Annotated in this window: 47 protein-coding genes (2 of these 47 cut by a window edge); 15 read left to right on the top strand and 32 right to left on the bottom strand. The window is 62.8% G+C overall.

What is annotated here, in order from left to right; genetic code table 11:
* Positions 1 to 764, top strand: the 3' portion of a protein-coding gene (locus ACS13N_RS24190) for a methyltransferase (protein ID WP_438934126.1). It extends 367 nt beyond the left edge of the window; 764 of the gene's 1,131 nt are visible here — the last part of the coding sequence; the start codon falls outside the window, past its left edge; its stop codon occupies positions 762 to 764.
* Positions 765 to 776: 12 nt separating this feature from the next.
* On the opposite strand, the gene ACS13N_RS24185 is transcribed toward ACS13N_RS24190, so the two are convergent.
* From ACS13N_RS24185 to ACS13N_RS24175, 3 genes are all read right to left on the bottom strand, one after another.
* On the bottom strand, positions 777 to 2,039 hold the full coding sequence (locus tag ACS13N_RS24185; RefSeq protein ID WP_438934125.1) for a TIGR03862 family flavoprotein: 1,263 nt from the start codon (positions 2,037 to 2,039) through the stop codon (positions 777 to 779).
* Positions 2,040 to 2,111: 72 nt separating this feature from the next.
* Positions 2,112 to 2,453, bottom strand: a complete 342-nt coding sequence (locus ACS13N_RS24180; RefSeq protein ID WP_438934124.1) for a type II toxin-antitoxin system RelE/ParE family toxin — start codon at positions 2,451 to 2,453, stop codon at positions 2,112 to 2,114.
* Positions 2,453 to 2,728: a type II toxin-antitoxin system Phd/YefM family antitoxin gene (locus ACS13N_RS24175; protein ID WP_438934123.1), complete on the bottom strand. Its 276-nt coding sequence runs from the start codon at positions 2,726 to 2,728 to the stop codon at positions 2,453 to 2,455. Before ACS13N_RS24175 ends, ACS13N_RS24180 begins: the two co-directional genes overlap by 1 nt.
* 174 nt (positions 2,729 to 2,902) lie before the next feature.
* Here ACS13N_RS24175 and ACS13N_RS24170 point away from each other — a divergent pair, with 174 nt between their 5' ends.
* Positions 2,903 to 3,739 carry a class I SAM-dependent methyltransferase gene (locus tag ACS13N_RS24170; protein WP_438934122.1) on the top strand — a complete coding sequence of 279 codons (837 nt, stop codon included), beginning with the start codon at positions 2,903 to 2,905 and terminating at the stop codon, positions 3,737 to 3,739.
* A gap of 172 nt (positions 3,740 to 3,911) precedes the next feature.
* Here ACS13N_RS24170 and ACS13N_RS24165 read toward each other — a convergent pair whose 3' ends face one another.
* From ACS13N_RS24165 to ACS13N_RS24140, 6 genes are all read right to left on the bottom strand, one after another.
* Positions 3,912 to 4,487, bottom strand: coding sequence for a fimbrial protein (locus tag ACS13N_RS24165; RefSeq protein ID WP_438934121.1), 576 nt, complete (start codon positions 4,485 to 4,487; stop codon positions 3,912 to 3,914).
* Positions 4,488 to 4,868: 381 nt separating this feature from the next.
* On the bottom strand, positions 4,869 to 6,881 hold the full coding sequence (locus tag ACS13N_RS24160) for a two-partner secretion domain-containing protein (protein ID WP_438934120.1): 2,013 nt from the start codon (positions 6,879 to 6,881) through the stop codon (positions 4,869 to 4,871).
* Positions 6,882 to 7,023: 142 nt separating this feature from the next.
* A complete protein-coding gene (locus ACS13N_RS24155) occupies positions 7,024 to 8,718 on the bottom strand; it encodes a ShlB/FhaC/HecB family hemolysin secretion/activation protein (RefSeq protein WP_438934119.1) in 1,695 nt (564 codons plus the stop codon).
* A gap of 300 nt (positions 8,719 to 9,018) precedes the next feature.
* The gene (locus tag ACS13N_RS24150; protein WP_438934118.1) at positions 9,019 to 9,990 is read right to left on the bottom strand and encodes a fimbrial protein; all 972 of its coding nucleotides are present in this window, start codon (positions 9,988 to 9,990) and stop codon (positions 9,019 to 9,021) included.
* Positions 9,991 to 10,110: 120 nt separating this feature from the next.
* Positions 10,111 to 10,860 carry a fimbrial biogenesis chaperone gene (locus ACS13N_RS24145; RefSeq protein ID WP_438934117.1) on the bottom strand — a complete coding sequence of 250 codons (750 nt, stop codon included), beginning with the start codon at positions 10,858 to 10,860 and terminating at the stop codon, positions 10,111 to 10,113.
* 295 nt (positions 10,861 to 11,155) lie between these two features.
* Positions 11,156 to 11,434 (bottom strand): hypothetical protein, encoded by a 279-nt coding sequence (locus tag ACS13N_RS24140; RefSeq protein WP_438934116.1) that lies wholly within the window; start codon positions 11,432 to 11,434, stop codon positions 11,156 to 11,158.
* 775 nt (positions 11,435 to 12,209) lie between these two features.
* On the opposite strand from ACS13N_RS24140, the gene ACS13N_RS24135 reads away from it, so the two are divergent.
* Entirely contained in the window at positions 12,210 to 12,677 is a 468-nt protein-coding gene (locus ACS13N_RS24135; protein WP_438934115.1) for a hypothetical protein, read from the top strand.
* Between the two features lie 193 nt (positions 12,678 to 12,870).
* Positions 12,871 to 17,190, top strand: coding sequence for an ESPR-type extended signal peptide-containing protein (locus tag ACS13N_RS24130; protein WP_438934114.1), 4,320 nt, complete (start codon positions 12,871 to 12,873; stop codon positions 17,188 to 17,190).
* A gap of 613 nt (positions 17,191 to 17,803) precedes the next feature.
* On the opposite strand, the gene ACS13N_RS24125 is transcribed toward ACS13N_RS24130, so the two are convergent.
* The 4 genes from ACS13N_RS24125 to ACS13N_RS24110 form a co-directional block, all read right to left on the bottom strand.
* Positions 17,804 to 18,337, bottom strand: a complete 534-nt coding sequence (locus ACS13N_RS24125; RefSeq protein WP_438934113.1) for a fimbrial protein — start codon at positions 18,335 to 18,337, stop codon at positions 17,804 to 17,806.
* A 2-nt stretch (positions 18,338 to 18,339) separates the two neighbouring features.
* Positions 18,340 to 21,105 (bottom strand): fimbria/pilus outer membrane usher protein, encoded by a 2,766-nt coding sequence (locus ACS13N_RS24120; protein WP_438934112.1) that lies wholly within the window; start codon positions 21,103 to 21,105, stop codon positions 18,340 to 18,342.
* Between the two features lie 198 nt (positions 21,106 to 21,303).
* Positions 21,304 to 22,053, bottom strand: coding sequence for a fimbrial biogenesis chaperone (locus tag ACS13N_RS24115; RefSeq protein ID WP_438934111.1), 750 nt, complete (start codon positions 22,051 to 22,053; stop codon positions 21,304 to 21,306).
* A 71-nt stretch (positions 22,054 to 22,124) separates the two neighbouring features.
* The gene (locus ACS13N_RS24110) at positions 22,125 to 22,694 is read right to left on the bottom strand and encodes a fimbrial protein (protein ID WP_438934110.1); all 570 of its coding nucleotides are present in this window, start codon (positions 22,692 to 22,694) and stop codon (positions 22,125 to 22,127) included.
* Positions 22,695 to 23,187: 493 nt separating this feature from the next.
* Here ACS13N_RS24110 and ACS13N_RS24105 point away from each other — a divergent pair, with 493 nt between their 5' ends.
* Entirely contained in the window at positions 23,188 to 25,344 is a 2,157-nt protein-coding gene (locus ACS13N_RS24105; protein ID WP_438934109.1) for a two-partner secretion domain-containing protein, read from the top strand.
* A 162-nt stretch (positions 25,345 to 25,506) separates the two neighbouring features.
* On the opposite strand, the gene ACS13N_RS24100 is transcribed toward ACS13N_RS24105, so the two are convergent.
* The 5 genes from ACS13N_RS24100 to ACS13N_RS24080 all read right to left on the bottom strand — a co-directional run bounded on the left by ACS13N_RS24100 (position 25,507) and on the right by ACS13N_RS24080 (position 30,236).
* On the bottom strand, positions 25,507 to 26,154 hold the full coding sequence (locus ACS13N_RS24100) for a response regulator transcription factor (RefSeq protein WP_438934108.1): 648 nt from the start codon (positions 26,152 to 26,154) through the stop codon (positions 25,507 to 25,509).
* Positions 26,151 to 27,593, bottom strand: a complete 1,443-nt coding sequence (locus ACS13N_RS24095; protein WP_438934107.1) for a sensor histidine kinase — start codon at positions 27,591 to 27,593, stop codon at positions 26,151 to 26,153. Before ACS13N_RS24095 ends, ACS13N_RS24100 begins: the two co-directional genes overlap by 4 nt.
* 349 nt (positions 27,594 to 27,942) lie before the next feature.
* Positions 27,943 to 28,836: a LysR family transcriptional regulator gene (locus ACS13N_RS24090; protein ID WP_438934106.1), complete on the bottom strand. Its 894-nt coding sequence runs from the start codon at positions 28,834 to 28,836 to the stop codon at positions 27,943 to 27,945.
* 54 nt (positions 28,837 to 28,890) lie between these two features.
* Positions 28,891 to 29,610 carry a cysteine hydrolase family protein gene (locus ACS13N_RS24085; RefSeq protein ID WP_438934105.1) on the bottom strand — a complete coding sequence of 240 codons (720 nt, stop codon included), beginning with the start codon at positions 29,608 to 29,610 and terminating at the stop codon, positions 28,891 to 28,893.
* A 26-nt stretch (positions 29,611 to 29,636) separates the two neighbouring features.
* Positions 29,637 to 30,236 (bottom strand): cysteine hydrolase family protein, encoded by a 600-nt coding sequence (locus ACS13N_RS24080; protein WP_438934104.1) that lies wholly within the window; start codon positions 30,234 to 30,236, stop codon positions 29,637 to 29,639.
* A 482-nt stretch (positions 30,237 to 30,718) separates the two neighbouring features.
* Between ACS13N_RS24080 and ACS13N_RS24075 the strand changes: the two genes are divergently transcribed.
* Entirely contained in the window at positions 30,719 to 32,758 is a 2,040-nt protein-coding gene (locus ACS13N_RS24075; protein WP_438934482.1) for a TonB-dependent receptor, read from the top strand.
* 10 nt (positions 32,759 to 32,768) lie between these two features.
* On the opposite strand, the gene ACS13N_RS24070 is transcribed toward ACS13N_RS24075, so the two are convergent.
* Positions 32,769 to 34,241 (bottom strand): diguanylate cyclase domain-containing protein, encoded by a 1,473-nt coding sequence (locus ACS13N_RS24070; protein ID WP_438934103.1) that lies wholly within the window; start codon positions 34,239 to 34,241, stop codon positions 32,769 to 32,771.
* Here ACS13N_RS24070 and ACS13N_RS24065 point away from each other — a divergent pair.
* Together ACS13N_RS24065 and ACS13N_RS24060 are read left to right on the top strand one after the other, a co-directional pair.
* Positions 34,236 to 34,676, top strand: coding sequence for a hypothetical protein (locus tag ACS13N_RS24065; RefSeq protein ID WP_438934102.1), 441 nt, complete (start codon positions 34,236 to 34,238; stop codon positions 34,674 to 34,676). The genes ACS13N_RS24070 and ACS13N_RS24065 overlap by 6 nt on opposite strands.
* 145 nt (positions 34,677 to 34,821) lie before the next feature.
* Positions 34,822 to 37,080, top strand: coding sequence for a M1 family metallopeptidase (locus ACS13N_RS24060; RefSeq protein WP_438934101.1), 2,259 nt, complete (start codon positions 34,822 to 34,824; stop codon positions 37,078 to 37,080).
* A 114-nt stretch (positions 37,081 to 37,194) separates the two neighbouring features.
* Here the strand turns inward: ACS13N_RS24060 and ACS13N_RS24055 are convergent, their stop codons facing one another.
* From ACS13N_RS24055 to ACS13N_RS24030, 6 genes are all read right to left on the bottom strand, one after another.
* Positions 37,195 to 37,518: a P-II family nitrogen regulator gene (locus tag ACS13N_RS24055; RefSeq protein WP_438934100.1), complete on the bottom strand. Its 324-nt coding sequence runs from the start codon at positions 37,516 to 37,518 to the stop codon at positions 37,195 to 37,197.
* Positions 37,515 to 40,673, bottom strand: a complete 3,159-nt coding sequence (locus ACS13N_RS24050) for an efflux RND transporter permease subunit (RefSeq protein WP_438934099.1) — start codon at positions 40,671 to 40,673, stop codon at positions 37,515 to 37,517. Before ACS13N_RS24050 ends, ACS13N_RS24055 begins: the two co-directional genes overlap by 4 nt.
* A complete protein-coding gene (locus ACS13N_RS24045) occupies positions 40,670 to 41,842 on the bottom strand; it encodes an efflux RND transporter periplasmic adaptor subunit (RefSeq protein WP_438934098.1) in 1,173 nt (390 codons plus the stop codon). The genes ACS13N_RS24050 and ACS13N_RS24045 overlap by 4 nt, the downstream gene beginning before the upstream one ends.
* Before the next feature lie 41 nt (positions 41,843 to 41,883).
* Positions 41,884 to 43,254 (bottom strand): TolC family protein, encoded by a 1,371-nt coding sequence (locus ACS13N_RS24040; protein ID WP_438934097.1) that lies wholly within the window; start codon positions 43,252 to 43,254, stop codon positions 41,884 to 41,886.
* A 115-nt stretch (positions 43,255 to 43,369) separates the two neighbouring features.
* Positions 43,370 to 43,897, bottom strand: coding sequence for a hypothetical protein (locus ACS13N_RS24035; RefSeq protein WP_438934096.1), 528 nt, complete (start codon positions 43,895 to 43,897; stop codon positions 43,370 to 43,372).
* A gap of 65 nt (positions 43,898 to 43,962) precedes the next feature.
* A complete protein-coding gene (locus tag ACS13N_RS24030; RefSeq protein WP_438934481.1) occupies positions 43,963 to 44,355 on the bottom strand; it encodes a winged helix-turn-helix transcriptional regulator in 393 nt (130 codons plus the stop codon).
* Between the two features lie 129 nt (positions 44,356 to 44,484).
* On the opposite strand from ACS13N_RS24030, the gene ACS13N_RS24025 reads away from it, so the two are divergent.
* The 4 genes from ACS13N_RS24025 to ACS13N_RS24010 all read left to right on the top strand — a co-directional run bounded on the left by ACS13N_RS24025 (position 44,485) and on the right by ACS13N_RS24010 (position 46,682).
* A complete protein-coding gene (locus tag ACS13N_RS24025; RefSeq protein ID WP_438934095.1) occupies positions 44,485 to 44,814 on the top strand; it encodes a DMT family transporter in 330 nt (109 codons plus the stop codon).
* 21 nt (positions 44,815 to 44,835) lie between these two features.
* Positions 44,836 to 45,480, top strand: a complete 645-nt coding sequence (locus tag ACS13N_RS24020; RefSeq protein ID WP_438934094.1) for an FMN-dependent NADH-azoreductase — start codon at positions 44,836 to 44,838, stop codon at positions 45,478 to 45,480.
* Between the two features lie 72 nt (positions 45,481 to 45,552).
* Entirely contained in the window at positions 45,553 to 45,990 is a 438-nt protein-coding gene (locus ACS13N_RS24015) for an Rrf2 family transcriptional regulator (RefSeq protein ID WP_438934093.1), read from the top strand.
* 80 nt (positions 45,991 to 46,070) lie between these two features.
* The gene (locus tag ACS13N_RS24010; protein ID WP_438934092.1) at positions 46,071 to 46,682 is read left to right on the top strand and encodes an NAD(P)-dependent oxidoreductase; all 612 of its coding nucleotides are present in this window, start codon (positions 46,071 to 46,073) and stop codon (positions 46,680 to 46,682) included.
* On the opposite strand, the gene ACS13N_RS24005 is transcribed toward ACS13N_RS24010, so the two are convergent.
* The 3 genes from ACS13N_RS24005 to ACS13N_RS23995 are packed head-to-tail and all read right to left on the bottom strand — an operon-like array spanning position 46,683 to position 49,415.
* The gene (locus ACS13N_RS24005) at positions 46,683 to 47,303 is read right to left on the bottom strand and encodes a hypothetical protein (RefSeq protein ID WP_438934091.1); all 621 of its coding nucleotides are present in this window, start codon (positions 47,301 to 47,303) and stop codon (positions 46,683 to 46,685) included. It abuts the gene before it with no gap.
* Entirely contained in the window at positions 47,263 to 48,753 is a 1,491-nt protein-coding gene (locus ACS13N_RS24000; RefSeq protein WP_438934090.1) for an ATP-binding protein, read from the bottom strand. The genes ACS13N_RS24005 and ACS13N_RS24000 overlap by 41 nt, the downstream gene beginning before the upstream one ends.
* The gene (locus ACS13N_RS23995) at positions 48,750 to 49,415 is read right to left on the bottom strand and encodes a response regulator (protein ID WP_021193639.1); all 666 of its coding nucleotides are present in this window, start codon (positions 49,413 to 49,415) and stop codon (positions 48,750 to 48,752) included. The genes ACS13N_RS24000 and ACS13N_RS23995 overlap by 4 nt, the downstream gene beginning before the upstream one ends.
* Positions 49,416 to 49,655: 240 nt before the next feature.
* On the opposite strand from ACS13N_RS23995, the gene ACS13N_RS23990 reads away from it, so the two are divergent.
* The 3 genes from ACS13N_RS23990 to ACS13N_RS23980 all read left to right on the top strand — a co-directional run bounded on the left by ACS13N_RS23990 (position 49,656) and on the right by ACS13N_RS23980 (position 53,399).
* A complete protein-coding gene (locus ACS13N_RS23990) occupies positions 49,656 to 50,981 on the top strand; it encodes an Nramp family divalent metal transporter (RefSeq protein WP_438934089.1) in 1,326 nt (441 codons plus the stop codon).
* A gap of 208 nt (positions 50,982 to 51,189) precedes the next feature.
* Positions 51,190 to 52,206: a diguanylate cyclase gene (locus ACS13N_RS23985; RefSeq protein WP_438934480.1), complete on the top strand. Its 1,017-nt coding sequence runs from the start codon at positions 51,190 to 51,192 to the stop codon at positions 52,204 to 52,206.
* A 59-nt stretch (positions 52,207 to 52,265) separates the two neighbouring features.
* Complete coding sequence (locus ACS13N_RS23980; protein ID WP_438934479.1) at positions 52,266 to 53,399, top strand: mechanosensitive ion channel family protein; 1,134 nt, start codon at positions 52,266 to 52,268, stop codon at positions 53,397 to 53,399.
* Here the strand turns inward: ACS13N_RS23980 and ACS13N_RS23975 are convergent.
* The 4 genes in view from ACS13N_RS23975 to wecB are tightly spaced (at most 14 nt apart) and all read right to left on the bottom strand, a layout consistent with a single transcriptional unit that may run on beyond the window.
* Positions 53,389 to 54,288: a hypothetical protein gene (locus tag ACS13N_RS23975; protein ID WP_438934088.1), complete on the bottom strand. Its 900-nt coding sequence runs from the start codon at positions 54,286 to 54,288 to the stop codon at positions 53,389 to 53,391. The genes ACS13N_RS23980 and ACS13N_RS23975 overlap by 11 nt on opposite strands.
* A gap of 2 nt (positions 54,289 to 54,290) precedes the next feature.
* A complete protein-coding gene (locus tag ACS13N_RS23970) occupies positions 54,291 to 56,003 on the bottom strand; it encodes a DUF2334 domain-containing protein (protein ID WP_438934087.1) in 1,713 nt (570 codons plus the stop codon).
* Between the two features lie 14 nt (positions 56,004 to 56,017).
* Positions 56,018 to 56,470, bottom strand: coding sequence for a hypothetical protein (locus tag ACS13N_RS23965; RefSeq protein ID WP_438934086.1), 453 nt, complete (start codon positions 56,468 to 56,470; stop codon positions 56,018 to 56,020).
* Positions 56,471 to 56,479: 9 nt separating this feature from the next.
* Positions 56,480 to 57,671, bottom strand: the 3' portion of a protein-coding gene (gene wecB / locus ACS13N_RS23960; RefSeq protein WP_438934085.1) for a non-hydrolyzing UDP-N-acetylglucosamine 2-epimerase. 68 nt of this gene lie beyond the right edge of the window; the window shows 1,192 of its 1,260 coding nt (coding positions 69–1,260); the start codon falls outside the window, past its right edge; it ends in the stop codon at positions 56,480 to 56,482.

Raw genomic sequence — 57,671 nt, 5'->3', positions numbered from 1 at the left:
CGCCTGACATGCGCGAAGCCTGCTATGAAGCGTATGGCGCAGGCGCTGCCGCGTCGGTCGTCTCGCTGCGGGAGCTGCTCGGCCTGATCGGCGCACACGAATGGCGCAAGAAAGGTGTCGAGATTCCCGCACTGGACGGTGAACGGATTCACCCGCACTACGGCGTGTTCTCGCCGGTGCGGGGGGAGTACATCGATCTGGTTGCGCAAGCGCCGTTGCCGTCGAAGGCGCTGGCGTTCGATATCGGCACGGGCACGGGTGTGCTGGCCGCAGTGCTGGCAAAGCGCGGCGTCAAGCGTGTCGTCGGCACCGATCAGGACCCGCGTGCACTGGCTTGCGCGCGAGACAACCTGACGCGCCTCGGGCTGCAAACCCAGGTGGACGTTGTCGAGGCCGATCTCTTTCCCGAAGGGCGTGCGCCGCTGGTCGTGTGCAACCCGCCGTGGCTGCCGGCGCGGCCCAGCTCGCCGATCGAGCGGGCCGTCTATGACCCGGACAGCGCCATGTTGCGCGGCTTCCTCAACGGCCTTGCCGCGCACCTTGAGCCCGGTGGCGAGGGCTGGCTGATCCTGTCGGACTTTGCCGAGCATCTCGGCCTGCGTACGCGCGATGCCCTGCTCGCCATGATCGACGCCGCCGGCCTGCAAGTCGTCGGCCGCCAGGACATCAAGCCGAAGCACCCGAAAGCCTCAGATGAAAACGACCCGCTCTATCAGGCACGCGTGGCTGAGGTGACCTCGCTGTGGCGCCTGAAGGCGCGCTAACGCCCCAACGATCTAGCGCGTTGCCAGATAGCCGAGCACGCCCTGCCCGGCGGCCGCGCCCGTCGCAAAGCACGCCGTCAGCAGATAGCCGCCTGTCGGGGCTTCCCAATCGAGCATCTCGCCCGCGCAGAATACGCCGGGCAGGCGCTCGATCATCAGGTTGGCGTCCAGCGCTTCAAACGCCACGCCGCCCGCGCTGCTGATCGCTTCGTCGATCGGCCGGGTGCGCGTGAGGCGCAGCGGCAGCGCCTTGATGGCCACCGCCAACTGTGCGAGATCGGCAAACGCCTCCTTCGACAGGCACTCACGCAGCAACCCCAGCTTCACACCCGTGATGTTCAGCTTGCTCTGCAGATGGCTCGACATCGAGCGCGCGCCACGCGGGCGCACCAGCTCATCGCGCACGCGCTGGGCACTCCAACCGGGCGCCAGATCGAGCCAGATCGTCGTTTCACCCGCAGCGGCAAGCGCATCGCGAATGGGCGCAGACAACGCATAGACAAGGCTGCCTTCCACCCCCGTCTGCGTGACCATGAATTCGCCCTGGCGGAACTCCAGCGCACCGTCGTCGCCAGACGGCAAACCGATGCCAACCGACTTGACCGGCTGCCCCGCAAAGCGCTCCTGAAAATACGGGCTCCAACTCGCATCGAACCCGCAGTTGGCAGGCTGGAGCGGCAACACTTGCACACCGCGCGCCTCCAGGTGCGGCACCCATGCGCCATCGGAGCCCAGGCGCGGCCAACTGCCACCGCCCATGGCCAGAACCACGGCATCCGCTTGCACCACGCGTTCGCCATCCGGTGTATCGAAGCGCAGCGTTTGCACACGACCCGCATCCGACGGCGCGCCCCAGCCAACCCAACGATGCCGCATCTGCAACTGCACACCCGCCTGGCGCAGCCGATGCAGCCATGCGCGCAGCAACGGCGCGGCCTTCATCTCCGTCGGAAACACACGGCCCGAGCTGCCGACAAACGTGTCGATGCCCAGCCCATGAATCCACGCGCGCAGCGCGTCGGGATTGAGGCGATCAATGATTGGCGCAAGCTGTTCGCGGCGCGCGCGATAGCGCCCCAGAAACGCATCCAGCGGCTCGGAATGCGTGATGTTCATCCCGCCAATGCCCGCCAGCAGGAACTTGCGCCCGGCTGACGGCATGGCATCAAACACCTCCACGCGCACGCCTTGGTTGGACAAGACTTCGGCGGCCATCAGCCCGGCCGGGCCGGCGCCAATGACAGCAACAAGAGGGGCATTGAGCGGTTCAGACATACAAAGGTGAATCAGAGAAAACACAGTGGCGCCCGTCGCGGGCGTCATGACATGAGATGTGCAATCGTGCGCTCAGGCACCCAGCAGCCTGCGCGACAGCACCGACTGCATGTCGCGCCGGCCATCGGCGATGAGGTAGATGATGACTTGGTTGCCCGAGATGCGATAAATGACCCGATACGGCTTGAACGCGGTCTGCCGGAACTCCTTGATGCCGAGTGCCGCCAGCTCTTTCGGATAGTTGCCGCGCTCCGGGTGCATCGTCAGGCTCTCCACAACCTCCTGAAGCTGGTCGAGCACATAGTTGGCATTGGCGATGCAATCAAACTCGGCGATGTAGTCGTAGATCGACTCCAAATCCTGCTCAGCACCCTGCGTGAGCACAACCTGAAACGCTGCTGACGCCTTGGCCATCAGCCCTCCGAACGCTTGGCGCGCAAACGTGCCAGCACCTCACCCGCGGGCTTGACCTTGCCGTCTGCCACCTCTTGCGTGCCCAGCGCCAGGATCTTCAGCAGCGCGAGCGTTTCTTGCGTCTCTTCGTAGGAAGCCACGTCCTGTAGAACGGCCTTGGCTTCTCCGTTCTGGGTGATCACCAGCGGCTCCCGCTGCTCGGCCAGTTGTGTGAGCACCTCGGCAGCATTGGCCTTGAGATAACTGATCGGTTTTACTTGAGAGGAGTAGCGCATGGTGGTTCCTGGCACATTCGGACAGGACCGAATATAGTCTTTTTACAGACCGCAGACAACCAACCAGGCACGGGCACGTCCTGCTTTCGGTAAACTGGCGCCCTCATTCCCGTTTTTCTCCGTGCTGCCGCGCCCATCGCTACCGGTGCGACCGCCGCCCAAGCTGTCCTGACGATGTCCAACAAGACCCACGAAATCCGCCCCAACCAGTCCGTCGAGCTGCTCAAGGAACTGCACATCCTGACGCGCGACGGCAAGATGAACCAGGACAGCCGCCGCAAGCTCAAGCAGGTCTACCACCTGTTCCAGTTCATCGAGCCGCTGCTGGCCGACGTGCAGCAGGCCAAGGGGCATGTCTCGCTCGTCGATCATGGCGCGGGCAAGTCGTACCTGGGCTTCATCCTGTACGACCTGTTCTGCAAGGAACAACCGGGCGACGGCGCCTCACACATCTACGGCATTGAAACGCGCGAGGAACTGGTCACCAAGTCGACCGAGCTTGCCGCGCGGCTCGGCTTCAAGGGGATGTCGTTCCTGAACCTGTCGGTGGCGGAGTCCATTACGTCAGACCGCCTGCCGGCCACCATCGACATCGTGACCGCGCTGCATGCGTGCAATACCGCCACGGATGATGCGATCCGCTTTGCGCTGGAGAAGCACGCGCAGTACATCGTGCTCGTGCCGTGCTGCCAGGCAGAGGTGGCCGGGGTGCTGCGCAAGAACAAGGGCAAGTCGCTCGGCAATGCGCTGACGGAAATCTGGCGCCACCCGCTGCACACGCGTGAATTTGGCAGCCAGGTCACCAACGTGCTGCGCTGCCTGCAACTGGAAGCCCACGGCTATCAGGTGAGCGTGACGGAGCTGGTCGGCTGGGAGCACTCGATGAAGAACGAGCTGATCATCGCGCAGTACAAGAACCTGCCGCGCAAACGCCCGACCGAGCGGCTGCATGAGGTGATCAGCACGTTGGGGCTGCAAGAGCTGCATGAGCGGTTCTTTGCGCCGGGTTGATAGTAGCTCCGGGGAAATCGCACCTTCACATCACGCATACCGGTCCGTTAAGCATCGATAGGATGCCCTCAACGGATAGAACCGAGCCCCCAAACAAAAGCCGCTCCGACATCAATCGGAACGGCTTTTTTCTCTTGGCTGAACAGCATGACTGTCGGCCATGCATGTCAGATCACAGTACGGTAAATGTCAAAGTGGCCGTGGCCGTGACAGTACCCGCAGTCGGCGCCGGATTGGTCCTCAGAACGTAATATTGCGCCGAAAAAGGAATGGAGATCGCGGCCCCACCTGTGAAGTCATAGTTAGTGCCAGTCCGTAGCAACGTCCTTGCTGTGGTAGTGCCTTGCGCTCCGTAGAAAAGCTGTACGCCCACGTTGGTTGCCGCGCCTGTAGTTGCTGTATTCGGCAGCACACTCTGTGCTGGATCGGGTGATGTGCCACCAATCGCCATCGTCATACGAACACCCGGGAAACCAGTGCAGTTGATCCTAAGCAGTTGCTCGGTGGCACGAGGGGTGGCTACTGCGCCGACCGCTGTCAAGGTGCCGGCATCCACCGCAGGAATGGTGAGATTGAGTGGGTTGGGACCGATCGATCCAACCCCGCACGAGCCAACGATCCTGCCAGTCACGTTGACTGTGACGTTACTCGGTGGCGCTGTCTGTGCCAGTGCAGCACCAGAAACCGCGCCCGCGAGCAGCAAAAAAACCAGCGTCTGGCTCAGACAACGCTTGTTGATAGATGCCATTGCAGAGAATCCTATAAGTCAAAGAGGCACTCAGAGCGGTGCCGCATCCCCGGGGTTGATATCTGGTCTGTCTAGTCCGGTGGATCGGTCATCCATATCCCGACAAAGACTACGCCGGCCGGAACAGCACGATGCCGCACCCCACCGCTGGCGGCCATCACATAAACCCAGAAAAGGCTGGGTGGAAACTTGGCACCTTGCAGTGGAGCAATTGGACTGCCCCGAACGTACGCGCATATTCTGGAGATCAACGGGCGCAAGCGTTATAAGACTGCTCTTAAATTTGGCGCTTCAGGGCCACCCACATAGGACTGGTCGTAGTTTGGCTCAATCCACGGCGAGGCTCCCCAAGGAGCGCCCCGCCGCGTGATCAAGGCCGCGTTACTGCAGCGGTTGAACGCCGCTCTCAGGCAAGCCTGTGGTTTCGAGCCTCACCTGAACCGGGCCACCGCTGAAGACCTGGCTGGTGGATGCAAGCTTGTAGTTCAGGTTGCCGCCGACCGCAGCCCCCTTCTCGAGGACCACATCACCCAGCGATTCCAGTGCGAGATCAGCACCAGAAAACACGGATTCATTGATCACGATGCCCTCAGCCCCACGAAGCGTGGAGGCACCAAATGCTCGGAAGTTACCCAACTGCAAACGACCCGTTTCCGCATTCAGCATGGCTGTGTTGCCGAAAACGGTGATCGTGCCCGGTGCGGAAATGTCTTTGCGCGCATTCATTGCCAGATTGCCACCGGCATAAATGGATGGCGTGACGTAGGAGACAGCGTCAGCAGACACAGGCCACCACGACCACGTATCTGCCCAGACGTTCCTGCCCTCAATCCTCATATCACCTTGGGCGCTGAGGTCACCCCGAATGTGCACATCGCCGCCACCCGAGATACCGAGGTCGCCTTTGGCAGCCATATGGCCGGTCGTGACATCACCGTTTGCCCGTACGTTGATGTTCTGGCCCGTAACGCCGCCCCAAAGGTCTGCCCCCTCCTGAGCGTTGATGGCGACATCGCCACCGGCGGAAATGGCCGATACCGACCAGGGGGATTGGAATTGGCTATAGACGTTCTTTGCATTGATGGTGGTGCTGCCGCCAGACTGAACTGAAGCTGCCTCAGGGTCCCACCAGCGCCCTTCGAAGATGATGTCCTTCTGGCTCGAGAGTTCTACGTTACCGCCAACGTCCATGTTTGCGGTAAATAGACCATCCGCGCTGCTGATGCGCACATCCTTCTCAACGCCATATGCGCTGACACGAGTACCGTCGTAGTCCCCGTAGGCACCAATCAAGGAAACGTTGGCAGACCCTACATTGCTAAGAAACAGGTGGTCGGTTGCAATTGAGCCACGCGTGAGATCGAAATCTCCGAAGTACAGGGCTAGCGTGCCTGCTTGAATTGATGCACTGTCAGTTGTTGCGGCATTGCCCGACAGACCAAGCTCGTTTCCTGCATATACGTCGCCGCTAACGGTGATGTTGTGGCCTGCCGCGCTGATCGTGCCTGCAGCATCGACAACGCCGCCAATTTCGACCCGATGGGCTCCACCCGTTAGGCCGTCGTCAGACGAGAACTCAACATAACCAAATTCGGGCCGCCCTCCTTCTTGGAGGGTCAGGCTTCTGGCCTCGATCGTTCCGGTGTTGTTGATGACACTGCGAGTGGTGGCATCCAGGACCGCGGCGTGCATGCTGACGTTGCCGTCGGCTGTTCTGAGAGAACCATTGTTATTGACAAGCGCATCGGCACTAGGACCTTTCCAGGAATCGCTCAGCCGTTGGCCATCTACATAGACGTAGATGCCACCGCCGGACGCAAGCGCGATGTTGCCGCCATCGCTATTGATGGAACCGTTGTTCTCGACTTTCTTCGAGCCAAGCAGCATGACGGAGCCGGTCGCATTGATCCGGCCGTTGTTGATGACATCGCCTTGACCACCGCCTTCGAAAGACAAGATGTTTTCATCTCCCGCCCGCCAGCCGTTCTTGAAAACGTCGTCGGTAATGTTGAGCGACGAAGCCACCAAGCTACCCACATTCACCCGCGCCCCCGAACCAAACACCACCCCATTCGGGTTGACGATAAACACGCGCCCATTCGAAGTCAGCGTGCCAAGAATGCTCGTCGGGTCCACCGAGTTGATGCGGTTGAGCACAGAGGCATTCGCATTCGGCTGCCGGAACGCCAGCGTCTCGGTGCTGCCGACGTTCATGTTGTCCCAGTTGATGATCAGCTTGTCGCTGGATTGATTGACGGTGGTGTTTCGACCTGCCGTGCTGATGCTGCCAACGCCATCGGCGATCGTGCCGGTGCCAACTGCATACGCCTGCGTTCCTGCCAGCAGCAACGCCGCCAACGCAACCGGGCGGATATTGGCGATTGTTTTTGTCATCGCGTTTCCTCTCCAACTCTCATGATTGATGGGGCGCTGAGTCTAGGAAGAGAGGGGGTGAACAACTATCAGCAAATTCTGATGCGGTGCCAGTCGCAACAATCCTTGCCGATTACCCAAGCGTGTTTGGTTTGTCACGCAGTCAGAACCGGACAGCCGCGTTGAACCACGTCATCGCTCGATGCTGCTGGCCGAGCAAACTGTGACTGCCCATGCGCCGCGCATGCGTCAGGTTGAACTCAGCGCGCTTGGCAAGCACGTAGTTCAGCCCAAACCCGTAGCCCTCCATCGTGAGCGCGTTGGCACCACGGCTGACGAACTTCTGCACGGTCGCCCGCGCCCGATCGTAGAACACCTGCGCAGTCAGCCCATTGATGAACGGCACGGCAGCATTGAGTTGGGCCGATGCGATATGGCCGCTATCCGCACTCACTGTATCGTTGCTGTAGGCACGCACGGCGCTTGGGCCGCCCAGCGACATCTTCTCCGAGCCATCGAGATTGCGCGAAGCCTGCTGCCCCTGCACCGACAGATCCAGATAGACACCACGGTGCAGGACTTGCGAGAGCTTGGCGTATTGCGTGGCCTTGAAATACGTGCCACGCGTTTGGGCGCCGTTCCACGCGTCCTGGTTGTGAAGGTCGCCGCCCGTCACCCCGACCTGGTACTGGAAGATGTTCGGCAACCCGGCAAGCCCCCCTTGCCTGCTGCCCGAGACCTGCGCAGACACGACCGACGCCCAGCGCTGGTTCGCGTCATCAAACAACGAATCGGACAGGCGCTTGTAGTCCAGATTGGCGTTGAAATCGAGATTGCCTGATGGCGTGCGCACCAGCGGATAGCTGCCGTACAGGCTGTACACCGTGGCATTGCCCTCGCCCAGGTCGTTGTACAGCCCACCCAACGTGTAGTTGACCCGCGATACCGACACGCCCGCACGCGCGCCGCGTGTGCCCACCGGCATGTCATACGAGACGCGGCCGATCAGCGTGTTGCCGCCATCGCTGTCATGGTTGAACTGGAGGAACGACGGAGCACCGTAGAACACCGCCTGAAACCGATCACCCAGCCCCAACGGACTGTTGACGCCAACCTGCGCACCCAGGCGGTTGCGCCCGCTCACGCGGGTGCCCGCGTTGTCCGCCACGAATACGCCACTGACACGAGTGCCAGCGTCCGCATCAACAGTCAGGATCGTGCCGCCGGGTGTCTGCCCAGGAGACAGCATCGGCTTGACGGCACCCATGCCCGGCAGATCGGACATGCGCGTGAGCTGCTCCTGCGCAGTTTGCACATCGCCAGCGGGTGAGATGCCACTGTCCAGGTAGCCCTGCAGCACACCATCCTTGACTGGCGAGTCGTTGCGCCGCAACCGGATCGCCTCCACATGCCCGCGCAGGATGCGCAAGCGCACCACGCCATCGACGATCTTCTGTTGCGGCACATAGGCGTAGGAGATGGTCTCGCCGTTGTCGAGCAGAACGCCAGTCACCAGAACCGCCACGTTGCGCACGTCCGTCAACGTCATGTCGCGGTCGCGATAGCGCGCGACAACGGCATCCACCTGCGGCTGCAACTGCGCCGGCACGTTGTCGACTTCGATTCGGGCGACGTGTACCGCCGCCTGATCCGCAGACGCTTCCGGCGTGGGGGCGGCACGCGCCCTTTCCACTTTGACCTCATCGCCGCCTTGCGGCTCGGTGGGGGCGTTCAACACCGGGTTGCTTTGCAGGAGCGATCCGCTCGAAGGCAAGCGCGTGCCGGCAGGCGGTGCATTTTGCGCAGCGGCGGGCAGGCTATGGACCATCGTGGCGACAAGCACGCCTGTGTTGAGCATCGCGCTCAGCTGGCCCAAGCCAAGGGGGCGTAGCCCCCGTGTGTATTGCCGGATGTGTTCCATACCCCCGCCGCGCTCGGAAATTGAAGAGCGCGGAGTGTAGGTGGCATGCGGGGGCCGAATCCATCAGCCAATTCTGAGTAGTGCACATTGCCCTATCGCGACGTGCCTTGGTAGCCGGTTCTCCCCAGCCCATGCGCGCTCCGTCTTGGGTCATCGGCATGAAAAAAGGGGCTTGAACCGCGTAGTTCAAGCCCCCTTCCTTCGATGCAGCATCCTGCCCGGATCAGCGAGCCTCGTTTAGTCGTAGTCAAACCGCAATATCGGAGAGGCATTCCCAGCACCAGCGACCACGTTACCGGTGCGGTAGTACTGGGCCAGGATAGGCACGCTCAGCGAGTCAGCAGCAGCGGTCGACACCGACACCCCACGACCAGGAATGAGCACCGTATTGGTGGTCGTACCCTGCGGACGATAGAACAGCCGAACCCCCACACCTCGGGCCACGTTCGTTACGTTTGTCAAAGGCAGCACATCGGTAGTGCCCGTCACCGGTGTCCCTTGCAAGGTCATGGTGACGCGCGGTGCGGCCGTACAAGCCAGGGCCACGTTCACCGGCCCACGAACGGGCGAAGCAGGTGCAGCAGCAGTGAGTGAGCTGGCCAGAACATCGCCCAGCGGAATCGTGATGCTCGCACCGGTGCTGCACGTCGGAGGCGCAATCGTCGTCACGTTGATATAGACGTTGTAGCCAATCGTGCTATTGCTCGCGAATCGCGCTTGCGCAACGGGAAGCGCCCCCAGCCCGAACGTGGTGCCGTCGTTGCGCAGCTTGATCACCTCAACTGAGATGGCACTGGCGCCGGACGTATAGGTGGGCGTGCCGCCCGTGGCAAACGTCCCAATCGTCACCGAGCGCGTGCCTGTCGTGCCGCCGGGGTTACTGAGGATGGTGGTGCCGTACCGAACCCGGAAACCATATCGATTGGTTGCCGCGTTCAGCAGCAGGATGTCCGGCGTGCCGCCAAACCCCCCGGTTCTAGTCAGCACCAGGCTGTCGGGTGTGCCTCCCGGGGTACAGCGGGCGGTCCACGGCGTCCCTTGCGGCACGGCCGTATATGTGCCAAGAGATCCGAGCCCTCTATCGGCGATGTTCCCCGCAAAGGCTTGCGTCACGTAGTTTCCGCCAACACAGGTCACGGCATAGGCGCTGTGTGAAACGTGGAGCGCGGCAACGGCGCTCAGGCCGTACATCATTCTCTTGATCAACATCGCTAGCTCATCCTTCCAATTTTTCAGAGCGGCCATGGCTGGCCAATCAAACATTCCTGCGGAGCCATCGCCGACGCTCCATCCACAGACTCATGCATACGGATTCAAACGCGAGCCCGGTCAAGGCACGAGCGGGGCGTCCTGCTCGCTGGATTCACCGGAATCGGCAATCACATTGAAGCTGGCGTTGACGTCGCCCCCCGGGCGATCGGCAAGCTTGAGCGGCACCAGCGAAAACAGCGTCTTGCCCCCCGGTGCGACCATGCCGCCGCGGTCAATGAGCTTGCGCACGCCGTCGACCTTCAACCCCACATCGGCAAAGTTGACGTAGTACGGCGAAGGGTTGGTCACCTCCAGGGCGGGGCCTTCTCCATCCGCCTCCGCCACCCACTTCCAGCGGAGTTGCCTGAAGGCCTGCGCAGCGTTGGCCTGCAAATTGACCGGCCTGAAGATGAGCTTGATGCGTGTGCGCGTTGCAAACTGAACGCGATTGGCATCCGCCGCGTCCTTCGCCTTGGGCGGCACCTCCAACACGTTGAACCAGTACATGGTTTCCTGCTGATCCGGCAGCGGCTCACCCGTGTAGCTCAGGCGCACCGCGTAACCAGCATCAGGCTCCATGCGGAACATCGGCGGCCGGACGATGAACGGCGCCTGGATCGTGTCGGGCGTGGCAGACGGGTCGCCCGTATCCACCCACGTCTGTATCAGCACGGGTTGCTGACCCTCGTTGGTCAGGAAGACCGACATCTCCTTGTCACTGGAGAGATAGATCACGCGCGTGCCTCCGATGGTCACACCGGCTTGCACAGCGCTGGCGCCGCACCCCATCACGAAGAGGCAAGCGGCCATGAAACGGCGAAAGGACATGTGTCACCTCATCATTGAAATTTGGGAAGAGGTGGCCTGACCAACCGGCGTGTGCGCTGCGCGGATGAATGCACAGAGGTATGACGCAGAGGTCTCAGCGCAAGCTCGGCCGTGCAGGCGGCGGAGCTCATGGACAGGCCCGGAATTACGCGCCTGATTCTGAATACAAGTGATCAGAAGCGTTATCAGACTGCTCTTAAATGTGGAAATCGATCGCCAACATGTGGCTAAGAGCACGGCATTGCACCGGCCCGATGGCACTCCCGCCCGTCTCGGGAATGCGTCTTTCTGTGTGTTACTGGCTCTCGCCAGCCCGCTCTATGGCGGCAAGCACTTCCCACGTATCAGGGTTGATCTGACACCCCTCCAACACCATCGACACGAACGCGCAGATGCCATCCAGAAACCCCGCCCGATATTCCGGCGGTTGCCTGCTGGTGTAGGCCAGTTCCCAGCGCAATGTGTCGGGCCGGAGCTGGCGGTGGACGCGCAGGTCTGCCTGCGTATGGCGGAGGTAGTCCCGCGCGGCCAGTGCGCCGGTCAGGTAGACGCGACGTTGGGCAGGGGTCATCATTGCGCGCCTCCTGACCGGCAGGGTTGGGGGCGGCGTATGGGGGGAGATGGATAGGACGCGGGGCGGTGCCCGCTGAAGACAGATGGCATGTCGGCCTCTCTAGGTTGCGTTAGAGGCTCGCCATCTCGTTGCTACACGGGGTGGCGGGCCTGACGGCGGGGGTAGCAAACCGGCCCCTAGAGAACGACCGGCAGACCCGAAGGTCTCCCCGCCCGGCCCGCCATAAGAAACACAAGCGAACGAAGGCGGACCATCGCTTGCGCGATAGTCTCTCTAGGAACAGCTGTGCGGGTTGCTACGCCCGGCTACCGTTGGTGCGGCAGCGGTCGCAATTATAGCGACGCACATGATGCGCAGAGTCTGATTCTCAACAGCCGCACCACCCACCTCCGCTGCCGGACCTCAAACCCGCGCCGTCACGCCTTTGAGGTGCAGGCGCGGACCTCTCTACCTCCGGCATCGCCGCTTTGACCTCCAACGTTGCAGCTCAGAGCTGCGTGCCCGGACCTTTTAGGTCCGGCGTCGGACCTCCACACCTCCGGCATCGGACCTCAAAGGTCCGCGCGCACACCTTTTAGGTGCAACACCGGACCTCAGGACCTCCGCCGTCGCACCTTTGAGGTCCGACAGCGGAGCTCAGACCTGCGGCATCAGCCTTTTCTGAAAGTACGCCGCCAACCAACCTCCAACCTTGCGAGCGGGCAGCGCACCCGCCACCCTTGCGACGGCCATCCCCCCGGATCGGCATGATTCGTTTCACTCAACAAGGAACACGATGCCTCAAAACCTCATCTCCTATGCGCCCAGCGCGGCCGACCTTGCCGCCATTGACGCCGCCATCAAGACGTTGGAAGACAGGCTGGTCAGCCTGATCGATCTGTCGCCCGAGCAACGCGGCGCGCTCGTCAAAATGGGCGACAAATCCGAAGCCTTCTGCCGCAAGGCAGTGGAAGTGCTGGGCGCCAACCCCAACGTGCTGCCGCCCAACTTCAACGTGCCCGAAATGCGCCGAGACCTGGCCGGCTTTGACGCGCTGCGCACGCGCCTGACCCGCATCGACCGCGTGGTCGAAAAGATGCGCGACTCGCAACTCGCCCTGGGCAGTGACCTGATGACCGCTTCGCTGGAGGGCTATGCCCTACTCAAGGTCTCGGGCAAGGGCGAGGCGCTGGACACCGCGCGCAAGGCGCTGTCGGCACGCTTTGCCACCCGCAGCACGAAGAAGGAAATGGCCACGTCGTAGTACCGCTGCAAAGCGGTGGCCGAGCCCCCGCCCCCGTGCGGGGGCTTTGTGTTTTTGATCTGCCTCAAATGGCGCTACGGCGCGGCTTTCTGGGTTGTGCACACGCACATTTTTAGGACTTTTCTCATTCTGCGAAAGCCACCCCATCCCTATCCTGACCTTGTCACTTATGACTAACCGGAAGGAAAGGGCAATGAACAAAATCTATCGCACGGTTTACAACACCGCCACCGGCACTTGGGTTGTCGCATCGGAACTGGCCAAGGGCCGCACGAAGACGAGCAAGACGGCCATGGCCCTTGCTGTGGCGGCCGCACTGGCGCTGCCGGGCGGCATCGCGCGCGCAGGCACGAACAAGGAAGAAGATGCTGTCGAGCAGGAGATCGCCATGGTGAATATGGCACCCAGCTCGATTGGCACGGATGCTATTGCGACAGGCGGCTCAATGGGCCTGATGGGCGGCGCCTCCATCATGGCTACAGGTGACTATGCTGCGGGTGGGGGGGTCATTGGTGCCACTGGCGGCAACAACACATCGATTGGCGCTGGCTCAAACATCCCCTTCTACTCCACCGCTCAGGACGTGTCCAATGCCATTGCTATCGGCGGCGCGACGGTCAGCAACGCCAACATCGGCACGACAGCCGTCGGCAGCATTGGCATCGGCTCGGGGGCAAGCGTAGGCGGTGGTGGCTCGATTGTGATTGGTTACGGAGCGTCCAACGGCAACTCCAGTGCGATCGCAATCGGTACAAGTAGCCGCTCTGCTGGGGGCGGTGGAACCGTTGCGCTGGGAACCCAGGCAACCACAACAGCAGGCGGAGCCGTCGCGATCGGTCTCAACAGCCGTACCACCGGAGCACGTTCGGCCTCGGTCGGCCAGAACACCGGGACGAGCCGCGCCGATGCGTTTTCGGTCGGCAACGATGTCGCTACGAATGCGGATGGAACCGCCCGGACCGCCTTCACGCGTCAGGTCGTCAACGTAAGCAACGGCACGCAAGCAAACGACGCCGCCAATGTGTCGCAGCTCACGCCCGCCGTGACGGCACTGGGTGGCGGCGCCAGCATCAACACCACCACGGGCGCCGTCACCGGCCCGACCTACAACCTCGCCAACGGTGGCACGCAAACCACCGTGGGTGGCGCACTCACCGCACTGGATAGCGTGCTGTCGACCAAGGTGGACGACACCCTCGTCAAGGTGGGCGGCACGACGGCCTCAACGATCTCCGGCAACGCCAACAACATTGCAATCGGTGCTGGTGCCCAATCAACTTCCATAGCTGGCGGCAGCCCATCGATCGCCTTTGGTAGCGATGCCCGGGCAACCGGCAACAACGGCTCCATGGCATTCGGCTCGGCCTCTCGCGCAACAGGAGCATCGAGCACCGCCCTTGGCATTCGCGCAACCGTGGATGCCGATGCGGCGGGCAGCCAGGCCTTTGGCGTTGACGCATCGGTTCGCGGCTATCGCGACAACCCCACGACCCCGACCGTCACGCACACCGCGACCAATAGCGTCGCGATCGGTAGCGGCGCCTCTGTTGCAGCCACTGCCACCGCTGACGCCAATAACAGCGTGGCCATGGGTAATCGCGCCAGCGTCACTGCATCGAACGCGGTGGCACTGGGCGCCGGCTCGGCTGCAACCGAAGTCAACACTGTGTCGGTCGGCAATGCCACCGTCGGTGGGCAGCGCCGCATCGTCAACATGGCCGCCGGTACGGCAGGCACCGACGCAGTGAACGTGTCGCAGCTCACGCCGGTCGTGACCGCACTGGGCGGCGGCGCCACAATCAATGCGGACGGTTCGGTGACGGGCCCGACGTACACGCTGGCCAACGGCGGCACACAAACCACCGTGGGCGGTGCCCTGGGTGCGCTCGATGGCGCGCTGACGACGGCTAACGACAATATCGCCAAGAACACGACCGCCATCGGCAGCATCCGCGACGACATGAACAGCGGCACGATCGGCCTCGTCCAGCAAGCCGGTGCTGGTGCCAACCTGACGGTTGGTAAGAACACCGACGGCGCGGCTGTGGATTTCACCAACAACGCGGGTGCAAGCCGCACGCTGACGGGCGTTGCCAACGGCGCGGTTTCGGCCACCAGCGCTGATGCGATCAACGGTTCGCAACTGCATGGCGTGTCCACCAGCGTGGCCTCGGCCATTGGCGCGGGCTCGACCGTCAATGCGGATGGTTCGATCTCGTCACCGAGCTTTACCGTCGGTGACGGCAGCGGTGGCACGACCACCGTGCACAACGTGGGCAGCGTGGTGACCAACCTCGACAACCGCGTGGTGAACAATGAAACGGCGATCGGCGACATCCGCTCCGACCTGAGCAGCGGCACCATCGGCCTCGTGCAGCAAGCCGCTGCTGGTGCAGACCTGACAGTTGGTAAGGACACCGACGGTGCAGCCGTCAACTTCGCCGGCACGGCGGGCAATCGCACACTGACGGGCGTTGCCAACGGCACAGTTTCGGCCACCAGCACCGATGCGATCAACGGTTCGCAACTGCATGGCGTGTCCAGCAGCGTGGCTTCGGCCATCGGCGCGGGCTCGACGGTCAATGCGGATGGTTCGATCACGGCACCGAGCTTTACCGTCGGTGACGGCAGCGGTGGCACGACCACCGTGCACAACGTGGGCAGCGTGGTGACCAACCTCGACAACCGCGTGGTGAACAATGAAACGGCGATCGGCGACATCCGCTCCGACCTGAGCAGCGGCACCATCGGCCTCGTGCAGCAGGCTGCTGCCGGTGCTGACCTGACGGTTGGCAAGGACACTGACGGTGCAGCCGTCAACTTTGCCGGCACGGCAGGCAATCGCACGCTGACTGGCGTTGCCAACGGCGCAGTCTCGGCCACCAGCACCGATGCGATCAACGGCTCGCAGCTGCATGGCGTGTCCACCAGCGTGGCCTCGGCCATTGGCGCGGGCTCGACCGTCAATGCGGATGGTTCGATCACGGCACCGAGCTTCACCGTCGGCGACGGCAGCGGTGGCACGAAGACCGTGCACAACGTGGGCGACGTGGTGACCAACCTCGACGGCCGCATGACGACTGCCGAAGGCAACATCACGAACCTGAAGGACCAGATTGGTTCGGGCACGGTGGGCCTGGTGCAGCAAGACGCAACCTCGGGTGCAATCACGGTGGCCGCGGCCAGCGGCGGCACGTCGGTGAACTTTGCCGGCACGGCTGGCGAGCGCACGCTGACTGGCGTTGCCAAGGGCGAGCTGTCGGCCACCAGCACCGATGCGGTGAACGGCGCACAACTGCACGACACCAACGAGGCTGTGGCCAAGAACGCGACGGACATCACCAACCTGGACGGCCGCGTGACAACCGCTGAAGGTGACATCAAGACGATCAACACCAACGTGACCAACCTGGGCGACCGCATGACGACTGCCGAAGGCAACATCACGAACATCCGTAACGAGATGAACAGCGGCACGATCGGTCTGGTGCAGCAGGACGCGACCTCGGGTGTGATCACGGTGGCGGCCAACAGCGGTGGTTCGACGGTGAACTTTGCCGGCATGGGCGGCGCTACCCGCACGCTGACTGGTCTGAGCAACGGCCGTGTCGAGGCAGGTAGCTCGGATGCCATCACGGGCGACCAGCTGCATGGTGTGAAGACAGACCTGGAAGGCAAGATGAATGACCTGTCGGGCAAGGTCGATGCAGGCCTGGGCGATCTGGAAGACCGCGCCGACAAGCTGGCAGACCGCACCAGCGACCTGGAGACGCGCACCGGCAATCTGGAAGGCTCAGTGGGTGACCTGGAAGGCAAGGTTGGTGCCATCAAGGACAACCTGGGCGACCTGAGTGGTCTGGATGACCGCGTGAAGGAGCTGGAATCAGGGTCCGTCGGCACCGGCGAGAACAGCACGGTCGTTGGCAAGGGCGCAGATGCTTCGGGCAAGAACAGCTCGGCCATCGGTAACGGTGCTGTGGCATCGGGCGAGAACAGCTCGGCTGTCGGCCAAGGTGCGGTTGCGTCCGGCTCGAACAGCTCGGCCATCGGCCAAGGTGCAGTGGCATCGGGCAACAACAGCTCGGCAGTGGGCCAGGGTTCGAGTGCAACCGGCAACAACGCGGTGGCGCTGGGCGCAGGCTCGGTGGCTGACCGCGACAACGCGGTGTCGGTGGGCGCTGCAGGCGCTGAACGCCAGATCACCAACGTGGCCGCCGGTACGGCCCCGACCGACGCTGTGAACGTGCAGCAGATGAACAACACCGTGCGCAGCGCACGTCAGGACGCGATGGGCGGTGTGGCCGCAGCAATGGCGATTGCAGGTCTGCCTCAGTCGTCGATGCCGGGCAAGACGTTCATGGCACTGTCGGGCAGCACGTACGGCGGTGAGCAAGGCATGGCCGTTGGTGCGTCGTACATGACCAAGGACGGCAAGTGGGTCGTCAAGGGCGCAGTCAACACCAGCACCCGCGGTGAAGTGGGTGCAGTGGTGGGTGGCGGCTTCTACTGGTAAGCCACCACGTAGTCTCTAGCGCGCATGTAAGACCTGTTCGTCTTCTGGTTTTTGTTCACCCTGCCCTTCCTTGAGGGCGAACGGGTCGAACGTGCGGCATGTGAGGGAAAGGGCTCCGGGAAACCGGGGCTCTTTTTTTTTTGCTTCAGCGCCCCCTCTTCTGAAACGCTTCCGCTCTGGGTGCCCTGCTCGGGGTCATGCCGTCTCGACGCAGTCCGCTCCCCGCTCCCCGTTGATCGCGCACGATGCGTCCGTTAGGGCTGCCGTTTGTGCACCACCTCAATCCCCATCTGTACGTGCGCACATTGAGGCAGGCCCTTTACGTGTGGGGTAGTCGTTGCGCTCGGCAAAGCAGGCATCTTGATGGTGAAAGCGGTCCTTGGCCTTTACAGGGAAAGACCGTTGTCGTGGAGTGCGTTGGTTTCGTTAGCGCCTGGTGGGGCGTGGGCAGCGCCTTCATGGCGCGATGGGGGGCGTGCGACGGTCGGTGGGGTCTGTTGCCCAAAAGAAAACGCCAGCGTTGAGAACAACGCCGGCGCATGCGCTTCGCTTCGAGTGCTGGGGCAAGCATGCGGCACACACTGTCTGCGTGCTAGCCCGCACAAGCTCTCGACTAGTTGTACTGGATCGAGAACGTGATGGAGGAATTGACGGTACCGCTTGTGGCTCTTGCCCCAACCCGCCAGTAACCCGCTTGCAGGGGCAGCGTCACCTGATTGCCTGTGACGGTAGCCGTTCGCCGGTTGTCGGTGCCATCAGCGCCGATCGTCTTGCCGTCGCTCGATTGCAGCTCGACGGCCACCCCCGCTGCGTTACCGGTGTTGCGATAGCGCAGTTTGTCGGTGGCATCAGACGTGCCCGAAAAGGTGAACGTTGCGCTGACCATCCCTGCGCTGCAGTTGGTGAGCGACAGGTTGAACGTTTTCAGTCCGGCCACTTGCCCCAGCCTGAGCTGAGAGACGTTGATCCGATCGAGCGTAATGGTTTGGTCACCGCCACCGACGCCCCACTGGCACGTTCTCGCAGTCAACTGCCCGGTCACGTTCACGTTGGATTGCGCCAAGGCTACGGAAGAGGCGCCACCACACAGCGCAAAAGCTGCCAATGAGCGCCAGAGCTTGCGCGTTGGCGAAGAGCTTTGTCGCATGGTTAGCCCTGCATTTCAGTGTGCGGTGACGGTGTCGACCGCATGGAGGAGAAGCGCGCCTTCGTCAGCACCGCGCCATTGGGTTGTGGTGCCTGGCTGAAGTCGCTGGAAAGACTGCGTGGCTCCGCTGCCGGCGCAGCCGACGTGACCGGCTCACAAACCGCGTCAAGGCGTTCATAGCCGCTGGTAGCCGACTTGTCGGGCAGGGTCACGTTGATGCGGCAACTGTCCTCTGCGCCTTCGCCCCAACGCACGGTCAGAGCCCCCGAAGCCAGCAAGCCCGTGGCGATGACGCGACTGGCCTGACCAACCACGCCAACGTTCGTACCTTGATCGTCTTCAACTTGCGCGCCGAACGGCAGCGGTTTCCCGTCAGGCTGTTGGCTGTCGATGATCACCGCACGCCCGGCCTTGGTCTCATACGTCAGCTTGACCACCGAGCCCGCACGCGGCGCAACGCTTACCGTGGTCGACTTCAGCTCAGTGCCGGCCGACATGCCCTTCGGGTCAAGCGTGACCGTGTTGAGCTCGTATGGGTTGAGGTTCGGCACGATGGCGTAGCCCTTGCTGTCAACGACAGAGCCCTGGCCCGCCTGTACGCGGGCCCCGGCAGCATCCGGGGCATACACCAGGCCAATGGTGTCGCCCAACGACGGAGCAAACGTCACACCCCCGCCGTGGACGACAAGTCCGCCCGATGCGCCAACGCCAACCTGGCGATACCCGCTGCCCTGGCTGTAGTTGGCGCCAACCTGGCCATAGGCGCCGCTATACCGTGTATTGGCGCTCAATGCCGAGCTACCGTCATTGCGGCTCACGGTCATGCCGTAGCCGATACGCTGGTCCTCCCCGACATTGCCGGAGACGCCGACCTGGCTGTTGCTGCCATCCCGCTGCGAATAGTTGTGCGTCGCCATCACCGTCGGCGAGGTGACTTTCGAGCCCAGGGGGATGCTTACAATAAAGAAGACTCGCGTATCCCAGCGGGAATCAATCGTCGGCGTGGGTGAATCGATCGCGCCAGGGATCTGGTTGAAATCATTCCATCGGCCTGGGGCAGAAAGCGATTCACGCGTACGTTGTGCGGTAACGCTGTAGGTCAGGTTGCGCCACTGGTTGGAATAACCAATGGTGTAGTCCAACTGACTGCCACCACCCGACCAGTAGTTGCGCATGGAGGCCGACACGTTGAGCGAGCCAGCCTTCTGGCCAAGAGACTGCGCCAGGTTCACGTCGACGCGGCTGCGTTGACGCAGCACCGTATCGGTCGGCAAGCCACGAGCTGCGGCATCGCGAACGGCCACCATATCGTTCAACCCCACGAATCCACTGGTGGAGTAGCGATAGGCAGCAAAAGCCAAGTTGGTGCCGGTATCGACAATGTTCTTGTTGTAGCCCAACCGCACAGACATACCGTTGGACGTGGACTGCCCCGACACCGACTGCTGCGCTTGCGTGACGTCCATCGAGAACGCACCAACATCGGTGTTCACAGCACCACCTGCAAGCACCGAGCGGTAGCCGGAAGCCAGCGTAACGCCGCCGTAAGCTGTCAGCAGATTGGTAAGGCCACGCTGGTACGTACCCTGCAGGATATTGGGGGCGTCCTGCAAATTCCGTCCGTTGACCTTACCTACGGTCGCACTCCACCGGTCGACACCGGGGCGCAGCAACTGGGCCACCGTCGAGAACGGGACGACAAAGCGCTTGACGCGCCCATCGGCCTCTGTCACTTCCACGTGAAGGTCACCGCCATACCCGGTGGGGTACAGATCATCAATCACGAACGGGCCTGGGGCCGCGTTGGTTTCGTAGATCACGTAGCCGTTTTGGCGAACGACAACGCGCGCGTTGGTTTCGGCAACACCGCGCACCACCGGAGCAAAGCCGCGCAGCGATTGCGGCAGCATGCGATCTTCCGTCGCCAGACGGATGCCACGCACGCGCACGCTGTCAAACATCTCGCCGGAGGTGAACAGATCACCAGCCGTGAGCTGTTCGCGCCAGGCTGGTAAGTCGTGCTGAAGGTAGGTTGCCGCAGACTGGTAGCCCGATCCACCGACGGACGACAGGCTCAGTGAACCTTGGTGATAGAGGTGCCACGAACCTTGGTGAACTGCGGCGTTCATCCCCAGGTACCCGCTGGAATAGTTGGCACCGCCGCTGTTTGTATAGGCGTTTGCGTTATAGCTGACCGTGGCTGCCGTCGTGCCCGCATCCCATTGCGAAGGGTCGACATAACCGCGCGCCTGGCGCTGTTCGTAGATCTGGGGAACCGTGAGCGTCAGCTCCTGGCTACCCATATCGAAACTCATGGTCGCGTCAGGAATGTAGCGACTCAGGGGCGCGCAGAAACGTCCTTCCGGCAGCCGTTCAGCCTTGCCCTCAGCTGCCGCCATGGCAACTTTCCAGACATCCACGCCGTAGCGCGAGAGCGATTGCGCGTCGAGACACAGTTGCGTCTCTTGCGAGCCGGACTCCGTCACAAACGTGATGTCTTCACGCGCGCGCCACTGCCGGTTCAGGACCACGTCAGCGCGATAAGTACCGGGAGTGATATAGCCCGCCTTTTCGAAGCGAGAAATATCAATGCGGGCGGCCGTGCCCTTCGGGAAGAAGTCAGGGTCGAACGTCACAGTCCCCGAGGCTGAGGGCGCCGCGTCCGTCTCTGTTGGCTCGGCATAGGCCTTTGGTGCCAGTGCTGCAGCGATCATCGCAGACAGCACGTAGCCACGCGGCAGGCCCAGAGCGCGCGCCTGTTTTGTCATGGCGTCACGAGGCAACATCCTTACCTTCTCCAGATAAAAGCAGCAGGCGGCCTTGCCACCTCGTTAGAGATGGCATCAGCAATAGAAACTGGGGAGAACTTTGCGTGCGTGACTTGCGATCACCCCCCACCTAGGCGGGGAGGCAGCCAGCACTACCGCCTCAGCAGAGGCGATATGCGCTAGAGCTACGCGACGTGGTCAACGCGCGATCGGCGCTTCCTTCTTGACCAGCGCGCCGTAGTCGGTGATGACCGTGAAATCGGCTTTGACGTCACCGGATGGGATATGGGTCACGCCCTTGAGCGGAAACGTTGTGCTCTGTCCAGGCGCCACCATGCCGCCACCCTCATCACCCACGGTTTTCTCGTCGATACCGAGGCCAACCTTGGCAAAGTTGACGTAATACGGCGTGGGGTTGGAAACCTGCAATGCCAACCCTTTGCCTGCCTCGGGAGAGATCAGCTTCCAGCTGAGTTTGTCTGCAGCGTGGTCAACGTCACCAGCCAGTTTGGCGGGGCGGAAGAACAGTTTGATACGGGTACGGAACGCAAATTGCAGCATATTGCGCCCCTCCTTATTCTCGGCCTTGGGAGGCACTTCCAACACATTCACCCAGAACAGTGATTCCTTGTCGGTGGGCAACGGCTCACCGGTGTACATCAGGCGTATAGCCTGACCCTTACCTCCGTCCATGCGGAAGATCGGTGGCGCCACCGTAAAAGGAACCTTTGCGGTATCGGGCGTCGAATTCTCGTCGCCGTCGTCCAGCCAGACCTGAACCAATGAGGGGGACTTATCCTCGTTGCTCAGTTTGACCGTAACTTCTTTCTCGTCTGCGGGGTAGACGACACGTGTGCCGCTAATGACAACGGTAGCGTCAGCACCAGCCGAGAACAATCCAACCACAACGGCCAAACCGGCCACGATGTAACGCAACACGCTGTTCATACAGTTTCTCGTTGATGAGTCACAACATCGGTGCCGCATGCGGCACCGATGTCTTTTTCACAAGGTGACTTTTAGTTGTAGTTCACTTCGTACTGCACGCGAGTGTTCACCGGACCCGACGTTGCCGCGCCCGTGGCGTAGTACTGCGCGCCCATGCGGAGGTTTGCGGTGTTGCCTGCGATCACGGGCGAATCAATGTATTCGGCCGGGTTATTCAGGTCGATCGTGTCGGTGGCCGTACCCTTCGTCAGTTGGACGTTGGTGTTGGACGCACCACCAACCCCAATGGTGTTGCGCAGCGTGCCGGTAACCGGATCAACGGAATCGCCCGTGCGGAACGTCAGACGCGCCACCTTGCCGTCCTCGCACGAACCTTGTCCCGGACCGCCAATAACCAGGTTGAACGGCTTGTGGTTGGCTTGGTCGCCGAGTTTTGTCAGGCTTGCTGCAGCAACCGGCTCCAGCGCCACAGCGATGTTGCCCGTGCCTTCATCAGTACCGGCACCGCCGCGAATCGTGCAGGTTTGATCATCCACGCGACCGGTGATCGTCAGCGTGCCGCCGTCAGATGCTTGAGCGCTGCCCATCACCAGAATGCCTGCGGCCATTGCGACTGCGGAAACAAACTTGATGCTCTTCATGAGATTGACTTCCTACTGAATAAATAAACATGTTTACTCATCAACGTGATGAGACCTTTGTCGACAACCCCACGACAAACCGTGTGACAAACGACGAGCAGCAGACGCAAGCCTATTGATAACAGCCCTCATAGCGAATGAGATTTGTCTGATATCTGGATGCCGTCAGAACACGGCCTGACGTGTTGGCGCATGTTAGAAACGATGCGGGGCAATAGGCCATCGGAATACGCCTAATTTGCGCTGGAAACAGTGCGCTCCCCGGGGAGTCATCGCAGGCAGCAAATCCAAAGCTGAATCAGCAGCTTGCGGAATCAGTGACCAATGCGCTGTAGAGGTTGTCTACATTCAGCTTTGCTGGGCCGCAAGATGGCCCAAGGCATCGACGGCCACTGGACCTACGAACGAAAGTCTGATGAACCAGAATTTGCTGATGTCAGGTGAGTGGCCTTGTTGCTAGTCTCGTCCGCCTCATCAAGGTGGAGGAGCCACAATGAAAACAACCCGATTTCGAGCCCGCCCGACGGTGCTGGCTGCATCGCTACTGATCGCCAGTCAAGCCTATGCAGCGGGCACCGGCACGATTGCCGATGGCGTCGGCAACATCAGCCAGAACGGCAGGACAACCACCGTCAATCAGAGCAGCGACAAGCTTGTTGTCAATTGGAACAACATGAACGTTGGCATGAGTGAAACGCTAACGTTCAATCAACCCGGCGCAAACTCCGCTGTACTGAACCGCATCAACTCGCCGGACGCAACGTCCATTCTCGGCGCGCTCAATGCCAACGGCCGGGTGTTCATCGTCAACCCCAACGGGGTGCTGATTGGCAACACCGCCAGCGTCAATGTGGGGAGCCTTGTTGCCTCGTCGTTGAACATCAGCGATGCCGATTTCAAGGCGGGTCGGTTGCAGTTCTCGGGGGGCGGGCAAGGTGCCGTGGTGAACAACGGGACGATCCATGCCACAGAGTCGGTCGGCTTGATTGGTGCGGGCAAGGTGGAGAACACCGGCCGCATTCAGTCAGATGCTGGAAACGTGGTGCTGGCGGCTGGCGACGATGTCACGCTCGCATTTTCTGACGCTCGCCTGCAAGCCACCTTGAACAAGGCAAGCCTTGAAGCCTTGGTCAACAATGGCGGTCTGATCTCCACGGCCAACGGCGACATCGTGCTCACCGCCTGGGCAAGGGATTCCATTACGCGCGGCGTGATCAATAACACCGGCGTGCTGGAGGCATCGAGCTTGCGTCCAGCGAGTCCGAGTCAAGTCGTTGCAGCAAGCCTCGGCGGCGGCGCGGTGACGATGGGAGGTGAGGTCTCTGCAAAAGCGGTGCAGATCTCCGGTAACGCGGTATCACTGGATGGCACGGTCAACGCGTCCAACCTTACCCTGACCGCGCGCCAGCGAGCGACGACGACCGACCGCGCGGTGCTTGGCACGTTTGTCACCTACCTGTACGGGGGTGATTTCGACTTGATGCGCGGGGACATCAGGACCCCTTACCTGATCATGCGCGATGTGCAGTCCGCCAATATTGCGCTGGCGGGGCTTGGAGAAAATTACAGCGCGTACGGCGTAACCAATGTTTCCGGTTCTGTGAAAGGCAATCTAGGCCTGCGTAGCAACCAAGGCCTGTTTCTGAACGGAGCCAGTGTTGGCGGCAATCTGGATGTTGCAACCAAGGCCGATGCGAGCCTTACGAACGGTAGCCGCATTGGTGGGAATGCAACGCTCAGCGGCAACCGCGTAGACATTTTGGGGACAGCTTCTCAAGTCACCATCGATGGCGATCTTTCAGTGACCGCCGGCAATAGCGCAACGCTCAAAGCGTTGACAGCCAACAACGTCAAGATCACGGTGGACAAGGCTGGTGCCAACGGTGGTGGCCTCACCATGGAAGGTATCGTTAGCCGCGGCAGCGTTGATCTACTCAGCGCGGGTCTCATGAGCTTGGGGGGGATGTATGGTGGGATTCAGGCGGACGGACGCTTCACGGTCACCGGTGCTGAAACCGTCAATGTGTGGAGCAACCCCTACGATCCATCCGCAGAAGCGCTGCATGCCAAGGACATTTCCATCCACACCGATGGCAACATCATCATGAGAGGCTCAGTCGCTGCCAAGAATGACATCACGCTGGATGCGGCCTGTCGCACAGAACTGTATAACCCCAGCACGCTGACGAGCGGAAGGAACATGGTGATCAAGGGCGACGTCCTCACTATGTTGAATGGCAAGGTGACGGCGGGCGGATCGGTCGATGTCAATTCGTACGGCAACGTATCGATCAGCAACCTGGTTGCCGGTGGTGGGGTAAACGTCGCGGGTTCTGGACGGGACGTCTTGGTGGAGAACCTGACCGCAGGCGGCCCGATTCATCTTGAGGCCAGGGCCGGTCTATTGACAGTCAGGTCGCTGAAAGGGCAGCAATCCGCTTATCTGAAGGGGGTGAACGGCATTACCCTGCTCGACCGGTTGTCAACCAAAGACTTGGTTCTGGAAACGGTATATGGCGATATATCAACGGCGGGCCTGGATGTCGATGGCGACCTGACCTACAAGTTCGATAGCACATACCTCACCGAGCTCAAGGACTGGGGTATCCCTAACAACGTGATGGGGAAGACCATCACCTTGCGTCAGTAACCCTCAGTCACCTCCAGCCGCTGCGGCGCGGGCACGGAAAGCCCCGCCGCAGTCCTCATGCCAGTCAGCTAACGACTGGCTAGACAGCCCACAGAAAAGGCTCAGCGAAGCAGTCCTGTATCGACAAGGATGCACGTTGGCCCCCTAAAAATCAGTAGTCCATCAAGACCTCTGCGCCGCAATGTCGGGCCACATGGCATAGGTACGCACGAGCTCAACCACTGAACTCATCTGCAGCTTGTCGAACACATTGGCGCGATAGGTCTCAACGGTACGTGGCGACAAACCGCCAAGATTGCGCGCGATCTCCTTGTTGCTGAGACCGCTCACGATGCCTTCGAATACCTCTCTCTCGCGCGTGCTCAATGTCGCAATGCGCTCAGCCTGCGCTTGCTTGGCGCTGTAGCCATCGCATCGCTGGCGGCGGTTGCGGATCGCCTGCTGGACGACACCGATGAGTTCGTCGTCATCAACGGGCTTGCGCAGAAAGTCGAGCGCGCCGCCCTTGAATGCGCGACGGCAGGCATCGATGTTGCCGTGGCCGCTCATGACGACGATCGGCAAGTCGTAACGGCTGCTCACGTGATCGAGCAGGTCGAGACCACTCATGCCCGGCATGCGAATGTCGAATAATGCGCAGCCGAGTGCGCTGTCGCCGGCATCTGCCAGAAAGCTGTGGGCATCGGGGTAGCAGCGGGTCTGCAGGCCGACCGTGCGCAACAGCAGGGCAAGGCCTTCGCGCACAGCTTCATCGTCATCGACGATGGCGACAACGGATGCCTCGATCTGCGTGTCGGGTGTGGCTTTCATGCGGGCTCCTCTGCGAGTGGAAGTGTCAGTACCGCCTCGGCACCACCGGACGGCAGGTTTTGTAGGGTCAGGGCACCGTCCAGGCGTTGCGCGAGCGTTTCGCACAACGGCAGGCCAAGGCCCAGCCCGCTGGAACGCGTCGTGAAGAAGGGCTCGAACAGGCGCGGCAACGCGTCTGCGGGCACACCCGGGCCGTTGTCGACCACGCTGAAGCGATAGCGCTGCCCGATGCAACTGCCGCTGACGCGAATCTCTCCGCGCGTGCCGTTGCGAGGTACGGCCGCAAGGGCATCGCGTGCATTGCGGATCAGGTTGTACAGAATCTGCTCCACGGCGACCTGCTCGCCGAGTGGTTGCGCGCGCGGTGCGGTGTTGTTCCACACGAGGTGGATGTTGTCGCGTGCCAGTTCGTCGCGGAACAGGAACAGCAGCGTGCCCATCAGTGCATCGGTGTCGATGGCGCTGCGTTTTCCCGCTTGCGTGGACGTCACGGCAGTCCGCAGCCGCTCAAGGATGGCAGCCGCCCGCTTGGCCTGCGCGACGCCGGTTTGCAGCGCCCGCCGCACGCTGTCCTGCTCGGCCGGCATGTCGAGCATGCGCTCTGCGGCGCGGGTGTGCGTAATGATGGCGGTCAATGGTTGGTTGAGTTCGTGCGCGAGGCCAGCCGCCATCTCGCCAAACGTATCCAGCCGGCCAAAACGGTCGATACGGGCCCGCGTGTGCTCGCGTCGATGGACTTCGCGCATCCGCCAACCACCCGCTGCACCCAGGGCGATCAGTACTGCAACGGCATTCCAGAGCGCAATCGGGAGCCACGGCAGATCGGCAAGCGTCAGAGTGCGTGTGGTGTCCAGCACAAAGGCTTGCGGCTGCACGGGGAGGTGTTTTTCGAGGTGAAACGTCCAGCCCGGCTGCGCTGTCGATGCGCTTCGCTGCAACAGGCTGAACGTGTGGTCGCGCAGCCGCAGCGCGGCAGACGACACCGATTCCGGCCAATCCCCTGTGTCGAGCATTTGCGCCGGCTCGACGCGCACTGCCCAACCACTTTCCGCAACGATCCAGTACGCCTGCTCACCATCAAATTCCAGCGCGAACCTGCCGTTGTTGGCATGGGCGAGCGCGGCCATCGGCATGATGCCGCCCTCCCCCTGCCATCCGGCGCCGGGCGTCCAGTGGGCAATGGCGGTGACCTGCGGCATGCGCTCACGCAGGCTGTCGAGCATGTCTTCCGGAGGTGCGGCAAGCGGGGTCGCACCCAGCGTTGCCAAGATCGCCTCGTGTTGTGCGGCCTTCTGGCTGAGCTGCCGGATGGCGATGCTGGAATCCACGAAAAAGCGGTTGTACGCCTCTGAAACAGCGCGCGAGACGATCAGCGCCGTACCCGCCAGGCTCAATGCAAGCCAGGCCAATAGCAGGATGACGCGGGCGGGAATCTTCATGGGAGTTATCGGAATCGGCTGGCGTTGTTCGTTGTCCTGACTGCGGCGGCCGAAGGATTCGTCGCTCGCCCCACAGACATGTGCTGACGGGCTGCACGCCGGTCAGTTCGTCTTCCGGATCACGGCCGGCAGAGTTCCATCCGATGGCAGCGGCGATTCACCCCGAAAGACAGGGGGAGTCGCTTGGCGTCATCGCGCGCAGGAGAATTGAAACGGGAACTCGGGTCGTGCCAGTGACGCGCTCAGGGCTCACGTCACAATTCGGCACGCATTTGAATGTACCGATGCGCAGCGACTGCGTGTATCGGAACGGTCTGATTCCGTGTGGATGCGGCGTGCTGGGTGCCGGCTACAGCGCGCGGTAGTGCTCGCTCATGTAGTCGACAAAGGCCCGCACCTTGGGGGCCAGGTGGCGCGTGTGCGGATAGAGCGCGTAATAGAAGCGCTTGCCGAGCGTGCAGCCCGGCAAAACGTGGACCAGATGCCCGCGCGCCAGCGCTGGCCGCACGGTGTTCCAGGTAAATGCGGCAATGCCGACGCCCGTCAGCGTGGCCGAATAGGCGGCGGTAATGGCGTTCGTCGTGAGCCGCCCTTCCAGGGGAAGGTGCACCGCCTCACCCCGCGCGGGTTCGATCACCCACTCGGTGGCGGTCTGCGAGCCGGAAAAGGCAATCAGCTCGTGCTTGGCAAGGTCATGCGGCGTGGCCGGCAACCCGTGCCGGGCCAGATAGGCCGGTGAGGCAACCAACACGATATCGGACTCGACCAAGGTTCTCGCTACGAGGCTGCTGTCGCCCAAGGGCTGGCTGATCCGCAGCGCAACGTCAAAGCCGTCGGCAACGAGGTCGACCATCTCGTCACTGCACGACAGATCGAGGCGAATGTCGGGGTACCGCTTCTGGAAGGCCGGCAGCCAATCGTCAAGCTCCAGGGTGCCGATGGCCAGCGGTACGCTCACGCGCAAGGTTCCGGCCACACGCTGGTGCTCATGTGCCATGGCCTGCGTGGCGGCGTCCACACGCGCAAGGATGTCAATGCAGGCTTCGTAGTAGCGCTGCCCGGCGGCAGTCAGTGAAAAGCGTCGCGTTGTGCGGTTGAGCAATTGCACGCCCAGCGCAGCTTCAAGATTCTTCAGCTGCCGTGACACGGAGGAATGCGTGCTATCGAGGCGCTCCGCCGCGGCGGAAAACCCTTGTGCTTCGACGATGGCGCAAAACACGCGCATTGCAAGCAACTGGTCCATAGGCGCAAATGAAGAAAGCGGGCCTGCGCCCGCCTTGTGCATCAAGAGAGTGGATTAGCGCAGCGGCAGACGCTCGATCTCCGCCGTCTTCATGACGTAGCCGAAGGTGTCTTCGACTTCGGCCAGTGCGGCGCGGTGGAGGTCATCCTTGTTGATCTTGTCGCCATTCGCACGGGTGATATCGCGCGTGGCGGAGGCGTCGGATGCTACCACGACGTTGTAGCCCAGCGGCGCTGCGTCACGCGCGGCACCGGCCACGCAGGCATGGGTCATCAGGCCTGCAATCACGACCGTCTTGATGCCCTTGGCCTTCAATTGCTTGTCGAGCTCAGGCTTGAAGCTGTTCGCGCTGGAGAACACGCTCACCGTGTCCTTCTTGACCAGGATGTCGCTTGCGCGCGGCTCCATGCCGGGCATGAACTTCACGGTGTCGCCGTCCACCGCAAACACGGCAGAGCCGGCCGGCGTAACGTGCTGCACCTGAAACACAGGCATCTTGTTCATGTCGGCAAAGGCAATCAGCTTCTTGGCGTTTTCAGCAGCTTTGGCGCCGTCCGGAATCGGCATCTTGCCGGTGGAGTATTCCTTCTGGAAGTCGATCACGATCAGCGCGGTCGTCTTCGGGTCCAGATGGTCCAGCGTGCCGACGCCCGACATGGCGCGGATGGTCGGATGCGGGTTGGGTTGTGCGGCAGAGGCGTTGGCGACAGCGCCAGCAGTCAACGACAGGCCAATGGCGAGGGTCTTCAGAAAACGGGTGAAACGGAATTCCATGAGTTAGCTCCTGTTGGAAGGAAGGTTTACTGAACGTTCAGCGACAGCACGTCTTGCGTGCGCATGACCGAGCCGAAGGTGTCGGAAATCTCAGCCAGGGCGGCGTTGTGCAGCACTTCGTGCGAGACCTGGATCTGGTCGTTGACGACAATGTCGCGCGTGGCGCTGGCGTCGTCGGCCACGATCACTTCAAAGCCGGCCGGCACGGCGTCGCGTGCGGCACCTGCAACACAGGCGTGGGTCATCAGACCGCACACCACCAGATGCGTGATGCCTTCTTTCTTCAGTTGGTCTGCCAGGTCAGTGCTTGCAAACACGCTGACCGAGGTTTTTTGCACCAGACGGTGGTTCGGCTTCTGGTGAACGTCTGCATGAATCGCGACATGCTTGGCAAAGATCGGTGCTTCAGCCGGGGCCACGTGCTGGATGTGCACGACGGGCCAGCCTTGCTGGTCAGCAAAGTCGATCAGCGTGTTCGCGTTCTTCAGCGCTTGCGGGCCGTTGGGAATCGGCAGCGAACCGGTAAAGTACTCGTCCTGGAAATCGATGACGAGAAGTGCGGTCGTCTTGGGCAGCGACGTGGGGGCGGTTGCGCCAAGGATGCTGCGCAGAGTTTGCTTCGACATATCTGTGTCCTCAGGGAAAGTGGATGGAGCGCAGTCTAGGCCGCGCCCTTGGTCACCACCATAGCCGCAGGACTACAGGATCTGTGCAAATTCTGAACAAATCATCAACACCGGACGGCTGAGAGAAAAACCACTCCACCAGGCGATCTGCACATGCTCGAAATTCCGCGGAAATGGGAAGAATGCCCTTTCGCACGGCCAACCCAGGCACCATTATTTGGAGAAGACCTGCTCGGCCCCGGCTCACTTCCATCGCTGCCCACATCCGCGCCAACCATCGCATTTACACCAACGACTCTTCAGACAACAGCCTGCGGCCGGCATACGCCTTGCATACTTAGCGACCGATTCACCATCACAAACACACCCAGGGGAGACTGCACGGCATGCGGCGCATGGGAGTCAACTTGTCGGCACGGCTGCGATCATCGCGCTTTCTGCAAACCCTGTTGGGCACCGCCCTCCTGCAACCGCTGGCCGTGATGGCCGGCGGCACTCAGCAGAACGAACTGACACTGGACGCCACCGTCGTGCATGCACCACAAAGCGGCACGCGCACCGATGTCGACACGGCCAATACAGGTTATGTGTCGCGCGCGCAGTTGGAGAACCGCCCGCTGCTGCGCCCCGGCGAGCTGCTGGAGACGGTGCCCGGCCTGATCGTCACGCAGCACAGCGGCGACGGCAAGGCGAACCAGTACTTCCTGCGCGGCTTCAACCTCGACCACGGCACGGACCTGTCGACCACCGTGGCGGGCATGCCCGTCAACATGCGCACGCACGCGCATGGGCAGGGCTATACGGACCTGAACTTCGTCATCCCGGAACTGCTGAACGGCATTGCGTACCGCAAGGGGCCGTACTTTGCGGAGGAAGGCGATTTCTCCGCCGCGGGTTCGGTCCGCATGGACTACGTGGACCGCTTTCCCGATGGGCAGCACGGCATCGCACAGGCAGAGATTGGCGAGCACGGCTACACGCGCGGGCTGCTGGCGGGGTCAACGGATTTGCCGACGGGCAACCTGCTCTACGGTTTTGAGTGGCTGACCGAGAATGGCCCGTGGGTGGCGCCCGAAGGCGTGCACAAACTCAACGGCGTGCTGCGCTACACAGTGCCGCTGGGCGGCGGCGAGCGCTTGCGCATCACCGCCATGGCCTACAAGAACAACTGGCAATCGACCGATCAGGTACCGCAGCGTGCGATCGACCAGGGCCTCATCCCCCGCTTTGGCGCCATTGACCCGACCGATGGCGGCGCCACCTCGCGCTACAGCCTGTCTGCAGACTGGCGGCGGCCGCTCGGCGAGGGCGTGGTCAACGCCAATGCCTACGTTATCAAAAGCCGGCTCACGCTGTTCTCCAACTTCACCTACGCGCTGAACAACCCCGATCGTGGCGACCAGTTCATGCAGTTCGAGAACCGCACCACGGCCGGCGCCAATGTCGCGCGCACTTGGTTCGGCACCCTGGCGGGGCACGATAGTGAAACCGAAGTCGGCACGCAGGTCCGCTATGACCGGCTGGACCCGATCAGCCTGTCGCTGACCGAGGCTCGCACGCCTTACGCGCTAGTCCGCAGCGACACCGTGAACGAAACCAGCGCAGCGCTCTACGCGCGCAACAGCACGCAGTGGACACCCTGGCTACGCACCGTGGCCGGCTTGCGTGCCGACCAGTTCTGGTACGACGTGGGCAGCAGCAATGCCAGCAACGTCGGACACGGCTCCGACCACATCCTCAGCCCCAAGCTGAGCCTCATCCTCTCGCCCACCGCACAGACCGATGTGTTCTTCAACTGGGGACGCGGTTACCACAGCAACGACGTGCGCGGCGCCACCACCACAGTCGACCCCAGCACGGGTAGCCCGGTGCAGAAGGTGAGCGTACTGGTGCCTGCAGTGGGGTATGAAGCCGGCGTGCGCAGGCGCAATGTGTTGCCGGGTCTGCAGCTCTCGGCATCGTTGTGGCGACTGGACATTGGCTCGGAGCTGGTCTTCTCCGGCGACAGCGGCACCACCGAGCCCAGCCGCCCGAGCCGGCGCACGGGCATTGAACTGGCCGCGTACTACACGCCCCGGCCTGATCTCATCATCGATGCCGATGCGGCGTTCTCGCGCGCCCGGTATCGAGACCATGAAGCGGTGGGCGACTACATTCCTGAGGCGATCCAGACGACGGCATCGGCAGGCGTGTCCTGGGCGGTTGGCCGCTGGACCCTGGGCACGCGGCTGCGCTACTTCGGCCCGCGCCCGCTGATTGAAGACAACAGCGTGCGCTCGGCGTCGTCGTTCCTGGTCAACCTGAAGGCGGGTTATCGCATCCGCAAGGATGTGCGCGTGTTCGTGGAGGTGCTCAACGTGTTCAACAAGCGCGCGAACGACATCGACTACTACTATGCGTCGCGCCTGAAGGGGGAGCCGTCACCCGTTGATGCCGACGGCGTGCCGACCGGCATCCGGGACCACCACATCCACCCCGCCGAACCACGCACGTTGCGCGCGGGCATCGCCTGGCGTTTCTGACGCTTGCGCCCTACGCTGGCCGCCCGCTCTCGTGCTGGATGCGCTTGTCTTCGTACATGGCGGCATCGGCCTCGCGCAGGGCGTGTTCCAGATGGCCCGCCTCGTGGCAGGTCGCGCAGCCCATCGAGAAGCCCAGCGCCGAGCCTGAATAGAACTGGTTGTTGAGCTCGACCAGCTTGCGCAGGCTTTCCATCAACGTCTGACCGGCATGCGCGTCCGCGCCGGGCATGAGCACCGCAAACTCGTCGCCGCCGATGCGGGCGGCATAGGCTGGCTTGTCGACGGCCTTGCCGAGCACCTCGCCAGCGCGGCGCAGCAGCGCATCGCCCGCGGCGTGGCCGAGCTGGTCGTTCACGGTCTTCAAGTCGTTCAGGTCGATCATGATGACCGTCACGGGGAACGGCCCCTTGCGCTCCAGCCGGTTGACCTCGTCCACGTAGAACGAGCGGTTCTTCAGCTTGGTCAGCACGTCGTGCTTGCCGAGGTATTCCAGGTAGGACTCAGCCTTCTTGCGCGCGGTGATGTCGGTCAGGGCCAGCAGCACCTTGCTCCAATCCTTCTCGCGCCCCGGAAACACGGAAAACTGCAGGTGGATATTCAGAGGGTTGCCGTCCAGCCCGTAGTTGACCACCTCGCGCTGCTGGAAGAGCTTGCCTTCCCACAGGTCGATCAACTGCTCGCGAAAGTGCGGGCGCATGTCGTCGCGAAACACTTCGGGCAGGCGGCTCAGCAGGTCGTTGCGGTTGCGCGCCTTGAACATCTCCAGCGTGAAACCGTTGACGTCCAGCACCTGGATCTCCTGCATGCAGCGCTCGACAAACTCGGGGTGCACGTCGGTAAAGGTGCGGAAATCGGTGATGCCCTGCTCGCGCACTTCATCCAGCAGCGTCCTGATGGTGCTGAAGTCCTCTACCCAGAGCGAAACGGGGGCGTGCTCGAACACGCCCTGCGCGTAGAGCTGGCTGGCGGCGGCGCGGCGGCGGGCGTCTTCCAACTCGGTGATGTCGTCCACGGCCACGAGCACGCGGTCCCACGGCTGGTCGTGGTCGGGCAGCAGCACGCCTTTGAGTAGGATGTCGAGGCGGCGGCCATCGAGCGTGTAGTTGACGCTGCGGCTCTCGAACGATCGCTCGCCAGACCACATCTGCACCAATTCACCCACGTGGGCTTCAAGCATGTCGTCGCGCAGGACGTCGGCCAGGCGGGCGGTCAGGGTCTCGGCGTCCGGGGCGCCGTACATGGCCAGCGTGCGCTGGTTCACGCGCAGCACCTTGATGCAGGCGGAACACGCCGCCACACGCGATACGTCTTCCTCCAGAAAGCGCTGCAGGTCGGTCACCCCAGCTTCGCGCCATTTGGCGAACAGGCGATGGAGATCGCTGTAGTCCTCAAGCCAAAGCGAGGTGGGAGTGACATCGAAGAAGTCGATCAGATCGACTCCGACGGCAGCCGGGCTGCTGACGCTATCGGACGCGGATTGCATGAAACTCAACCAAGAGAACAAGTTAACCAACGTCGTGAGCGTACAGGCTTTGCGCACTGCCGCGCGCGATGCTTGCCTCATCCGGAAGAATTACCCCCGCATGACGACCGCCCTCAAGCATCGTCAGCAAATCGTCAGACTATATTCAGCGTGGTTTTATTCCGCATTATCGACGGGCGCTGCGCATACAGTTTTTCTTTATCTAACGTTGTAATAAAGTGCCGCTTAGTCTTTACCAAATATTCAAGAAGCGCGCTGCATTTCAATTTTTCAATGTGTTTTGCAAAACTAGCCTGCGATCCCAAGAAGATCTCATTGGAACGCGTTTTCCCGGGTCAAAAACTACAAGAAATCGGACAACGCATTGCCGCATGTGAATTAAAAAACTTCGTCTCGATTCAGAGAACTTTTCCTCCAGAATCCGTGCATCCCTGAGCAGGGCTGTGACGACACTGTCACGCCATGTCGTCGTTTATGTCCTGCGACTGCGGGGTTATTCCTGTCCTGATTCGGCGGTCCTTCCCCCCAAATCTTTTCGAGCCCTGGGCTGCCGATTCGTTTCCATCTGAGGAGAAAGGCAATGCGGGATTCGACCACCACCCGTCGTACGGCCGCGACATATGCCAACGGCGCAGCGACCAGCGGCGCAGGCAACCGTCACACACGCCGCACGTTCAAACTCGCCCTAGTAGCCCAGGCGACAGCGGCGATGATGATTCTGGCGGCCTGCGGCGGCGGCGGAGACGACACGCTCAGCCCGGCGGCGAACGGCAAGCTTGGCGCCAACGGCTCGGAGCAGCAGGGCAATGCCAATACCGGCAACACCAATGCACCGGCACCGGCCGTTGATGCATCCGTGCCGCCCGTGGAATTGCCGGACTACATCAAACCCGTCAACTACAAGCTGTGGTTCCGCCCGAGCGCAGACCTGAACAGCTTCTCGGGCCGTGCCGATGTGGAGATCAAGGTCACCAAGCAGACCGGCGCTGTCACGCTGGCCGTGCGTGACCTGAAGCTCGACGCCTCGCGCCTGACGCTCACCCCCACCTCTGGCGGCGCATCGCGCGTGCTGGTACCAGTCCCGCAATCGCAAGGGGCCTTCTATGACCTGCGCGACCCGACTGCCGACATCAAGCCCGGCAACTACGTGCTGCACATGGAGTGGACGGGCACGATCAACTTCACCAAGGCCGAGGGCATTTTCAAGCTGGGCCTGCAGGCCGCCACGGGGGAAAGCTCCGACGCCATCGTCACGCAGGGCGAGTCCAACTTTGCGCGTGAATGGTTCCCGAGCTGGGATGAGCCAGCCTTCCGCAACACGTTTGAGGTGACGGCAGAAATCCCAGGCGACTGGAAGGCTGTGGCCAACGGCAAGCAGACCGGTGCGACCAAGCTGCCGGACGGCTACCAGCAAGTCTCGTTTGCCAAGACGCCGTCGATGCCGGCCTACCTGCTGTTCTTCGGCGGCGGCAAGTTCGACATTCTGGAAGACAAGTTCACCAACCCGCTGGACGGCAGCAGCATGCGCCTGCGCTGGTGGGTGCCGCCTGGCGAGGCGCACTCGGCAGTGGCCGGCATGCAGTTCACGAAGGAAGCGCTGAACCACTACTACAACTACTTCCAGATCCCGCTGCCGTTCGACAAGATGGACACCATCGTCGCCAACGACAGCTACAACAACAAGAACGCCGGCTTTGGCGGCATGGAGAACTGGGGCGCCATCTTCGAATTTGCCGACCAAGTGCTGGTACCGCCCGATGGCGCGCCCACGACGGTGCACTCGATGGGCAAGGCGCGCTCGTTCGTAGTGGTGTCGCATGAACTGGCGCACCAATGGTTTGGCGACCTCGTCACGCTGGACTGGTGGGATGACATCTGGCTGAACGAATCTTTCGCCAACTGGTTCGAGAACGTCACCAAGATCGCGCTGCACCCCGAGTTCCAGGGCAACACCTGGGCCGACTACGCGGCGGTCAAGCAGCGCGTGATCACGCTGGACCTGCAACCGACGGCCGTGCCGGTACAGCACAACCTGAGCGATGCCGGCTCGATGGATTTCCTGGACCGCTTTGCCTACAACAAGGGCGGCCACGTTCTGCAGATGCTGGAGAACTACGTCGGCAAGGATGCCATGCGCCGTGGCCTGCAGAGCTACCTGAACAAGTACAAGTTCGGTAACGGCACGCCGCCGCGCCTGTGGGCAGAACTGGAAGCCGCCAGCGGCAAGCCGGTGGGCAAGGTGGGGGACAGCTTTGTGCGTCAGACGGGCCTGCCGCTCATCACCATTGACGCGCAGTGCAATCCGGCCACCAACCAGAACGTGCTGACCATTTCGCAGCGCGCGTTCCCGAACAAGAACGTCTACTCCGGCTACCAGTGGAACGTGCCGCTCACGCTGGCGTACGGCGACAACTTCGGGCAGACGCAGACGATCGTGCTCGACCAGCAGACCGCGCAGGTCACGCTGCCGACGTGCTCGGCCGTGCTGGCCAACCCGTCGGGCCTGGACTACTACGTGACCAACTACAGCCCGACGCTGTGGAGCAACCTGCTGGCGCAGGCCGGTGCCATCACCACCGACGCCACGAAGACCAACATCGCAGGCGATGCCACGCAGTTGTACAACGCGCAACTGATCACCAAGGAGCAGTACGACCAGATCGTCGGCATCAAGAACTTCCAGCCTGCCGTGGCAACGCTAGCTGCGCAGGCGGTGAAGCCGACGGGCTCGCTGCGTCCGCAAGCAGTGCAGCTGCAGGAAATGCAGTCGATGGATCGCCCGATCCACAAGTTCCGCTACGAAGGCGTCATGAAGCACCTGACGGATTTGAAGCGGTAAGCGAAAAGGCAAACGGGCCGCTTCCCATGTGCCAGGAAGCAGCCCGTTGCAACGTTGGCTCCCGATTTTCGGCGGACAGGGTCCGCCGTTTTTCATGGGCGCATTACACCCGCATCAACCCGTGCGATGCAGAAAGGTGGCCTGCACTACGTCGGTCATCCAGATGGCGCTGTCGCCGGTCTGACCGTGTTCGAGCACCTTGACGGCAGCATCGAACAGCATGCTTGCCAGCGCATCCGACACCACCAGCTCGATACGCAAGCGCGGCACGAACTCCGTCAGGTCTTCCTTGATGGAATGTGCACTGGCTTGCGAAGTCACCGGCGGGTAGCCGTTCACCTCGCCCACCGTCATGCCCGGAAACCCCGGGCAACTGCGCAGCGCCTCATGCAAGCGCTCCAGCAATTGCGGGCGCACTACGATGCGGATTTCCTTCATGCCTTCGACTCCTCATCAAACCACTTGTACAGCGTGGGCAGCATCACCAGCGTGAGCAGCGTGCAGGTCAGCAGACCGCCGATCACCACGATGGCCAGCGGCCGCTGCACTTCCGAACCCGGCCCCGTGGCAAACAGGAACGGGATCAAACCCAGCATGGCCACCGTGGCGGTCATCATCACCGGGCGGAAGCGCATGCGCGAACCCAGCCGCACCGACTCCTCTACCGACATGCCCTGTTCGCGCAAACTGCGGATCGTGCTGACCAGCACCACGCCGTTGAGCACCGCGATACCCCATAGCGCCACGAAGCCCACGGAGGCCGGCACGGAGAGGTATTCCCCAGTGACAAACAACCCGATGATCCCGCCCACGGAGGCGAACGGCAGCACCAAGATGATCAGCGTGGCGTAGCGCACCGAGTTGAACAGCAGGAACAGCAGGAAGAAGATGGCGGCCACCGTAATCGGCACGATCACCTTCAGGTGGCCCATGGCGCGTTCCATGTTCTGGAACTGGCCGCCCCACTCCAGGTAATAGCCTTCGGGCAGCTTCACCTTCTGCGCCACAGCACCTTGCAGCTCGGCGACGAAACCGCCCAGATCGCGGTCACGCACGTTCACGCCCACCACCACGCGGCGCTTGCCCAGCTCGCGGCTGATCTGTGCGGGGCCATCGGTCACCTCGATGCGGGCGATGCTCTCCATCGGCACCTGTGCGCCGTTGGGTGCCGCCACGATCAGGTTGCGGATGGCCTCTACGCTGCCACGGTAGGTCTCAGGCAGGCGCACCACCGCGCTGAAGCGGCGCTCGCCTTCGAAGATTTCCGTGGCTTCCTTGCCGCCGATGGCGGTTTCAATCACGTTGTGCACATCGGCCGCATTCAGGCCGTGGCGCGCGATGGCCTGGCGATCAATGGCGATCTGCAGGTACTGCTGGCCGGTGATGCGCTCCACGCGCATGTCCTGCGCGCCCTGAATGCCCTGCGCCACCTTGGCAATCGCCTCGGCCTTCTCGCGCAGTACGTTCAAGTCGTCGCCAAACACCTTGATGGCCACGTCCGAACGCACGCCGGTCACCATCTCATCCACGCGGTCAGAGATCGGCTGAGCCATGACGATCTGCACGCCGGGCAGCACCTGCAGCGCCTTGCGCATCGCCTCGGCAATGTCGTCCTGGTTCCAGTCCTTCGGCCACTCATCGCGGGGCTTGAGCGAGACGATCGGGGTCGATTCGTTCTGGCCCTGCGGGTCGGCTGGAGATTCGCCACGGCCCACACCAGACACGGCGGACTTCACACCCGGCACCTGCATCACCAGGCGCATGGCTTCCATCTCCATGCGGATCGACTCTTCCAGCGAGATGTTCGGTGCGCGGTTGATACCGGGCACCACCGAGCCTTCCTTCATCTCGGGGATGAACGCCGTGCCCAGGAACGGCATCAGCGCGCCGGTGGCAAGGAACACCGCCACGGCCACGATGACCGTTTTTCGACCGTTGTTGAGACTCAACTCCAGCAGCCGCAGATACGGCTTCTTCATCTTGCGAATCAACCACGTGTCGTGCGCGTCGTGCTCTGCGTGCTTGTCGTGTGGATGGGCGCTGTGCTCGCCTTCGACAGGCTTATGCGCCTTCGGCTTGAGCAGGTACGACGACAACACCGGCGTGAGCGTGAGCGACAACACCAGCGAGAAGAACAGCGCAATCGCAATCGTGAAGGCCAGCGGCGCGAACATCTTGCCTTCCATGCCCTCCAGCGTCATCAGCGGCAGGAACACCAGGATGATGATGCCCACGCCAAAGATCACGGGTGTGGCCACTTCCGTCACCGCGTGCAGGATGATGCGTAGGCGGCTTTCGTTCGGGTCACGCGGCTTAGCGAGATGCGCGAACGCGTTCTCCACCACCACCACCGAGCCGTCCACCATCAAGCCAATGGCGATCGCCAGCCCACCCAGCGACATCAGGTTGGCGGAGATACCGAGCTTGTTCATCGCAATGAATGTCAGCAGCGGCGTGAGGATCAGCGTGCCGACCACGATGAGCGATGAGCGAATGTCGCCCAGGAACAGCAGCAGCACGATCACCACCAGCACCACGCCTTCGGCCAGCACCTTGATGACGGTCTGCAAGGCAGAATCCACAAGGTCCGAACGTTCGTAGTACGGCACGATCTTCAGGCCGTCGGGCAGCATGCCGTTGTCGTTGATGGCCTTCACGCGATCCTGGATGCGGGCGACGACTTCCTTGGCGTTGCCGCCACGCATCATCATGACCACGCCACCAACGGATTCCGTCACACCGTTCTTGACCACCGCACCGGCGCGCACCGCCGTGCCGATCTTCACCTCCGCCACATCGCGGATGTTCAGCGGCGTGCCGTTGACCTCCTTGAGCACGATGGCGCCGATGTCGTTGGTGTCACGCACCAGACCCACACCGCGGATCAGGTACTGCTCTGCAAAGTGCGGCAGCACACCACCACCCGAGTTGGCGTTGTTGGCCGCCAGCGCCTCGAACACCTGCTTGACCGTCACGTTGTGATGGCGCAAACGCTCAGGGTTGACCAGCACCTGGTACTGCTTCTCGTAGCCGCCCTGCGAGTTGATTTCCGCCACGCCCGGAATGGAGCGCAGCAGCGGACGCACCACCCAGTCCTGCGCGATGCGGCGCTGGGTGAGCTCCTCGACGGAGAGTTCCTTGTCGCCATCGTCAGGCTTGTCGAGCGTGTACTGATACACCTCGCCCAAGCCGGTGGACACGGGCCCCAGCACCGGCGTCACGCCCGTGGGCATGCGTGACTGCACCTCGATCAACCGCTCCATCACGAGCTGGCGCGCGAAGTACACATCCGTCTCGTCCGTAAAGACAAGCGTGATGAGCGACAGCCCCGGCTTGTTGAGCGAGCGCATCTCGGTCAGCGCCGGTAGGCCCGTCATGGCCATCTCCACCGGCACAGTCACAAAGCGCTCGACCTCTTCCGGCGAGCGGCCCGGTGCCTCGGTGGCGATCTGCACCTGCACGTTGGTCACGTCCGGAAACGCGTCCAGCGACAGCTTGCGTGCGGCGTCTAACCCAAAGAACAGCAGCACGGCAGCCACCACGGCCACCACGAGCCGCTGCTTGAGCGCGCCACGAATCAATGCGTCGATCATGCACCCTCCATCTCGGCGCGCTTGCGCTCATTGTTCAGGTGGAAGCTGCCTTCAACGACGATGGGCTGGCCGGCTTGCACACCGGAGACCACGGGGCGCACGCCGTTGGATTCATCACCCAGCTTGACGGGCGTGAGGCGGTAGTCGCTGCCCTTGTCGCTCGCGCGCACAAACACGTAGTCGCGGTTGTCTTCGCGCACCACGGCGGAAGTCGGCACGACCACGCGCTCTTCGGGGCGCGACTGGATCAGCAGCGTCGCCAGCATCGACGGCTTGAGCGTGCGCTCGGCGTTGTCGACTTCCGTGCGTACCGTGACCGTGCGCGATTGCGGATCCACAATGTCGGACACCCAGATCAGCTTGCCGACCATACGTTCACCCGCGCCGGTGTCGATCTCCACCGACTGGCCCGCACGCACACCGGCAGCGGCATTCTCGGGCACCTCGCCCACCACCCACACGCGTGACAAGTCCGCCACGGTGAACAGCTCGTCGGCCGGCTGCACCACCTGGCCGCGCGTCACCTTGCGCTCGACCACCGTGCCGCTGATGCTCGCCACCACGGGTGAGATCGACGACATGCCGCCCGTACGCATCTTCGCCAGCGTGGCGGGCGATACACCCATGACGCGCAACTGGTCGACTGCGGCACGCACTTCGGCATCGGCCATGGCCAGTTCGCTTTGGCGCTTCTGCAGCTCGGCCGAGCCGATCACGTCTGCGGCCAGCAGCAGCTTGGCGCGTTCCAGCGCGCGCGCCTGCAAGTCACGCTGCGCGGCGGCCTTCTGATAAGCCAATTGCGCAGCGCCCAGCTCGGTGCTGTGCAGTTGCGCGAGGATGTCGCCCGCCTTGACGCTCTGGCCTGGCGTGGCGACCAGCTCCGTCACACGACCGGTGACCGTGGCGCCGATGCGCGCAACGCGCTGTTCGTCAAAGGCGATCTGCCCAGGCACGCGCAGGCGCTCGGAGATTGGCTGCTTGCCGACCTGCGCCACCTTCAGGCGTTGCACCAACATCGGTTGTGCGACCACGAGGTTCGGGTCGGCGGCTTGCTGTGTGGCCTTGGCATCGCTGGCGGCATCCTTGCCGCAGGCACCAAGCAGCAGCATGGCGGCCATGGCCACACCGGCCAGCCGGATCGAAGGAGAGAAAGAAGAACGTCGGTTCATGGTCAGGCTGGATTCTTGGGTTCGGTAAGCGGGGGGCTGGCTCATTGAGCCTCCGGGCGCAGGCGGTCGAGCTCAACGGCGGCGGTGCGCAAGTCGGCACGCGCGGCAATCAGGTCGTTGCGTGCCTGGCGGAAGACGCGCTGGGCGTCGAGAAAATCGAGAATGCCGCGCTCGCCATGGCGGTAGGCGGCCTCGGCCACGCGCAGGGCAGATTCGGCTTGCTTGACCACGCCAGACTCCAGCGCGCTGACTTGGGACTCGGCAATCTCGTATTGGCGATAAGCGGACTCCACCGCCTGGCGTGTTTGCAATTCGCGATCACGCAGCACGGCGCGGGCGCGTTCGAGCCCTGCCACCGCTTCGCCCACCGGGCCTTCGCGCCGGTCGAACAACGGAATCGACATCACCACGCCCACGCGGCTGTCCTGCAGATCAGGGGCGCGATCCACCGTGCCGCGCAGTGCGAGCGACGGCCAGCGCTGGCTGCGCTCGTGCGCCAGGCGCGCCTCGCCTTCACGCACGGCGGCCCGGTCGGCTTCGAGATCGGGGTGGGTTTCCACCACCATGCTGACCAGATCTGCCAGTGGCGGCAGGTGCGCGACCGACGGGGCGTCGGCGCCGGCATCCACGTCAAAGGTCTGCGGCAGGTCGGCGCCGACGGCGCGGCGCAGGTCGGCCAGCGACTGCAGCACACGCAATGCGGCTGCCTGCTCGGTGCGTTGTGCGTTGAGCAGTTCAGCATCGCCACGGATCAGTTCGTAGCGCGGGGCCTCGCCGGTTTCCACACGCACGGCGACGCGGCGGCGGATCTGCTCGACCAGGGTCACGTCTTCGCGCGCGTTGCGTTGCTCGGCCTCGCGGCGGACCACGTCGTAGAAGCGCAGCTTGAGCTGGGCCTCCACGTCGCGCGCTTGCGATCGTGCGGTGGCCTGCGAGCCTTCGTAGGCGGCATCGGCGGCTTGCGTGCGGGCGGCGCGCTGCCACGGCAGATCGAGCTTCTGCGTGACCGACACGCTATTGGTGCGGCCTTCCGCCGCACCGGGCATGCGGGCACGCTGGCGGCCGGTCATGGCTTCAACCTCGGGGTTGGGCCAGGCGCGCGCGGTGGTCGTGCCGGCCTGTGCAGCACGCACCTGAGCCTGCGATGCAGCGAGCGCCGGATGGTTGGCGCGCGCCAGGTCCAGCAACTGCGGCAGCGTGTAGCGCGGCAGGGGAAGCGCTTCGTCACGTGGCGCAGTGGGAGTGCTCACAGGCGTCTTGGCCTGCGAGGGCGCAGCAGAGGCTGCGGGGGCTGCGAGAGCGGAAGCCGCCGAAGCCGACAACACGGTCAGCACAGCGGCAAGAAGCAAGCGTTGCGACGCACGCGCGCCCGCAGCGGGGCACGGTCGGGCCGCGTCCTGGTTGGACAACATCCGGATCATCCTGAAAAAGAAGAACAGCCAAGCGCGGGCACCCTGCCCGTCAAAGACAAGGCAGGTGCCGCACTACGAACTCAAGGGCGTGGCTTCCGGCAAGCGCCGGAGGAGATCAGACGTGCGCGGGCGGGCGCAGCATGGGTGCCGGCACAGGGCCGGCCTGGAATGGCGGAAGTGCAACGCGGACGCGCGCGACACGCAGGCCGGGCGCGAGCGTCATGGGAGGCGGCGGCAGCCAGAGTTCCGGCGCGTCGCTGGGGTGGTCGGGGGCAGCGGCGTTGCTGGAGGGGGCATCGGGTGCGGTGTGCGCCTGCGCCACCCAGTGCTCCACGCTGAAGCACTGGCCGGGCTGCTTGTCCAGCTTGCCGAGCGCCACCTTGATGGCGCGCTCGAGGCCCTTGCTGGACTGGGCAACCGGCTGCACGTCGTCCAACGCATCGTCGACGACGGCCTCGATAGCTTCCAGCGCATCGTCAGCAGCTTGCCCATCGGGGAAATGCGTGGCCGAGAACACCGTGACGGTAAACAGCAGGCACCAGATCGTGACGATCCACCGTACACCACGCGCGCGCGACAGCACGCCACGCGCGTGGGCGCGAGACTGCGTCGGCGAGGCGAAGTGAAGATTTGGCACAAACATGGGCCCCGAATACTAGCAGGAGAACTACCGCATCTGCACATAACTTCCGGCAGAACGCACGGATGTCACTCGGAATCGACCTGCGCGGCGCGAATCCGTTCCATTTCCTGCCAATGCGTCTTCACCCAATCGTCCAGGCCCATGAGCGTGCGGTTGAGCGATTCACCCAGGGGGCTCAGGCGGTATTCCACGTGCGGGGGCACGCTGTCGTAGATGGTGCGCAGGACGAGGCCGTTGGCTTCCAGCTCGCGCAGCGTTTGCGTGAGCATCTTCTGTGAGATGCCGTCGCCTACGCGGCGCAGCAACTCGTTGTTGCGCACGGGGCCGTTTTCCAGCGCGGGGAAGATGCGCAGCGCCCACTTGCTCGCCACCAGCTCCAGGGCGCGTGTCGATGGGCAGGCCTCCACCTCGATGGCGTGTTCCGCGCCCTTCGCATGGGCTTGCTGAGCATCGGGAATAGCCTTGTTGGCCGTCACGGTTACCTCCGGGTGCGTACTTGTTGGCGTGTGACCGTACCCCTAATCTGGCCCCACTGCAACGCGCCGCTGGCCACTCCGGCCAGGCCGCCCGCATGAACCGGAGGTGATATGCAACAAGCCGCTTGGCTATGGCTGTTGGCCGCGGGTGCCGTGGAAATCGCCATGGCGATCTCGCTCAAATTTGCGCAAGGGTGGACGCGCCCTATCCCCAGCGTGCTCGGCATCGCCACGGCGCTGGCCAGCGTGTTTCTGCTCACGCATGCCATGCGCGGCCTGCCCGCCGGCACCGCCTATGCGATCTGGACGGGCATCGGCTCGGTGGGCGTCACGCTGCTGGGCATCCTCGTCTTTGGCGAGAGCGTGCAGCCGGCACGCCTGGCTTGCATCGGGCTGGTGATTGCCGGCACTGTTGGCCTCAACTTCTTCAACGCAGCATGAAGCTGCATCAGGAGCCCCCTCATGACCCGCCTGCTCTATATCGAGGCATCGCCAATGAAGGCGCTGTCGCACTCCATCGACGTGGCCCGGCAGTTTCTCAACGGCTATCGCGCCGCCCATCCTGACCACGAGATCGACACGATCGACTTGTGGAGCCCTGACCTCGACCTGCCCGAGTTTGATGCCAACATGATCGGCGCCAAGTTTGCGGTGCTGCGCACGCAAGACGCCACGCCAGAACAACGCACGCAATGGCAACGTGCCGTAGCGCTGTCGCAGCGTTTCAACGCGGCCGACCACTATCTGTTCTCTGTGCCGATGTGGAATTTTGGCGTGCCCTATCGGCTCAAGCATTTCATTGATGTGGTGACGCTGCCCGGGCAGAACTGGAACTGGTCACCCGCTACGGGCTATCAGGCGCTGCTCTCTGGCAAGAAGGCCGCGCTCGTCTATGCCAGTGCTGGTGCGTATGCCGCGCACTCCGAAGGTGCGAGCGAATCGCCGGACGATTTTCAGAAACCCTATCTGCGCCGCTGGCTGCGCTTCATCGGCATTGAAGACGTGACGGAGATCAGCGCGGCACCCACACTGACCACGCCCGATGCACTGGCAGCAACCAAGGCGAGTGCAAAAATCAGGGCGTCGACATCGGCGGCTGCCTTCTGAATCGCTCGGCGGCGGACGGGGTTGACTGCATGCACAAGTGTATCTACACTGGTTACACTTTATTCGCCCACCATGTCTACCAGCAGCCGCTTCGCCGTCGCCGTGCATATCCTGACCCTGCTTGCCAGTGCGGAAGGGCCGGTGCCGTCGTCGCTCATTGCGGGTAGCGTGGGTACCAACCCGGCGTTGATCCGCCGTCTGGTTGCACAGTTGGCCGAAGCCGGCTTCGTTAGCTCGCAGATGGGCGCAACGGGCGGCGCAACGCTGGCGCAGCCGGCAGATCGCATCACGCTGCTCGACGTGTTTCGTGTGGTGGAGTCGTCCGTACTGATCGCACTGCCGCCCAATGCACCCAATCCGGCGTGCAATGTGGGCCGCGAGATCACCAGCGTGCTGGAGCGCGTGACTGAACGTGCGCAAGCCGCCATGGAAGCCGAGTTGGCCGCGCAAACTATCGCGGGCATGCTGGAAGAAGTTGGATATGCGCAAAAGCGTCGCCGCCGGGCCTAGTGCTCCGGTATTTTTTTATCGCTATATGTAACTGCATCAATTACATATCACCTTACAACTACTCAACAAGGAGTTGAACCATGAAGATTGCAATCATTGGCGCCACCGGGCGCGTGGGCACCCGCCTGATCGACGAAGCACTGCGCCGTGGTCACCAGGTGACGGCTATTGCGCGCACGGCATCCAAGCTGCCGGCACGTGCGGGCCTGACTGCCAAGGATGTGGATGTGGCCGACCAGGCTGCGCTCGCGGCCGCGTTGGCGGGCAACGATGTGGCTTACAGCACCGTGCGCTTCCTGCAGGCCAATGCAGACCAGATCGTTGGCGCAGTGAAGAAGGCCGGTGTACCGCGTCTGCTGGTGGTGGGTGGCGCCGGCAGCCTGGAGGTGGCACCGGGCGTGGCGCTGATCGATACGCCGCAATTCCCCAAGGAGTACTTTGCCGAAGCCTCGGCAGGCCGTGATTTCCTCAACGCGCTGCGCACGGAAACGGAGCTGAACTGGACGTTCGTGTCGCCGTCGGCCATCTTCGAGCCGGGCGAGCGCACGGGCCATTTCCGCGTCGGCAAGGACACGTTGCTGGTGGACGCCAACGGCAAGCCCTGGATCTCGATGGAAGACTACGCAATCGCCTTCCTTGATGAGACGGAAACGCCGGCACACCCGCGCCAGCGCTTCACGGTCGGCTACTGATCAACGGCAGGTGGACGGCACCGCCAGCGCCTTCTCGAAGGGGTCGCGGCGCAGGCTCGGGTCCTGCGCGTTCAGGCAGTAGGCGCTGCCGCCCACCTCCACGCGTGCCTGCCGGCGGCCGGCGGCGCCCCGCGCCTCCTGAATCGCTCCCGCAGCGTGCGGCGTGGATGCAGCATCCGGCCCGAATGCGTGGCCGGTGCCGCGCGCTGCACTACCTGCAAGATTGTTTTCTGCCTGGGACCGTGTGCGCGATGGCGGCGCCACCGGCGCGCTGAGGTCGAGCGTACGGGCCTCAACGGCCTCGGCGTTGGCCGGCGCAACAGGCACCGATTCCGGTGCTTTGTCCAAATGGATGTTGGAAGGCTGCGTTAAAACCGGCGTCGTGGCCCGCGAGCGGCGGGCTGGTTTCTGAGCAAGCGGCAAAGGCGCCGGTGCTGGCTGGATGTCGATACTGAGCAGCCGCCCTTGCAGCAGCGACTCATCACGCTCGGCGGGCACCGGATGTTCTCGCCACCACGCCAGCAGTGCCAGATGCCCCAGCACCACGAGTGCCAGGACGATCCATCTTGAGCTGTGCCAGTCAGTGGCTGGCCGTATCGACCATGCCGGGCGGAGCATCATCCGGTTCAATCGGTTCAGGCGCGCTGTCCAGCGCCGGTAGACGAATCACCACCGCGCAGCCCTTGCCGCCCAGCCCATCCTCGATGACCACTGAGCCGTTGCCCAGCTCCACAATGCGGCGCACGATCGCCAGGCCCAAACCACTCCCTTGCGACTGGCTGTCGCGCGGACGGTAGAACCGTTCGAACACACGCTCGCGCTCGTCGGGGGGGATACCGGGGCCGGTGTCTTCAATGCGCAGTTCGACCATCGCCACCGTTGCGCCCTGGATGCCTTGCTCAACGCGCTTGACCACCACGCGCACCTCGCCACCTTTGGGCGTTTCGCGCACGGCGTTGTCGAGCACGTTCTCAACCAGCGTGGCGGCATCTTCATGCGACACCGATACCCACGCCTGATTGGCGCCTTCATACGACAGCGTGACGTTGCGACGCTCCGCACGTGAGGCCTGCTGAATCACGCCACTGCGTGCGCAGCCGGCCAGATCAGACAGCGCGCCTTGCGCCAGTTGGGCTTCCACACGACGTGCATCGAGCCGCGCGATGGCCAGCAACTTCGCCAGCGATTGCGTCGCCCGCGAAATACCGCGATCAAACTCGCGCAACGCGGTGGAGCGATCGTCCTCGCTGTCGGAATGCGAGACGACATACGCCTGTGCCTGGATGGCCGCCAGCGGCGTACGCAATTCGTGTGCAGCATCGGCAAAGAAACGGCGGTCCGCCTCGATGCCGCGTCGCACGCGCGCGAACAGATCGTTCAGTGCTTCCACCAGCGGTTTCAGCTCAGCGTGCTCGACGCTCTGCACGGGGTCCAGATCCGCTGAGTCGCGCGATTCAACCTGGCGCGTAAGCGTACGCAGCGGCTTGAGACCCACGTGTGCCGCCCAGCCCACCATCACCATCAGCGCGGTGGCAAGAATGGCCAGCGCAACCGCCACTTCCTGAAAGAGATCGCGAATGGCGCGTTCGTACGCAGACAGCGGCTGCGCCACGGTGGCCGTGAGCTTGCCGTCGACACTGTCCACCGTGTAGCTGCGCCACGGCTTGCCCTCGAGCATGATCTCGACCACGGTGTCGTGCGCCTTGCCGCATGGCATGGTGGGCGCGCCGGGAAAGGCCGTAATGACCTGGCCGGCACGATCGCACAGCACGTAGCGGAATTCGCCGGGGAGGATGTTGGGCAGCGAGAGGCCCAGCTTGATGTCGGTGAGGCGGCGCAGGAATTCCTCCCGGCGCGGCACATCATCCATGTTGAGCGTGGTGAGGTCGGCATAGGCCTGCGCTGACATGCGCAGGTCGCTCACCACCTGGCGGCTGTTGGTGCGGGAGATTTCCAAATGCGCGATCACCAGTTGCACCAGCAGCATCAGCACCAGCGCCAGCAGGATCAGCACATACAGGCGAAACGACAGCGACCGGACCCGCAGGATCGCTGGGACCGCCAGCCTCACCGGTTGCCCCCGATCATGTAGCCCACGCCGCGGATGGTCTGGATGGTCTCGTTGCCGAGCTTGCGGCGCAGGTGGTGGATGACGACTTCGAGCGCGTTGGCGCTGACGCTATCGCCTTCACGGTAGAGGGCGTCCATGAGCGTCTCGCGCGGGACCCAGCGATGGGCGCGGCGCACGAGTTCAAGCAGCAACTGGTATTCGCGCGGGGTGAGCTCGATGATCTGCCCATCTTGCGTCACGCGCTTTTGCGAAGGCTCGACCACCAGAGCGCCGACGCTCCACTGGTTGGTGCTCTGCCCAGCATGGCGGCGCAGCACGGCACGCAAGCGGGCAACCAGCTCATCCACGGGGAACGGTTTGACGAGGAAGTCGTCCGCACCGGAGTCCAGGCCCTTGAGGCGTTCGGACAGCGCATCGCGCGCGCTGGCAATGATGACCGGCACATCGCTGTGCGCGGCACGCAATTCTTCGAGGAAGGTATGGCCTTCACCATCGGGCAAGCCGAGGTCGAGCACGATGGCCTCGAACGTGTTGGTGGTGATCCATTTCTGCGCGTCAACCAGGCGGCGTACCCAGGTCGCGTTATAGCCGGCCTGACGCAGCGCGCGGGCCAGTGCGGTGCCCAACGGCAGGTCGTCTTCGATGAGGAGGATGGCGTTCATGCGAGTGAGTCTTGGCGGGTCGACGGTAAACGGACAACCGGCACCTGGGAAACAGGCGCCGGCAAAGCTGGAAATCTACCCCAACGGACTGAGATTTGCCTTAAATCTGCCGCGGCAATATGCCTCACACATCACCTTAAAGCGGCACCGGCAGCCAATATCCGCACGCGCTGCAGCACTTGGCTATCATAAGGCCGTATCGATTGATTTCCTCTTCGCCCTCCCATTCCCGGCCGCGCCATGTTCCGCCTGCCCGCCCTGCCCACCACTGCCACCGCGCCGTTCTGCCCCTCCGAAGTACGTGGCACCGTGGCCGTCCCGCCCGGCCTGCCGTTGTGGAAGAAGCTGCTGCGCTTTGCCGGGCCGGGGCTGCTCGTCTCGGTCGGCTACATGGACCCGGGCAACTGGGCGACCGACATCGAGGCCGGCTCGCGCTACGGTTATTCGCTGCTGTTTGTGGTGCTGCTCTCCAGCCTGGCGGCGATGGTATTGCAGTGTCTGTCGGCGCGGCTGGGCATTGTCACAGGCAAGGATCTGGCGCGCGCCTCGCGAGACCGCTACCAGCCCGGGGCCGTACGCGTGCAATGGCTGCTGGCCGAGCTGTCGATCATCGCGTGCGATCTGGCGGAAGTGTTGGGCTGTGCGCTGGCGTTCCACCTGCTGCTGGGCGTGCCGATTCTGGGCGGCGTGGCACTCACCGCGTTGGACACGCTGATCGTGCTGGGCCTGAAGGGCAAGAACTTTCGCCAGCTTGAAGCCATCGTGCTGGGGCTGATCCTCACCATCGGGCTGTGCTACTTCGTGGAGCTGGTGCTCATCAAACCGCACTGGCCGTCGGTAGCGGCCGGGTTGATGCCGTCGTGGCAAAGCGTGAGCGAGCGCGAGCCGCTGTACCTGGCCATCGGCATCCTCGGCGCGACGATCATGCCGCACAACCTATACCTGCATTCGTCCATCGTGCAGACGCGCATGACAGCCAGCACGGAAGCCGCCAAGCGCGAGGCGGTGGGCTTATTGCGGCTCGATACCATCCTCTCACTCTCGCTGGCGCTGCTGGTGAATGGCGCCATCCTGGTGCTGGCTGCCGCCGCGTTTCATGCCAACGGCCATCAGGATGTGGCCGACATCCAGGATGCACATCGCCTGCTCGAACCCATCGTCGGCACGGCGGTGGCCGGAGTGCTGTTTGGCATCGCACTGCTGGCGGCGGGGCAAAGCTCCACCTTCACGGGCACCATCGCCGGGCAGATCCTGATGGAGGGTTTTCTGGACCTGCGCATCCCCTGCTGGCAGCGGCGCCTGATCACGCGTGCGCTGGCGTTGATCCCGGCCTTCATCGGCGTGGCCATGCTGGGCGATCACGCCATCGGCAAGCTGTTGGTGATCAGCCAGGTGGTGCTGGGCTTTCAGTTGCCGTTTGCGATGTTTCCGCTGATTCGCATGACGGATGACCGCAAGCTGATGGGCGTGTTTGTTAACAACCGATTAACGTCCGTACTGGCGTGGGGTTTATTCGTCGTCATCAGCGTCGCCAACCTGTGGCTGGTGTGGCAGGTGCTAGGCTGAGGGACTCCCCCCACTAAAAATCCGCGCACGGCATGCCACGCCGCCATTAGAATGCGCGCTTTGTTGCGCAATTCGGCCCCGCCCGCGCTCGCATCATCCAGCCGCGCCAGAAGGCCACACCCGCCCTGTCTTGAGCGCGAATTTGCCTACCGCCTCCGCCCTGCCCGACGCACGCACGCCTTCTCGCGACTATCAAGCGCGCCATTTCGTGCCGATGATTCTCGCGCTGAGCAAATGCGGTGTGCTGGGTTACGGCTTTGCCATCGTGCTGGGCTGGGCAGCAGGCGTGATCCATACGCTTGCACCACTGCTGGCGTTGCTCGCGGTGCTGACGGCCATCGTGGTGATTGCGCAGCGGCATCGCCATACCGGTTTGTGGGGCCCCCTGGCACTTGCCCACCTGCTTGCAGAAGAGATCGCCATCATCGTCTTCGGTCATCAGGCGGGGCTTGAATGGGTGCTGCCCGCGTTCTACCTGATGCCGCTCGCGACCAGCCCTGCATGGCTCACGCGGCGAGACTTCAGCATTGCCATGACGCTTTGTGCTGCCGGGCCGATCATCGCCGTGCTCATGGCCGATGCACCCGCGGCCACCATTCACCGCGCATGGCTGGGCATCGCGCTGTACCTGCCGATCTGCATTGCCGCTGCGGCGGTCATGCACCGCTACCTGCTGCGCGCGATGGCGCGCCACTTTGCTGCAGAAATCAATCTGGCCGACCGCGCCAACACCGACCACCTGACCGGCATGCTCGCGCGCCAGCGCTTCTTCGAACTGGGCAGCTTTGCCGTGGAACGCGCCCAGCATCATGCCGAACCGCTGTGCGCGCTGTACCTGGACGTCGACCACTTCAAGGCCATCAACGACGCATGGGGCCATGCCGCCGGCGATGAGGCGCTGGTCTCGCTGTCCGACGCACTGGCCGATGTGCTGCGCCCGAACGACCTCTTCGGCCGGCTGGGCGGCGACGAATTTGCCGTGTTGCTACCCGGCTGCAGTTTGACCGATGCGCTGGCCGTGGTGGAACGCCTGAAGGCCGCCGTGGGCGCCAGCGCAACGCCGGTCGGCCCGCTGACGATCAGCGTGGGCGCCGCACCGCTGCGCCCGAAGCAGGACCTTGCCAAGCTGCTGGCCGATGCCGACATCGGGTTGATGGAAGCCAAGCGTCAAGGACGCAACCGCGTGTGCGTACCAACCGACCTGCAAGCTGACCTGCCGCAGTGACGCGGGCACATTTTGTGCGACGCGACATCCCGTGACTTTGCTCGGAGATGTCTATGGCCATGGAGTGGCTCAACGTCCATACCTTCCTGCGCATACCGGCGCGTGACTGGGCCGCCGCTGCGCTCACGGTGGTGGCCACGTATGTGGTGCTGGTGAGTGTGCTGCGCCTGATCGGCAATCGACTGGAGGTGCGTGCGCGCCGCACCGGATATCGCTTCGACACACTGGCCGCGGCCGTGCTGCGCGATACGCATCCGCTGTTCATCGGGCTGGCGGCGTTGCTGGCCGGCTCGTACTTCATCGAGCTGCCCACGCGCCTGGCCAACAAACTGGACCACATCTGGTTCGTCATCATCGGGTTCCAGATTGCGCTATGGCTCAACCGTGGCGTGAAGCTGTGGGCACGTGACAAGCTATCCGCGCAAACCCAAACGACACGCAACCCGGTCATCACATCGATGATGGCGTGGGTGTTGCGCTTTGCACTGTGGTCGATGCTGCTGCTGGCCATCCTCGCCAATGTAGGCGTGAACGTCACCGCCTTCGTCGCCAGCCTGGGGGTGGGTGGTGTGGCCGTCGCACTGGCGGTGCAGAACATCCTGAGCGATCTGTTTGCCTCGCTCGCCATCGGGCTGGACAAGCCGTTCGAGATTGGTGACTTCATCGTCTTCGAATCGATTGCCGGCACGGTACAGCACGTGGGGCTCAAAACCACACGCATCCGCAGTCTCTCGGGCGAAGAGATCGTGACGTCCAACACGTCACTGCTCAAGAGCACCATCCACAATTACAAACGGATGCAGGAACGACGCATCGTATTTACGTTCGGGGTGACGTACGACGCGCGCGCCGCACAGTTGCAGAAGATTCCGGACATCGTGCGCCACGCCGTGGAGACCGCTGGCGACACACGCTTTGATCGTGCACACTTCAAGGAGTTTGGCGAGAACGCGCTGAACTTCGAGGTGGTGTACTTCGTGACCAGCCCCGACTTCAATCTCTACATGGACATCCAGCAGCGCATCAACCTGGCGATCCTGGAAGAGTTGCAGAACCTTGGTGCAGCGTTCGCACTGCCCACGCGCACCATCCAGCTGGTACGACGCCATGGTGAGCCCGTCGAGCCCGACGGGGCGACGGGCGGAAAGCCGCCAGGAGGCCTGCAGTACCCGAACACACGGGCTAGGGCGTAGGCGCACGAAGTGGTGCGACAGGCATGGACTGAAAGGCCGCATCCATGCTGCGCCATAGCGGCCGCGTGCGCGGCACCATGTCTTGCCGGAAGTACCACCAGAAGTAGCCGCCCGCGAATCGCGGATGCGCAATCGACAGGCCGTAATAGTGCGCGATCAACGCGCCCTTGCGCGCTGCAAGGCGTGTACCGACCTCGCCAAAGCCGAGCACGGCATGCGGAAACAGTTGCCCCAGACGGTCGAATACGGCACGCCAATCAGGTGGCGCGATCTTGCAATCGTCTTCGTAAAAACTGATGAAGACGTAGTCCAGGCCGTTGCGCAGGTCAGGCGGCAAGTTGCGTTCAGACCAGTCAAACATGGCGTGTGAGGGGGCTTCAGAACAGCCCTCGTTGTAATAGAGCGTGAGCGCCGTTCGGCCGCCACGTTGCTTGATGACGGCATAGGCGGCCAGCGTCTTGTCGACGACGTCGCGCGTGCGGCCGGCCCACTCGCCGTTGATCTCGTTGCCAATCTCCCAGAGGTCGACGTTGTGGCCCAGCGTGTCGAAATAGGTGGTGGCGCGCTCGCGCATCTGCGGGACGTCGTATTGCTTGAGCGTGGATGAATCGACCAACTCACCCATCACGTAGGCCACGCGCCGGATGGCGGCGACGGACGCGGCGTAGTCCGGCGCGTTCATCCCCTCATCAAAGACGATGCGCACCGTGGGCGTGCGCGAGAGGTGCGAGAGCGCGTCGACCACGGCGGACACGTTGTCCACCGCATCAACCGTGACCCCATATAACGGCACAGGGCCGGCAGGCATTGCTCCCACCGGCCCCGCGGCCTCTGTGGATGCGCCCAACACCAGCATTGCTGCTGCCAGGATCAAGCGCATCCGCTGCATGGCTACTGCGCCGTGCTGGCATTCGCCCAGGTATAGCCCAGTGCGGTGATGCCGGTGATGATGGTCTGGAAGTCGGCGTAGCCGGGTGTACCAAGGTCCGGCTCCAGCCAGAACGGATGGAAGAAGAACGAGGCAAAGCCGTCGCGCACCATGAGTGCGTAGGTCGCGTTGGTCAGGATGTCCTGCGCGGTGTATGTCAGGCAGGACGACGGGTCGATATTGCAGATGTTGTATTCCACATTGCCAAGGTTTTCCGGAATCACGCGCTGGTTGTAATAATCCTTCTGAATGATGTAGGGGAAGAACTGGCCAACGGAAAAATCATGTCCGACGGTAGTCGAGTTCAACGTCTGCGGGTTATCCGACGTGTAATACACCATGCGCTGGTAGGTGTTCTTGAAGTACTGCGGCACCGCCTTGATGGCCTGCGGAGAGGATTGGTAGTGCGGTGCCTCCCACGCAAAGGGCACGTAGCCATTGAGTTGGAGTTCCAGCAAACCCGCCGACAATCGCCCTGCCGCCCATTGCGTTGAGTCCTCGTTCACCGGGCGGTTCTGCGTGGCGAGCCAGAACTCGAAGTCGTTCGCGCTGACCGCGTTGATGAGGTTCGGAATGTTGCTGTACTGGTGCGTGTAACCGTGCATCAGGAGCTTGCCGCCACGTGCCAACGCATGATTCAGCGCCGACTTGAGCCCCGTTGCATTGACCAGGTGAATGGTCTGCGACACACCGCCGTTGTAAACGCCATTCGGGTCCTTGTACAGCGGAATGGTCGCAAGCGAGAACGGAATCTTCTTGCTGTACAGGTAGTCCGAGAGCGTGTTGATGGATGTCACGGTATTGGTGGCGTTGAGGTCCTCCAGACGGACCAGCGCACGGTGCAGCGTTGGCGCGTTGGTGCCCAGGATGTCATGCAACATGTCGCACACAACCAGATAGCGATCACGTGGGCCGATGTACGAGAACGGCATGTCTGCCACGTACCAGAAGTTGCCGGAGCGGATGATGTATGGCGCAGTTTCCTGCGTGACCGAGTTGGTGATTGTCACCACGCTGCTGGCCTTGGTGGCATCGGCCACGGACGTTACGCCAATATCCGGATCAGCGCTAATGACACCCGTCGTGGCATTAAAGGCGTAGTACTTGGTCATGCTCTGGTTCTTGTAGGCCACCGTATCGAAGAATCCGGGGTTCGGAGCGCTGGCCGACGGCGTAGCATTCATGCCGCGCAGGCCGACAAAATTGATGCCATAGCGCGCGGTGAACGGATATGCCGTGTTCCATGCCAGTTCCCACAGGTTGTACTTGAACCAGACAACGGTCTTCTGGGTCGTGCTGACATCCGACAGGAAGGCTGCCGGTATGGGGTTGGCGTAGTAGGCCCCCACGTAGAACGTGGCGGTGTACTGCTCGGTCATGCCAGCCGTGTAGTTCTGCACCGGCATCATGGTGATGGTGGTATTGAAGTGTGCAAGCAGGTTGTACAGCATGATCGCGTACGCCTTGCCCAGGTTGGTGTACTGGTCGTTGGGCGGCGCGTCGTACAGCACCAGCATCGGGGCTGGCGCACTGGTTGTCGTTCCGCCAACCGTCACGCAGATGGGGCCAAGCCCGATCGTGCAGGTGGCTGCCTGCGCAGGCCCGGGCAACGAGATGCCTATGAGGCCGCCCGCAAAGACCAATGCGCAGAGGAACTTGCGAAACATAGATTTCATGATGGCTCTCCGACTCATGGGCGATACACCGAGCCGTCCGCTTGGCGGTAGAGCCCGAGGTTGAAGTTGGGACCACGGTCGTGGCCACGTTCCGTACCGGTTGGCTCGTTCTCTGGCATACCGGGACGGATTTCGGTAACGCCGGGCGGGCGCGGCGGCGGAACCACCTGCCCGTTTTCATCCATCACGCCATAGCCGTAGGCGCGCCCGCCCCCGGTTACCGGCTTGTGTGTTGCGACGGCCACGACAGCCGGCTGCGCGGGCTGCCCAACCATGACGGTGCCTTCGGAGGAGGCTGGCGCAGGCTTCTTCTTGTCTGCGTCCGAGCCGGGATTGCGCTGGTCTGCGCCGCCGACAATCACAGCGGGAACCCCCGCATTGCCGGCCCATGGTGGTGCCACCACCAGCCATCCCGCGATCAGGGCGGAGGCCAGCAAGATGCCTCCCCCGATTCGTTTCGCTTTCATCCAAGCCTCCTAGCCATTCAGGCGTTGCACGGGCGCGGCCCCAAGCGCCGTGGCGCGTGCCGCTTCCAGATTGATGATCTCGGCCTCGGTGGCCGGCTTGCGAACGAGTTGCGGCCCGCGCGTCGCCATCTGGGCGGGTGCGTTGAAGGCAGCCTTCAATGCCTCGACGATGCGACGGCATGCCTGACCGTCGCCATACGGGTTGTGGGCCTGCGCCATGCGTTGGTATTCGTTGGCGTTATGCAGAAGCATTTCGGCTTCATCCACGATGCGCTGCGTATCGGTGCCGACCAGGCGTGCCGTGCCTGAAGCGATGGCCTCGGGGCGCTCGGTGGTGTCACGCGTGACAAGCACTGGCTTGCCCAGCGCGGGCGCTTCTTCCTGAATGCCGCCGGAATCGGTGACGATCAGGTAAGCGCGGTCCATCAGATAGACGAAGGGCAGGTAGTCTTGCGGCGCGATCAGGTGAACGTTGTCGTGGCCCGCCAGGATGGCGTTGACTGGCCGCTGCACGTTGGGGTTCAGGTGCACCGGATAGACGATCTGCACATCCGGATGGCGCGCCGCCAGCAGGCGTAGCGCCACACAGAAATTCTCGAACGGCTCGCCAAAGTTCTCGCGCCGGTGGCCAGTCACCAGAATCATCCGCCGCCCGGCTTCCAGGAACGGATAGCGCGCGGCCATCTCCGCCGACAGCGCAGCATCCGCATCCAGCTGCCATTTCACAGACAGCAGCGCATCAATGACGGTGTTGCCGGTAAGCGTGACCCGGCTCGGGGCGACGCCTTCATCCAGCAGGTTCTGGCGCGCTTCGGCCGTCGGGGCAAAGTGCCACGTGGTGACGGAATCGGTCACGCGGCGGTTGAGTTCTTCGGGCCAGGGAGACCAGATGTTGCCCGTGCGCAATCCTGCTTCGACATGCCCGACAGGAATGCGCCGGTAGAACGCGGCCAGGCTGGCGGCCAGTGTGGTGGTGGTGTCGCCGTGCACGAGCACCGCGTCGGGTTGGAAGGCGTCCAGCACGCCGTCGATGCCGCCGAGCACGCTGGAGGTGATGCCGGACAACGTCTGCCCAGGCTGCATCAGATTCAGGTCAAACTCCGGCACGATGCCGAAGAGTTGCAGGACCTGGTCGAGCATCTGCCGGTGCTGCGCGCTCACGCATACCACTGAGGTGAAGCCTGCCTCGGCTTGCAATGCC

Origin of the sequence: Ralstonia sp. 24A2, assembly GCF_051783885.1 — a bacterium.
Lineage (GTDB): Bacteria > Pseudomonadota > Gammaproteobacteria > Burkholderiales > Burkholderiaceae > Ralstonia.
Note: the sequence above shows the minus strand (reverse complement) of the source record. Positions and strands in the feature narration are given on the sequence as shown.

What these genes read in the sequence shown, in the direction of transcription:
- ACS13N_RS24185 (WP_438934125.1), bottom strand. Translation starts at nt 2,039, where the DNA reads ATGTCTGAACCGCTCAATGCCCCTCTTGTTGCTGTCATTGGCGCCGGC.
- ACS13N_RS24180 (WP_438934124.1), bottom strand. Translation starts at nt 2,453, where the DNA reads ATGGCCAAGGCGTCAGCAGCGTTTCAGGTTGTGCTCACGCAGGGTGCT.
- ACS13N_RS24175 (WP_438934123.1), bottom strand. Translation starts at nt 2,728, where the DNA reads ATGCGCTACTCCTCTCAAGTAAAACCGATCAGTTATCTCAAGGCCAAT.
- ACS13N_RS24170 (WP_438934122.1), top strand. Translation starts at nt 2,903, where the DNA reads ATGTCCAACAAGACCCACGAAATCCGCCCCAACCAGTCCGTCGAGCTG.
- ACS13N_RS24165 (WP_438934121.1), bottom strand. Translation starts at nt 4,487, where the DNA reads ATGGCATCTATCAACAAGCGTTGTCTGAGCCAGACGCTGGTTTTTTTG.
- ACS13N_RS24160 (WP_438934120.1), bottom strand. Translation starts at nt 6,881, where the DNA reads ATGACAAAAACAATCGCCAATATCCGCCCGGTTGCGTTGGCGGCGTTG.
- ACS13N_RS24155 (WP_438934119.1), bottom strand. Translation starts at nt 8,718, where the DNA reads ATGCTCAACACAGGCGTGCTTGTCGCCACGATGGTCCATAGCCTGCCC.
- ACS13N_RS24150 (WP_438934118.1), bottom strand. Translation starts at nt 9,990, where the DNA reads ATGTTGATCAAGAGAATGATGTACGGCCTGAGCGCCGTTGCCGCGCTC.
- ACS13N_RS24145 (WP_438934117.1), bottom strand. Translation starts at nt 10,860, where the DNA reads ATGTCCTTTCGCCGTTTCATGGCCGCTTGCCTCTTCGTGATGGGGTGC.
- ACS13N_RS24140 (WP_438934116.1), bottom strand. Translation starts at nt 11,434, where the DNA reads ATGATGACCCCTGCCCAACGTCGCGTCTACCTGACCGGCGCACTGGCC.
- ACS13N_RS24135 (WP_438934115.1), top strand. Translation starts at nt 12,210, where the DNA reads ATGCCTCAAAACCTCATCTCCTATGCGCCCAGCGCGGCCGACCTTGCC.
- ACS13N_RS24130 (WP_438934114.1), top strand. Translation starts at nt 12,871, where the DNA reads ATGAACAAAATCTATCGCACGGTTTACAACACCGCCACCGGCACTTGG.
- ACS13N_RS24125 (WP_438934113.1), bottom strand. Translation starts at nt 18,337, where the DNA reads ATGCGACAAAGCTCTTCGCCAACGCGCAAGCTCTGGCGCTCATTGGCA.
- ACS13N_RS24120 (WP_438934112.1), bottom strand. Translation starts at nt 21,105, where the DNA reads ATGACAAAACAGGCGCGCGCTCTGGGCCTGCCGCGTGGCTACGTGCTG.
- ACS13N_RS24115 (WP_438934111.1), bottom strand. Translation starts at nt 22,053, where the DNA reads ATGAACAGCGTGTTGCGTTACATCGTGGCCGGTTTGGCCGTTGTGGTT.
- ACS13N_RS24110 (WP_438934110.1), bottom strand. Translation starts at nt 22,694, where the DNA reads ATGAAGAGCATCAAGTTTGTTTCCGCAGTCGCAATGGCCGCAGGCATT.
- ACS13N_RS24105 (WP_438934109.1), top strand. Translation starts at nt 23,188, where the DNA reads ATGAAAACAACCCGATTTCGAGCCCGCCCGACGGTGCTGGCTGCATCG.
- ACS13N_RS24100 (WP_438934108.1), bottom strand. Translation starts at nt 26,154, where the DNA reads ATGAAAGCCACACCCGACACGCAGATCGAGGCATCCGTTGTCGCCATC.
- ACS13N_RS24095 (WP_438934107.1), bottom strand. Translation starts at nt 27,593, where the DNA reads ATGAAGATTCCCGCCCGCGTCATCCTGCTATTGGCCTGGCTTGCATTG.
- ACS13N_RS24090 (WP_438934106.1), bottom strand. Translation starts at nt 28,836, where the DNA reads ATGGACCAGTTGCTTGCAATGCGCGTGTTTTGCGCCATCGTCGAAGCA.
- ACS13N_RS24085 (WP_438934105.1), bottom strand. Translation starts at nt 29,610, where the DNA reads ATGGAATTCCGTTTCACCCGTTTTCTGAAGACCCTCGCCATTGGCCTG.
- ACS13N_RS24080 (WP_438934104.1), bottom strand. Translation starts at nt 30,236, where the DNA reads ATGTCGAAGCAAACTCTGCGCAGCATCCTTGGCGCAACCGCCCCCACG.
- ACS13N_RS24075 (WP_438934482.1), top strand. Translation starts at nt 30,719, where the DNA reads ATGGCCGGCGGCACTCAGCAGAACGAACTGACACTGGACGCCACCGTC.
- ACS13N_RS24070 (WP_438934103.1), bottom strand. Translation starts at nt 34,241, where the DNA reads ATGCAATCCGCGTCCGATAGCGTCAGCAGCCCGGCTGCCGTCGGAGTC.
- ACS13N_RS24060 (WP_438934101.1), top strand. Translation starts at nt 34,822, where the DNA reads ATGCGGGATTCGACCACCACCCGTCGTACGGCCGCGACATATGCCAAC.
- ACS13N_RS24055 (WP_438934100.1), bottom strand. Translation starts at nt 37,518, where the DNA reads ATGAAGGAAATCCGCATCGTAGTGCGCCCGCAATTGCTGGAGCGCTTG.
- ACS13N_RS24050 (WP_438934099.1), bottom strand. Translation starts at nt 40,673, where the DNA reads ATGATCGACGCATTGATTCGTGGCGCGCTCAAGCAGCGGCTCGTGGTG.
- ACS13N_RS24045 (WP_438934098.1), bottom strand. Translation starts at nt 41,842, where the DNA reads ATGAACCGACGTTCTTCTTTCTCTCCTTCGATCCGGCTGGCCGGTGTG.
- ACS13N_RS24040 (WP_438934097.1), bottom strand. Translation starts at nt 43,254, where the DNA reads ATGTTGTCCAACCAGGACGCGGCCCGACCGTGCCCCGCTGCGGGCGCG.
- ACS13N_RS24035 (WP_438934096.1), bottom strand. Translation starts at nt 43,897, where the DNA reads ATGTTTGTGCCAAATCTTCACTTCGCCTCGCCGACGCAGTCTCGCGCC.
- ACS13N_RS24025 (WP_438934095.1), top strand. Translation starts at nt 44,485, where the DNA reads ATGCAACAAGCCGCTTGGCTATGGCTGTTGGCCGCGGGTGCCGTGGAA.
- ACS13N_RS24020 (WP_438934094.1), top strand. Translation starts at nt 44,836, where the DNA reads ATGACCCGCCTGCTCTATATCGAGGCATCGCCAATGAAGGCGCTGTCG.
- ACS13N_RS24015 (WP_438934093.1), top strand. Translation starts at nt 45,553, where the DNA reads ATGTCTACCAGCAGCCGCTTCGCCGTCGCCGTGCATATCCTGACCCTG.
- ACS13N_RS24010 (WP_438934092.1), top strand. Translation starts at nt 46,071, where the DNA reads ATGAAGATTGCAATCATTGGCGCCACCGGGCGCGTGGGCACCCGCCTG.
- ACS13N_RS24005 (WP_438934091.1), bottom strand. Translation starts at nt 47,303, where the DNA reads ATGATGCTCCGCCCGGCATGGTCGATACGGCCAGCCACTGACTGGCAC.
- ACS13N_RS23995 (WP_021193639.1), bottom strand. Translation starts at nt 49,415, where the DNA reads ATGAACGCCATCCTCCTCATCGAAGACGACCTGCCGTTGGGCACCGCA.
- ACS13N_RS23990 (WP_438934089.1), top strand. Translation starts at nt 49,656, where the DNA reads ATGTTCCGCCTGCCCGCCCTGCCCACCACTGCCACCGCGCCGTTCTGC.
- ACS13N_RS23980 (WP_438934479.1), top strand. Translation starts at nt 52,266, where the DNA reads ATGGAGTGGCTCAACGTCCATACCTTCCTGCGCATACCGGCGCGTGAC.
- ACS13N_RS23975 (WP_438934088.1), bottom strand. Translation starts at nt 54,288, where the DNA reads ATGCAGCGGATGCGCTTGATCCTGGCAGCAGCAATGCTGGTGTTGGGC.
- ACS13N_RS23970 (WP_438934087.1), bottom strand. Translation starts at nt 56,003, where the DNA reads ATGAAATCTATGTTTCGCAAGTTCCTCTGCGCATTGGTCTTTGCGGGC.
- ACS13N_RS23965 (WP_438934086.1), bottom strand. Translation starts at nt 56,470, where the DNA reads ATGAAAGCGAAACGAATCGGGGGAGGCATCTTGCTGGCCTCCGCCCTG.